A 56,030-nucleotide genomic window follows, 5' to 3' on the forward strand; every position below is an offset into this window, starting at 1 on the left:
GGAGCCGGCCGAGTCCTTGGTGGTGCCGCCACCGCAGGCCACCAGCCCGAGGCCGAGCAGGCCGGCCACCAGCGCGGTCGGTACGGACCTTCGCGGAACAGTGAACATAAGCGCTTCCTCAACACCTCGCGGGCGAATCGGGCACGAGCTCAAAAACGATTTAACAACCTGAGCTGGACAGTAGAACCAAGCTCGACAGGGTGTCAATGGTGGGCGAAGATGCCGTTCCCTTAGCGTTACACCGTTCCCGTCCGCCGTGTCCCGGTCCCGCGGCGGGCCGTCCGGACCGGGCCGGGGCCGTCCCGGACCCGGCCCGTTGCCACGTCTCCGACCACACCGTCCCTGCGGCGGGTCACCCCCGGGACTGGACGTGCCCCTCGGCCGCGGCGTGCTCCTCCCGTCCCCGGCGCAGGCCGGGCGCCAGCACCAGCGTGACCGCGACCGACGCCACCGCCATCGCCGCCATCGCGACCGCGGGCGAGGTGAACTCGGCGACGGTGCCCGCGAGCGCTGCCGCGACCCCCTGCATGGCGAGCGTGCCCGAGGACTGCAGCCCGAACGCCTGCCCGCTCATCTCCTCCGGCGTGATCTCCATCAGGCGCTGCTGGAGCATCAGCCCGGCCGAGAAACCGGCCGAGGCCAGCGTGACCGCGGCCACCGCGACGGGCAGCGGCGGGGCGAGCAGGAAGACCAGGTACGGCACGGCCAGCAGCAGCCGCAGCGGGGTGGCCAGCCGCTCCCGCAGGCTCGGGGGGACGAACCTGCCCATCACGGTGTCCCCGGCGAGCATCCCTGCGGCGGCGAACGCGAAGAGCAGCCCGGCGTGCCGGGCGTCGTGGGAGACGTAGAGCGACTCGCAACCGACGATCAGCCCGTTCGGCACCCACAGGGCGAGGTAGACCCGGCGGCGCGCCCCCGAGGCCAGCAGCAGCCGGTTGGTCCGCCAGGTCTGCGTGATCGACGGCCGTCCGGCGACGCGGGGCGGCCGGTCACCGAGCCCCAGCCGTGCGACGGCCGCGGCGACCAGGTAGAGGCCCGCGCCGACGAGCAGGGTCGGGCGCGGGGACAGGGCGGCGACGAGCACCCCTCCGACGGCGAACCCGCAGATCTGCTGCACGCCCACGGACATGTTGATCACCGAGCGGCCGAGCAGGTACCCCTCCCGGGGAAGGATCTCGTTCAGCAGCCCGATGCGGACCCCGCCGCCCAGCGAGGCGGCCATTCCCTGGCCGATGACCAGGACGAAGAGCGCCCACAGCGGCAGTCCCGGCACGGCGAGGACGACGGTGGTCGCGCAGAAGACCAGCGCCAGCCCGGTCAGCGCGGCGCGGGGCCGCAGCCGGTCCGCCGCCGACAGCAGGACCATCGCCCCGAGCATCTGCGCGAAGGAGGAGCCGAACATGCTGAGCGCCGACAGCAGGGGCGACCGGGTGGCCGCGTAGACGAGCGTGCCCAGGGCCAGCCCGCTCACCGTCGAGGCGGCGACCTGCGCCGCGCCGGCCGCGAAGAGGAGGGTGAACTCGGGCGTCCTGAAGAGTTCCCGGTAGGTGCGCATGCCGGGAGTCTCGGCGGGCCGGTCACCGGGGCGTTAGAGTTTCGCGGGGAGGCGAAACGATGGGCTGGTGGGAGGTCAACGCCGACACCCTCGCGGGGAGCCGGTTCGTGGTCTCCCCCCTGGCCGAGGCCACCACGTGCCTGATCGCCCTGGAGCGGGCGAGGGCCGCGCATCCGGGTGAGCGCGGGTGGCTCGACGTCCACCTGGCCGGCTACCGGGCGCGCCTGGCCGGCGACCCGGTGACCGCGCTGCTCGTCCGGTCCGCGCTGGGGCGGAGCTGGATCGCCGACTTCCTCACCCCGGTCCCGGCGGGGGAGGGCTCCCCCGGCTTCGAGGAGGAGCTGGAGCGGGTACGGCGGACGCCGCCCGGGACCGCCCGGGCGGACCTGGAGACGACGCTGCGCAGACCGGTCCCGGAGGCGCTGCGCAGGTCCGACCTGCCCGAGCGCGCCGCCCGCCTGCTGGAGTGGGTGTGGGAGGAGACGGTGCTGCCGTACTGGCCCCGGCGGCGCCGCGTCCTGGAGGCCGACGTGCTGGCGCGGACCGACCGGCTGACCCAGGGCGGGTGGGCCGACGTGCTGGGCGGCATGCGCCCGGGGACGCGCTGGCTGGGCGGGAACCGGCTGCAGATCAACACGCAGGACAATCCGCCGCAGGAGCTGACCGGCGTCCGGCTGATGTTCGTCCCGGTCACCCGCGGCCACGGCTGGACCGCCTGGAGCGTTGGCACGCCGGTGCCGCGCTACGCCCTGGTCTACCCGTGCTCGGGCACGCTGGCCGAGCCGGACCGGACGGCCCCCGAGGCACTGGGCAGGCTGCTCGGCCCGGCGCGGGCCGGGGTGCTCGTCCTGCTCGGCACGCCCAAGAGCACGTCGCAGCTCGTGGCGCTGACCGGCCAGGGGCTGGGGTCGGTCGGCCGCCACCTGAGGATCCTGCTGGAGGCCGGGCTGGTCCGGCGGCGGCGCGCCGGCCGGTCGGTGCTCTACCAGCGCACGGCCGCCGGCGAGACCCTGGTGGAGGCGTCCGCGCCGGCCGGGTGAGTCCTCCCGTGACCGGCCCCCTAGGGTTGCCCTCGTGAGAGCGTTCGTCGTGACCGGTCCGCGCCGTTTCGAGGTGCTGGAGGTCGATCCACCGGTCCCGGGCCCCGGGCAGGTCGTCGTGGACGTGGAACGGGCCGGGGTGTGCGGCACCGACATGGAGATCTTCGGCGGCGAGATGAGCTACCTGCACGAGGGTCACGCCCGCTATCCGGTGCGGCTCGGCCACGAGTGGTGCGGGACGGTCTCCTCGGCCGGCGAGGGCGTCGACCCCGGCTGGATCGGCGTCCGCGTCACCGGTGACACCATGCTCGGCTGCGGCCGGTGCCGGCGCTGCCGGGCCGGGACGCACCACGTGTGCGAGGACCGCTTCGAGATCGGCATCCGCGGCGGGTGGCCCGGCGCGCTGGCCGAACGGCTCCCGGTGCCGGTCACCGCCCTGCACCGGCTGCCGGACACGGTCGGCGCGGCGGCCGGGGCCATGGTCGAGCCGGGCGGCAACGCGCTGCGGGCCGTCCGGGCCGCGGCCCTCGCGCCGGGTGAGCGGCTGCTGGTGCTGGGTCCCGGGACGATCGGCCTGCTCTGTGCCGCGTTCGCCCTGGCCCAGGGGGCCGAGGTGCACGTGCTGGGCCTGCCCGGCACGTCGCTGGAGTTCGCCCGCACGCTCGGCGTGCACGGCGCCTGGACCGCGGACCGGCTCCCGGACCTGCCGTTCGACGCCGTCGTCGACGCCTCCACCGCCCCCGGCCTGCCCGCCCTGGCCGCCGACCTGGTGGAGCCGGGAAGGCGGGTGGTCTACATCGGCCTGTCGCCGACCCCCAGCGCCGTGGACACCCGGACGCTGGTGCTCAAGGACGTCACGGCCGTCGGGATCCTCAGCGCCTCGCCGGGACTGGCCGGGGCGATCGAGCACTACGCCTCGGGCGCGGTGGACCCGCGACCGCTGGTGGCGGCCGTCGTGGGGCTGGAGGAGGTGGGCGAGGTCCTGGCCGGTTCCCGTCCCGCCGGGTCGGGCCCCGGGCCCAAGTTCCACGTCGACCCGCGCGCCTGACCGTCCTCGCCCACCGTGCCGACGCGCACCGATGCCCGGCCGTCAGCCCGTCAGCCCGTCAGCCCTTCAGGCCGGTGTGCGCCAGGCCCTCGATGAACTGCCGCTGGGCGAGGACGAACACCACCAGCACCGGCAGCGCCGTCATCGAGGCCGCGGCCAGCTGGACGTTCCACATCGGGCCGCCGTAGGCGTCGACGAACTGGGTCAGCGCCTGCGGCAGGGTGAACCTCTCCGGCGAGGAGAGGTACACGATCGGCTCCAGGTAGAGGTTCCAGCTGTGCAGGAAGGTGAAGATCGCCACGGCGCCGAGCGCGGGACGGGCGAGCGGCAGCGCGACCCGGTAGAAGGTGCCGAACCTGCCCAGCCCGTCCACCCGGGCGGCCTCCTCCAGCTCACCGGGGAGGCTGATGAAGAACTGCCGCATGATGAAGGTGGCCAGCACGCTGGGCGCGCCGAGGATCGGCACCAGGATCAGCGGCCAGTGGGTGTCGGTCAGGCCCAGGCCGTGGAACATCTGGAAGAGCGGGACGATGGTGACCTCGCTGGGGATGAGCAGCCCGAGCAGCACCACCACGAAGAGCACGTTCTGGCCGGGGAAGCGGATGCGCGCGAAGGCGTACCCGGCCATGGCCGCCACCGCCATGGTCCCGGCCGTGACGACCAGGGCGATGTAGAGGCTGTTGACGTACTGGGTGGCGAAGGGCTGGAGCCGGAAGACCTGCCCGTAGGCCGACAGGTCCCAGCCGGCCGGCAGCAGCCTCGGCGGGAACGCGAAGATCTCGGCGATCGGCTTGAACGACGAGGTGACCATCCACCAGGTCGGGAAGACGAACGGCACGCACAACACGCACAGCAGCCCGTACAGCAGCGTCTTCAGACGGACCGACGGCTCACGTTTCATTGAAGACCCACTTCCTGCGCATCCGCCACTGCGCGACGGTGAGCAGCGCCACGATCGCGAAGAGCAGGACCGACAGCGTCGCGCCGTACCCGAAGTGATGGAACTGGAAGGCCTGCTGGTACAGGTAGTAGACGAGGACGGTCGTGGACATGCCGGGGCCGCCCTGGGTGAGCACCGCGATCTGCGCGAACACCTGCAGCGACCCCACCACGGTGATGATCGAGGTGAGCAGGATGGTCGGGCTGATCAGCGGGACGGTGATCCGGCGGAAGCGGGTCCACGCCCCGGCGCCGTCCAGCTCGGCGGCCTCGTAGAGCTGTCCGGGCACGCCCTGGAGCGCGGCCAGGAACAGCACCATGTTCAGGCCGACGTTCTTGAGCACCTGGACGACGATCACCGACGTCATCGCGGTGCCCTCGCCGCGCAGCCAGTTGGGCCCGTCGATCCCGGCGACGCCGAGCAGGCCGTTGAGGCCGCCGTCGTCCTGCAGCAGGAACTGCCAGACGATGGTCCAGGCGACCAGCGAGACCACCACGGGCGAGAAGAACACCGTGCGGAAGAACGTGGTCCCGGCCAGGCGCTGGTTGAGCAGGATCGCCAGGACCAGGGCCAGGGCCAGGTTGAGCACCACCAGGCCTGCGGAGAACAGGGCGGTGCCGCCCAGCACCTCGCGCAGGTTCGCGTCGGCCAGCAGCCTGTCGTAGTTCTCCCGGCCCACGAACTCGAACGTCCCGGCCAGCACGTTCCACTCGTGCATGCTGTACCAGAACACCAGCCCGAGCGGCAGCAGCACGAACAGCGCGCTGCCCAGCAGCTGCGGGGCGATGAGCAGGTAGCCGACCAGGTTGTCGCGGCGGCGCACGGTCCAGAAGGACCGCCGGCCGCCCACGGACGGGTGCCCGGCACCCGCCGGCCGGGGCTGGACCCGGCCGGCGGTCACCGCGACCTTGGAGGCGGACGGGGTCACGTCATGTCCCCAGCATCGGCTTGATCTTGGCGCAGACCCCGGTCAGCACGGCCTTGACGTCGGCCTCGGGCCGCCAGAGCGGGTCGAGCGCGGCCCGGACGGTCTGGGAGAGCTCGGCCTGCCCGGTGTGGTTGGGCTTGACCACGCCCTTCTCGATACCGGCGATCACGACCTGCTGCAGCTGGGCGGGCTTGAGCAGCGGGTTGCTCTTGGCCAGGGTGTCCGCGGTGAGCTGGGAGGCCCGGGGCGGGGGGAAGTAGGCGGCGAGCTTGGCGGAGTTGGCGGGGTTGGTGAAGAACGCCAGGAAGTCGGCGGCGGCCGCGGCGTTCGGGGACTTCTTGAACACCCCCAGGCCGGCCTGGCCGATCACCGAGTACTCGCCCTTGGGCCCGGAGGGCAGCGGGACGAGGTCCCAGCCGAACGTCGCGTCCTGCAGCAGCGAGGCGCGGGAGATCTGGGTGACGGTCATGGCCGCGTCGCCCGCGAAGAAGTCGGCCGCGGTGCCGGGTCCGGGGAACGCCTTGTCGGTGAAGACGGCCCGGTGCAGGAACGTCATGGCCTCGACCATCTCGGGGCTGTCGAACCCGCAGGTCTTCCCGTCCTCGCTCCAGGCGCGGGCCCCCCCAGCCGCCCCACACCGTGGCGAGGTTGTCCCAGCCCTTGTAGTCGAAGTCACGGACGACCATGCCGGCCTTGCCGGTCCTCTCGGCGACGGCGGCGTTCTGCGCGACGACCTTCTCCCAGGTCCAGGTACCGTCCTTGATCATCTGGGCGGGGGTCTTCTGGCCGGCCTTCTTGAGCAGGTCGGTGTTGACGAACACGCCGAACGGCGAGGTGGAGAACGGGTAGGCGTACAGCCTCCCCTCGGCCTGCCAGAGCTTGACGGCCGAGGGGGTGAGGTCGTCGAACTCGTAGCCCGGGGCCTTCGACAGGGTCTCCTCCAGCGGCGCGAGCGCGCCCGAGGTGACGAAGTCCGGGGCCGAGCTCTCCAGGATCCAGGCCAGGTCGGGGGCGTTGCCACCGGCGATCTGGGTGGTCAGGGTGGTGGTGTAGGTCTCGAACGGGATGGGGTCGAAGGTGATTTCGCCGACGCCGGGGTGGGTCTTCCTGTACTCGGCGGCGATCTCGCCGAACAGCTTCAGGTGGGCCTCGTTGGAGGTCCAGATCGTCATGCGCAGCGGTTGCGGCCCCTGCGCCGCGGGGGCGCTCCCGGCGCCCTGACCGCACGCCGCGAGGGTGAGCAGCGCCGCCAGCGCGACGGCCGCGGGTTTTGCGGATGGTCTCATCGTTCGTTCTCCTTGCTGGGAATCCCCCGGCGGTCGTGGTGGGAGGCCCGTCGTCCGGCGGGCGGTGCGGCCTGCGGTGCGACCCGTGGCGCGGTCGGCGGCCCGGCCTGGGGCGTGGCCCGTGGCACTGTCGATGGCGCGGCCGGTGGCGCGGCCGGTGGCGCGGCCGGTGGCGCGGCCGGTGGCGCGGTCGGCGGCATGGTCAGTAACCCGTCACCTGCGGCCAGCGCAGTTCGACGCCGTCGCGGGTCAGCCGCCGCTGGAAGGCGGCGAGCAGCGCCTCGTCCCGGCGTACGGCGTGCGGGACGGTGTCGTTGTCCAGGCAGAAGGCGGCCAGCGCGCCGGCGGCCTCGCCGACGTTCCACTCCACCGGGTGCAGCCGGTAGGCGCCGTTGGTGATGTGGGTGGTGCCGATGTTCTTGGACGCGGGCAGCAGGTTGGTCACCCGCCGCGGGATCAGCGCGCCGAGCGGGATCTCGAACGGCGAGCTGGCCACGTCGATGTAGTTGTCGCCCCCGGTGGAGGGGTGCAGGTCGATGCGGTACATGCCCACGCCGACCGAGTCGGCGTAGCTCACCGCGCCCTTGTCGCCGCGCACGGCCATCGACAGGTCCTGCTCGGCCACGGTGTACAGGGCACGGATGCGGCGCGACTCGCGGATGTAGGGGGCCTGGGCGAGCCCGCCCTCGCCGCCGCCGGTGACGTCGCCGCGCAGGCGCAGGCCGGGGAAGCCGGTCCCGCCGTCCGCGCGGGGCGCCTCGGTCTGCATCCAGTACAGCACCGAGCGGGACAGCTCGCGGGCCGCGGCCACGTGGCCGGCCGCGTCCGGCACGTCGATGACCGGGCCCTCCAGGTAGTCGATCATCGGCCAGTTGACCAGGGTGATGTCGCTGGCGTAGGCGCCGTCGGCGAAGTTGCGCCGCGCGGCGATCCTGCGGAACGTCCACAGGTTCGCGTCCCCCGGGTTGAGGCGCTGGTCGGCCTCCACCAGCAGCGGGTCGTCGTCCGGGTTGGGGGTGAAGGAACGTTCCACGATCTCCAGCGTCCTGGGGTGCGGGCAGCGCCAGGACAGCAGCCGGTCGCCCCAGAAGCTCGGCTGGTAGCTCCTCCAGAAGTCGTAGGCGGCGGGCCGGTCGATGGTGTGGTCGCCGTCCACGTGGTCGATCGCGAAGCAGACCGACACGGCCTGCATGTTCATCGGCTGGGCCTCGGCGGGCGCGCTCGGCTCCCCGGTGTCGCCCTGCGACTCGAACCCGGTCACGTACTCGGTGCCGGTCAGCGGCAGCAGCTCGCCGGTCTCGGTGGCGTCCAGCACGTACGGCGCGACCACCGTGATCTCGCCGCCGCCGTCGCGGTGCGCCAGGCGCACGGCCCGCACCCGGTCGCCGTCGACGTCCGCGCCGACCGGCCTGTAGGGCTGGAGCACCCGCAGCCGCCCCGAGCCCCGGTACGGCGCGAGCATGGCCTCGATCACCGCGACCGCGACCCGGGGTTCGTGGCACAGGCGGCTGACGTGCCCGGCGCCGGGGTTCAGCTCGCGCCAGCCGCGCGACCGCTCGGTCAGCGGGTAGTGGTCGCGGTAGTAGCGCCGGATGCCCTCGCGCAGCGCCCGGTAGGAGGCGGTGACGCCGAACCGCTCCACCCAGGAGTGCTCGTCGGGCGGCACGGCCTGGCTGGTGAGCTGCCCGCCGAGCCAGTCGTACTCCTCGCTCAGGATCACGGTGCGCCCGGCCCGCAGCAGCGCCAGGGCGGCGGCGACGCCGCCCAGCCCGCCGCCGACGACCACGGCGTCCGCGGATGTCTCAACCACGTCGGTGGCCTCTTCCATCATCGTCTCCAACGTTCGATCGGTTCCGGATCGGGGCGAGCGTGGATCCTTCGACCAGCTCGCAGGCCAGCAGTTCCTGTGGTGTCCCGCCGCCGTTGCCCAGCAGCTCCGCCAGCAGCTCGACGGCCCTGCGGCCCATCTCGCGCCGGGGGATCCGGAACCCGGTGAAGTCGACGTCGACGTGGACCGGCCTGGTCGGCGCGCCCAGCGCGAGGACCGACAGGTCGCCGGGGATCGTCAGGCCCCGCTCTCCGGCCGCCTGCGTGATCGCCACGGCGTCGGCGGGTTCCTCAACGAAGATCGCGCTCGCCCGGGCGGCCGAGATGTCGTCCAGCAGCTCGCCGGGACTCCTGCCGGTCACCGGCACGTGCAGCCCCTCGGCCCCCACGGCGGCGACCGCCTCGCGGAAGCCGCGCATGCGGTCGGCCGGCGACTCGGCGCCCGCCCCGGTGCCGACGTAGGCCAGCCGCCGGTGGCCCAGCTCCACCGTCCGGTCGACCAGGGCGCGCACCGCGGGCGGGTAGTCGGCCCCCACGTACGGCACCGGGGCCCCGGCGTCGTCGCGGCGGCCGATGGAGACGAAGGGGATGCCCTCGGCCAGCAGCCGGGCCAGGTCGTCGCGGTCGACGGCGCGTCCGAGGAGCACGCAGCCGTCGGCCAGCCGCACCCGGCTGTCCTCGTTGAAGATCCGGCGCCGCTCCCCCGCGGCCCTGGCGCTGGTGAACAGCAGCAGGTCGCAGCCCATCTCCTCGGCGCACTCCTCGATGCCGAGCAGGAAGGGGTGGTAGAAGTCGGCGCTCGCGGTCGGGAAGACCGCCTCGTAGGTGAAGACGCCCAGGATGCGGTTGCGCCGCTCGGCCAGGCGCCGGGCCACCGGGTCGGCGACGTACCCGGTCTCCCTGATCACCCCCAGCACCCGCTCGCGGGTCTCGGGGGCGATGCGGACCTCGGCGTCGGTCCTGTTGTTCAGGACCAGCGACACCGTGGTCTGGCTCACCCCCGCCATGCGGGCGATGTCCTGCTGGGTGAGGCGGCGGCCGGGCGTGCTCACGATCCGTAGCGTCCCATCTGGTGATAATGCGCATTAGCTGAATGGGACGTCATCCTGCAAGCCGCCACCGGCCCCTGTCAAGAGAGGGAAACGGTTATTTCATCCGGGAAGACATCCCTGTGATAATTCGTATTAGCACCTTGACGGGCGGGCCGCCCTGGCCGAACCTCGGTGAGCAGAGAGATGACCTCACCATCACTCGTCGTGAGAGTTGCAGGCGAAGGGACCCCCCATGTCCGAACCCCTCCTGGACCGCCGCGGACTCCTGCGCGCGGTGGCCGGCGCCGGTGTCGCGGGAATCGCCGGAACGGCCGGCGGTCTCCTGCTGCCCGGCACCGCCTCCGCGCGCACCGGCACGGCCGCGCGGGCCGTCCTGGCCCCCGCCGGTTTCCCCGACTACCGCTACATCGGCACGGCCTTCGACAAGGCGGCCCTGCGCTACAACCCGACCAACGAGCTGATCTTCCCCTGCGTCCGGGGCATGTACGACAAGATCGCCCGCCCGCTGGGGCGTTACCACCTCTACTACGCCCCGCACGACGCTCCGGGCGGCATCTGCCTGGCCTACGGCGACGCGCTCGGCGGCCGGTTCACCGAGTACCCGAACAACCCGGTCATCTCCAACGTCTGGGCGCCGCACTACTCGGTCAGCCACGTCTCGTCGCCGCACATGATCTGGAACGCCGCCGAACGACGGTTCCTCATGTACTTCCACGGCGAGAACAACACCACCCGGCTCGCCCTGTCCCCCGATGGCGTGACCTTCACCTACCACGGCGTCGTGCTGACCACCGCGATGATCCCCGGCTCGACGGAGACCTCCTACGCGCGGGTCTTCGAGCACGCGGTGCCGGGCCTGGGCAACCGGTACGTCATGGTCTTCATGGGCGTCACCGGCGGCAAGCGCAAGATCTTCTGGGGCTGGTCGTCCGACGGCAGGAGCTGGGCGTTCGATCCGAGCCCGCTGGTCTCACCGGGCGGCGACGGCCAGAGCGACCTGTCCGGGCCGAGCCTGCTCAAGCGCAACGGCACGACGTACGTCGTCTACCACGGCAACAGCGGGAACATGTTCCTCACCGAGGTCGGCAACGCCTTCGACCGCGAGGTCCACCTCGGCGTCTTCCACCGGCCCCTGGCCGGTGCCCCCGACAACGGCCGCAGCGCCGCACCCTCCTTCGGCACCGACGGCGGCGTCGAGTACATGTTCTACGAGGCCGGGCAGCGCAGCGGATCGACGATCGCCGTCGCCCGCGCCGTCTGAGGAGGTGGATCGTCCGGGGCGAGGCGTCCGCCTCCTCCGGATTCCGCACCGCAGGGGCGCTTCTCCGCCCGGAAGGCGAGGGCCGCGGCCAGGCAGGCGACGGGGGCGACGGGCAGCACGAGCACGACGAGCAGGAACAGCGGCAGCGCGATCGTCCTGGTCAGCGCGGCCGCGGCGAACAGCAGGCCCGCTCCGGCGGCGGCGCGCGGACAACCGTGGCGACCACATCAGCACGGCCGTCCCGGCCACGATCAGGAGGACGAACTGCGTGTCGGACAGGACGGCATGCTCCAGCCGCAGGAAGGAGGCGTCGAACAGCAGCGGCACCGCCGCCGACGCCACCCGGCCGGGCACCGCCCTGCGGCGCAGCACCGCGTAGATCAGCAAGCCGGTGCCCAGGCCGATGACATGCTGGACGGCCGCGACCAGCTCCACGCTGTGGAAGGGCAGCAGCGCCCGCAGCAGCAGCGGGTAGCCGATCGGGTGGAAGGTCGCCGGCGGGGCCGGATGCACGGCGGTGTCGAGATAGGTGAAGGAGTCGTACCAGTAGAGCGTGGCGGGGCGGTGGCCGAGCATCGTCACCCCCCGCAGCGCGGCGGCCGGGAGCAGCAGTACGGCGATGAGGCGGTGGTCGGCGAGGGGGCCGCGCGGGCGGCGCGACGCGGGTGTCGGTGAGCACGCGAGATCCGATCGTGGGGCATGACAGGGGTCCGCGCACGCCGGGGACGACGCATGGCGGTGGTGCGGCGCGCTCGGCCGCGCGCCCCGGGAGAAGTCCTCGGTACCGGGCCCGGGTCAGCAGCCGGGCTCCGGCGCCGGGCCGCTCAGGGGACCGGGCTCGGCGCCGGCCGGCAGGAGCGCCTGACCGTCGGCGCTCATGACGCCGTCGTGCACGTACCAGTCGCCGGGAGGAGTGAAGCCGGAGGGCTCGCCGTGGGCGGTGTACGACACCGTCACGCCGCGCTCGCGCAGCATGGCCGTCACCTCGTCGACGGGCTTGCCGACGTGGTCCACGCAGTGCAGGGGCTCGCCGGGCGTGGCGATCCCGGGCGGCATCTGGTACCTCTCACCGGGCTCGGCCCGCCTGCCGAGCGTGATCTGGGCCTTCTTGTCGAAGCCGGCCGGCCTCGGTGTGTTCCGCCCACACGGCGAGCTGCCGGCCGAACCGCTCCACCAGCTCGCTGCGGCGCGACTCGGCGCGGCGGCCGTTGGCCAGCACCCGGCGGGCCACGCCGAACAGCCACAGGCGCGCGTCCCCTCCCTCGGGGATGCCGTCCAGGCGGCGCCAGGCGGTGGCGAACGTCTCGGCGAGAGCGTCGGCGGCGTCCTCGTGGGAGTCGGTACGCCGTCGGACGTAGGCAAGGATGTCGGCATAGTTGGCGACGTAGGTCACCTCGAAGCGCCGCTTGCGGTCATGGTGGAGCACGCTTTCTTCTCTCATCCGACAGATCCGACACCCTTTACCTGTCCGGACCTGCCAGATGGTTTCACCCTTTTTCCAGCGGGATCCGGATGTCCCGTGCGCCGATCATCGCGATCCTCGGAATGCCGATCCGCGAGAGTCCTCGGTCCCGGGCCGCCCGCCGGGACGCCTCGGCACCCCGCCGGGTACGTCCGGCGGGCCGGCCGGAAGGCGCCCGAGGTGACGGCCTTGGCCGGCCGAAGGGAGGAGAGGAGTGGGCCGAGCGAGCACGGCGGGAAAATCCTCCGCGACCTTCCCCCCTGGCGGAACGACCACGACGAATCCTGCTCGGCCGTCGTGGGGATAGGCTGCGGGGCGTTCCTGCTCACCTGGGAGATTGGACCTCGATGACCCGGGCCGCCCGAGAGATCCGGTTCGGAACCGGAGACGGCCGCAGGCCGGTGATAGCGGCCGAAGGCGTACGCGTCACGGCCGGCGCCTTCACGGTGCTCGACCGTTTCGACCTCACCGTGGATCAGGGTGAGGTCGTCGCGCTGACGGGCGTGAACGGTGCCGGGAAGTCGACCCTGCTGCGCTGCCTCGCCGGCCTCCAGCCGGTGACGGAGGGAGAGATCCTCGTCCTGGGAGCCCCGCCGAGGGACGACGAGACCTTCTGGCGGGACGTCGGCCTGACCACGGACGAGCAGGCGTGGTACCCGTGGCTCACGGTCCGCGAGCATCTGGAGCTGGTCAGGAGGATCCACGCACCGGTCGGGGACTCGTGTCCGGAGCCGGAGGCGCTGCTGGAGACCTTCGGCCTGTCCGACCGGGCCGACGTCACCCCGATGACGCTCTCGACCGGCCAGCGGCAACGGCTGTCGCTGGCCGCGATGCTGGCCAGGCCGAGTCGTCTCCTCCTGCTCGACGAGCCGGAGCAGGGGCTGGACCAGACCTTCCGCGACAGCCTCGGCACCCTGCTCGCGACGTACGCCGGGGACGGGGGCACCCTCGTGATGGCGACGCACGACGCCAGGCTCGCCGAGTCCGCGGGGGCCCGCATGGTCACGCTCCACGGCGCGGGACGCACGTGACGACGGTCGCCGGACTGACCCGGCGTCGCCGGTCGACGGCCCGGGAGCCGGGGTGGCAGCGGGCCTACTACCGGCTGATCACCCTGGGGCTCGTCGCGGCGATCGGCGTCCCCCAGCTCGTCCGGTTCTCCTCCTGGCTCTTCGGCGGTGCGGGTCCGGCCGACGCCGCGCCGGGTCTGGCCCTCCTCCTTGCCCTGCTGTCCGGTCTCCTCATGCTCCTGGCATGGACGGGGCCGGTGGTGTCGTCGCCGGCCGACGTGCGCTGGCTGGTCCTGTCCCCGCTGAACCGACGCCGGGTGCTCACCCGTGGCGCCTCCGTGCTCCTGGCGTCCTCGATCGTCGCCGGGCTGATCCTGGGCTCCCTGGGGGCCGCCGTGTCCGGCGGAGGCCGGGACCTGATCGCCCACCTGTCCCTGGGCGTCTCCGTCACGGTCACCGCGGGTGCGGCGGGCGTGCTGCTCCAGGCGGCCGGGACGAGGCGCGACTGGCTTCGGCTCACCGCGGTCCTCCTGCTCGTGGCCGCGGGGGCGCTCATCCTGCTGCGTCCGTCCCTTCCCGGTCCGCCCCTCGTCCCGGCCGCGTTCTCGGCCCCGGTGGTCGCGACCCTCCTGACGTGGAGGGCGTGGCGGGCGTTGGCGCACTTCCCGTCACGCGTTCTGCTGGACGCCTCGGCCCGGATGGGCACGCTGGTCGCCTCCTCCTACAACCTCGAACCCGCCGCGTTGACGTCGATCGCCGAGGAACGGTTCTGGCGGTCCAGGCGGCTGCGTTCACGTCCCTGGCCCGTCACCGGCCGGGCCGCCACGGTGCTGTCGGACGCGCGCATGCTGAGCCGCCGTCCGGGCCGGCTCGCCGTACTGGCCGTCCTGACCGTGCTGCCCGTCCTGGTCCGCTCCGCCGGGGGAACGACGGGCCTGGCGGTGGTCGTGCTCGTCTGCGGGGGCCTGGCCGCCGCGACGACCGCGGCCGCCGGGGCGCGCTGGGACGCCCAGCACCCCGAGCTGGCCCGCCTGTTCGCCAGGGGGTCCGCCACCGGGGTCGTGATGCCCGCCGCCCTCGCGCTCCTGTGGACCGGCCTGGCCCTGGCCCTGCTGGTCACGGCGGGATTCCTGCCCGCCTGGAGTTGCCTGTTCGCTCCGGCGGCGGCTCCCGGTCTCGCCGTGGGGGCCCTGCGCATGGCACGGCGTGGTCCGATCGACCATTCGATACCCGTCGTCGATCTCGGTATGGGCGGGATTCCCCTCGGCCCCGTGCTGTGGGCGACGGCCGGGGTGGACATCGCGATTCTCGGCAGCGTACCGCTGCTGCTCGCCGTGACACCGGCCTCGCTGGCGCTTCAGGCGTTGCTCGGCGCCGTCCTGCTCGGCGTCTGCGTGCGTCGCCGGCGTGTGAGCCGTTGAACCCCACGGCCGCCCGGCCTGGTCTAGTCTCACCGGGATGACGACCAAGAACTCCCACTGTTCCTTCTGCGGCGCGGCCTTCGCGTCCGACCAGGCGTGGCCGCGGACCTGCTCCGGCTGCGGCAACACCGCCTACCTCAACCCGCTGCCGGTCGCGGTGATGGTGCTGCCGGTCGGCGACGGCCTGCTGGTGATCCGGCGCGCCATCGAACCGCGCCGGGGTGCCCTGGCCCTGCCCGGCGGCTTCGTCGACATGGGCGAGTCCTGGCAGCGGGCGGCCGTGCGAGAGCTGCGCGAGGAGACCGGGATCGACGTCGACGTGGACGAGGTGCGGCTCCTCGACGTGCTCAGTGCCCCCGACGGCACCGTGCTGATCTTCGCCCAGGGCCCGAGGACCGACGCGGCCTCCCTCCCTGCGGTCGCGGCCACGTCGGAGACCTCGGAGTGGCTGGTGATCGACGGGCCCCGGGAGCTGGCGTTCCCGCTGCACACGCGGGTCGTGGAGACGTACTTCGACCGGGCGCGGGCCGGTGGGAGCATGGGCGTATGAACGTGGTCGTGCTCTCCGACACCCACGCGCCCCGGCGGTGGAAGACGTGCCCGCCCGCCGTGGCCGGGCACCTGCGGGGGGCGGATCTGATCCTGCACGCGGGGGACGTCTGCGTGGGCGGGGTGATCGACGAGCTGGCCGCCTACGCCCCGGTCCACGTGGTCAAGGGCAACAACGACGGGCCGGACGTGGTGGCCCCCGAGACCCTGGAGCTGGACCTCGGCGGGCTGCGGGTGGCGATGATCCACGACAGCGGGACGGCCCAGGGCCGGCTCGCCCGGATGCGGCGCCGCTTCCCCACGGCCGGCCTGGTGGTGTTCGGGCACTCCCACATCCCGATGGACCAGGCCGCGGACGGCCTGCGGATCTTCAACCCGGGCTCGCCCACCGACCGCCGCCGCCAGCCGCACGGCACCCTGGGCACGCTGCGCGTCGAGGACGGCCGCCTCGTCGAGGCGAGGATCGTCCCGGTCACCTGACCGTCCGCGCGTCCGCGCGGCGTCACGGCCCGGCGGGCCCGGGGACCTACAGCTCGACGTGGCCGGTGACGCAGGTGACCGTGCCGCCCGCGACCCAGATCGTCCCGTCGGGGTCGCGGGAGACGTGGGCGCGCCCGGCGCGCCCGAGCACGGTCCCCTGGCTCGCCACGTACGGCGCCTCGGCCCGGCCGGTGCGCAGCAGCCACTGCGCGAGCGAGGCGTTCAGGCTGCCGGTCACCGGGTCCTCGGCCGTGGCCCCGTCCTTGGGGAAGAACGCCCGGACCTCGAACGCCTCGGGGGATCCCGGCGGGTAGGGGCCCACCACACCCACGTCGAGGTCGACGATCCCCGGCCGCAGCGCGAGCACCTCCTGCGCGCTCGACAGCAGGACGGCCACCCAGCCGGGCCCGTTGTCGGCCCATTCGGCGTCCAGGATGTCGGCGCGGGCGATGCCGAGCGAGCGCGCGACGCGCTCGACCACCTCCTCCTCGACCGGTCCGGAGCGCAGCAGCCGGGGTGCGGCGAAGGCGGGGCCGTCCGCGGTCGGGCGGACCGGGACCAGGCCGAGCCCGCACTCCTGGACGACCACGTCGGACCTCGCCGGCACACCGCCCGACGACAGCCAGGCGTGGCAGGTGCCCAGCGTCGGGTGCCCGGCGAAGGGCAGCTCCAGGCCCGGGGTGAAGATCCGCACCCGGTAGTCCGCGCCGGGTGCCTGCGGGGGCAGCACGAAGGTGGTCTCCGACAGGTTCGTCCAGCGCGCGAACCCGAGCATCTCCTCGGCGCTCAGCCCTTCCGCGTCGAGCACGACGGCGACCGGGTTGCCCCGGTAGGGGACGGTGGTGAAGACATCGACCTGCCGGAAGCGACGCTGCATGAGATCAAGTATGCCGGGACGGCCCGGTCGCGCGCGGCCCCGGGGTGCGGGCGCCGTACACGCGCAGGACACTGTGGCAGAGCGCCGCCGACGCCTGCGCGCCGGTCATGCGGCCGGCGGCGACCTCACCGCCGGCCGCGTGACCGAGCGCGACGGTCGCGGAGACCAGCCAGGCCGGGTCGAGGCCGCCGTCGAACTCCCCGGCGGCCTGGCCGCGTTCGATCAGCCTCCCGAGGCGCTCGGCGACCGTGGCGTGCTGCCGGTCGGATTCCGCGGTGTCGGCGGGGTCGGCGGCGGTCACCGAGGAGTGCAGGAGCAGCCGGTACCGGTCGAACATCCGCCAGGTGACGTCCAGCCAGCTCAGCAGCGTCTCCGTGGCGGTCCGGCCGTCCACGTCGGCGAGATCGAGGGCGGCGACGGTCTCGGCGGTGAGATGGTCGACGACCGCGGCCACCAGCAGCGGCCGGGACGGGTAGTGGGCGTACACGGTCTGGCGGGTGACGCCGGCCGCGGCGGCGATCTCCTCCACCTTCGCGTCCGGCTGCCGGCCGAGCACCTCGACGGCGGCGGCGAGCACGGCGGCGGCGCTGCGCTCGCCGTCCGAACGCCGTCGCCGACGTCGGCCGCCGGGCATCTCTGACACGTTGTCCAATCTAGCATCCGGCGTTATCGTGGACACGATGTCAAAGATAAGCCGATCCAGGGAGACCACATGACGCCCCGCGCCGATCTGACCGGATACCTGACCCGCTACCCGCGGGAGGCGGCATTGAGCGACGAGGACCCGGCGGCCGTGCTGGACCGCTACCACACGCCGGACTACGAGGTGGTCACCGACGGGGTACGGCTGGACCGGCAGCGATTGCTCGACCACATCCGCCCGGCCCGCAAGCAGGTCGCCGACGTCCGCGTCGAGGTGGATCAGGCGCTGGTGGACGGCGACCAGGTGGCCGTCCGGTACCGGCTCGTCGCGCAGATGCGCAAGGGCAGGACCGTCACCAGCGAGATCTACATGTTCGGGGAGCTCTCCGCCGACGGCCGGCTGCGCCGCGCCGTCCAGGCCACCCGGACGATCCCCTCCGACCCCTTCGAGCAGACCCACGCGGGCACGCCGGGTCCGGGCCGGAGGTGACACACCCCGCGGTGTCCGCCGGGAACCTCCGGGACCCGTACGCCGGACGCGATCGCACGGGTCACCCGTCCGCCCGGACGGCTCCGTTCACGGCTCGATCCCCCTGCGAAGCAGCCTCCACATCTGCTCGGCGGCCTGGGCCCGCTCGGCCGCCGGGATCCTGGCCAGCAGCCCGGCCAGCATGCCCACGGCCAGGACCAGGTCGTCGGCCGTCATGTCCGCGCGGATGTGACCGGCACGCCGGGCCTCGGGGAGCCTGCTCTCCAGCACCCTGGCCACGCGGTCCCGTACCTCGATGATCCGGGGGTCGGGCTCGGGCGGCACGCTGACCATGTTGATGAACGCGGTCGAGGCGATGGTCTGCTCGGTGAGCAGGTCCAGCACGTCGGTCAGGGTGGTGCCGGGCCCGGCGGCCAGCGCCTCCAGGTCGGCGACGCTGTCCTCGAACACGGCCAGCGCCAGGCTGACGCGGTCGGGAAAGTGCCGGTAGAGGCTTCCCTGCCCGACCCCGGCCACGCGGGCGACCGCGCTGAGCGGTGCGTCGTACCCGGCGTCGGCGAAGACCACGCGGGCCGCCGCCATCAGCGCCGCCCGGTTCTCCGCCGCGGCGCTCGGTCCTCTGTTGGGTCGACGCACGGCAGGCATAGCGGCTATGTTGACATCCTCTCCGCCCTAAAGGAGGGAGATTCCCGCCTGCCGCGTGTGCGGCTTCGGGTGGGTTACTGCTTCTTCGCGCGGCGCCGGAACACGTTCCGGTCTTACCTGCGCTCTGCAGTCGTTTGATCTCTCCGCCTGCCCGGCGGCGAGGATGTTGATCGCTGCGTTGACGTCTCGGTCATGGACGGCCCCGCACGGGCAGGTCCACGACCGGACGTTCAACGGCATGGATCCGGCGATGGTGCCGCACGCTGAGCAGAGCTTCGACGATGGGAACCAGCGGTCGACCCTGGCGAAGGTCCGCCCGTACCGCTTCGCCTTGTACTCCAGCATGCCGACGAACTGTGACCAGCCCGCATCGTGCACGCTCTTGGCCAGCTTCGTGCGCGCCAGACCTGACACCGCCACGTTCTCCACGTACACCGCTTGGTTGTCGCGGATCAACATGGTGGAGAGCTTGTGTGCCCAGTCTCGGCGCGTGTCGGCCACCTTTGCGTGCGCCTTGGCGACCTTGAGCTTGGCCTTCTGGCGGTTCGCGGAACCTTTCTGCGTGCGACTCAACGCCTTCTGCGCCCGGCGGAGCTTCTTTGCCGCCCGCCGTAGAAGGCGGGGATTGGCGATCTTCTGGCCGTCCGACGTGATCGCGAAATGGGTGAGCCCCAGGTCGATGCCGATCTGGGAGTCTGTCTGTGGCAACGGCTGCTCGCTCGTCTCGACGACGAACGACGCGAAGTACCGGCCCGCGGAGTCCTTGACCACCGTCACCGACGACGGATCGGACGGCAGTGATCGCGACCAGCGCACCGGCGCGTCCCCGATCTTCGGCAGACGCAGCTTCCCGCCCGCCGTGACGGCGAACCGGGCGTTCTTGGTGAACCGGACCGCTTGCCGGGAATCCTTTCGAGACCGGAACCGAGGTGCGGCGACCTTGCGGCCCTTTCGCTTCCCCGAAAGCGAGGCGAAGAAATTGCGGTAGGCGACGTTCAGGTCCGCGAGCGCCTGCTGAAGGATCACCGCCGACACCTCGCCCAGCCACGCCCGCTGCGGGGTCTGCTTGGCCTGAGTGATGATCTGCTTGGACAGGTCCCCGTCGGGGATGTACGGCAGGCCCTGTTCGTGGGCCTCCTGCCGTAGGCGCAGCCCGTCGTTGTACACCGTTCGCGCGCACCCGAACGCCCGCGCCGGCGCTCGGCACTGACCGGGGGTCGGGTGGAGACGGAAGTTGTACCTGAGCTGCACACCACGATCTTACCCTGGGTATATGACCGACTACGGATAGACGGAGGCCGGTAGGCACTGTGTTTTTGTGCTGCATGCCCACGTGGTTTTCGTGACCAAGGTTCGGCACCGGGTGTTCACCTGGAACGCATGGAGGAGATCATGCGGGAGGTGTGCGCTGACTTCGAGACCGAGCTTATCGAGTTCAACGGCGAGACGACCACGTCCACCTGCTGGTGAACGTCCCGCCCAAGATCACCCTGTCCAAGCTGGTCAACTCCATCAAAGGCGTGTCCTCTCGCAGGATGCCCCAAGAGTTCCCCGAACCGGCCCGCCACTGCTACCGGGCGAACAAGCTGTGGCCGGGCTCCTGCTTCGCCGGGTCGGTGGGGCGTACCACTCAGCGTCCTGAGCCAGTACATCGAGTAACAAACCGGCCGAGTCAAGGCACGCTCGGGCCTGGCGGCCCTCCCGCGCGGGCCTACATCCCGGCCTGAAGACCGGAGCACCGGCCCGCATTCCGGTAGCAACCGGATAACATTGTCCGGTTACGCGGGGCCGCGGGCCCGGCGGGGTCACGGCACCGTCCCGTCCGGCACGGCCGCGCGTCCCCGTACCCCTTCCCGTCCGGCGCCCCCACCCCCGCCCCCTCACCGATCGGAAGAGTGACCCCGTGACCCATCTCAGCTTCGACGACCGCGTCGCCCTCGTCACGGGCGCGGGCTCCGGAATCGGCAGGGCGATGGCCGTCGCCTTCGCCGGGGCGGGCGCCCGCGTCGTGGTCTGCGACATCGACGCCGAGAGCGCCGGACGCACGGCCGCCGGCATCGGGGACGCGGCCGTCGCGGTGACCGCCGACGTCTCCGACGAGGCGTCGGTCACCGCGCTGGTCGAGACCGCGATCGGCGCGTACGGCCGTCTCGACGTGCTGTGCAACAACGCCGGCGTCCTCGACAGCATGGCTCTGCCCGCGGACATCCCGGTCGCGATGTGGGAGCGGGTCCTGCGGGTCAACCTGACCGGCACCTTCCTGGTCACGCACGCCGTCCTGCCGCACATGCTGAGCCGGGGACGCGGCGCGATCGTCAACACCGCCTCCGAGGCGGGCGTGCGCGGCGGCGCGGCCGGGGCGGCCTACACCGCGTCCAAGCACGGCGTCGTCGGCCTGACCCGCAGCGTCGCCTGGGCGTACGCCAGGGAGGGCATCCGCTGCAACGCCATCCTGCCCGGCCCCACCATGACCGGCATCGCCACGAACGCGACGTTCGACCCGGCCGGCATCGCCCGGCTCGGCCCGGTGCTCGCCCTCGGCGAGCGGATGGCCGAGCCCGAGCGGATGGCCGACGCCGCCCTCTTCCTCGCCTCCGACGCCGCCTCGTTCGTCAACGGCGCGATCGTCCCGGTGGACGGGGGCTGGTCGGCCGCCTGACCCGGCGCCCGGGACCGGCTCGGACGAGAGGCCGATCGACGCGGAGGAGAGCATAAAACTGAAACGAGAGCAGTGCTCTTGACATCACTGTTCAGGTTCGAGAGCATTGCTCTCGAACCTATAGGAGTGATCATGAGCAAGCTGTTCTACCGCGGCCCCTCGTCGGCGGTCCTGCACGCCGAGTACGCGGCCCGGGGCCGGATCGACACCGAGGCGCCCGTGACCTCGGCGTCCAGCGTCGTCGTCGACGCGACGCCCGCCCAGGTCTGGGAGGTGATCTCCGACCTGCGGAACTGGCCCCGGTGGGCACCGGGGTACGAGGTGCTGCAGCTCGGCGAGACGGCGCCCGGGGCCACCTTCCGCTGGAGGCTCGGCGGGGTGAGGATCACCTCCAGGTTCGCCGTCGTCGCCCCCGGACGCGAGCTCACCTGGAGCGGCGTGGTCTTCGGCTACAAGGCCGTCGACCAGCAGCTGCTGGAGGCACTGCCCGGCGGACGCACCCGGGTGACCATGCGGGAGAGCCTGGCCGGCCCGCTGGTCTCCCTGATCTTCGGCGTCGACAAGCTCCGCACGGGTCACGAGCGCTACCTGGCCGCCCTGGAGAAGGAACTGACCAGGCGGCCGGCGGTGGACCTGCATGACCGCTGAACCGGGGCGCGTCGCGTCCCGGCCGTGGCGGACCGGGACAATCGTCAGATGTTCGACTTCGGAGTCTCCGGTTACCGGCCGGAGTGGCTCACCGGCCTATCGATGATCATGCAGGCCCAGGGGCGGAGGCTGGCCGCCCTGGAAGGGCGGCGGCTGACGCGCGTGCTGGTGGTCTGGGACCTGGAGGACGACACCTGGTTCACCGACGGGCCGGTCCTGCTGGACTTCGACGGCGAGCAGGTGGAGATCGTTCACAACAAGTTCGACGATCTCTCGATCACCTGGAACGCCGTCGATCCGGCCCGGCCGCTGGACTGGGCCGGGACGGGCATCCCGCTGCGGTGGCGGCAGGACGCGTTCCCCGAGGCGACCGCGCTGCTGGGACAGGCGCTGCGTTCCGTGGAGCTCCTCGAGTACGTCGACGACGACCTGGCCAGGGGCATGGTCGCCCTCGGCTTCGTCTTCCCGCACGGCCGGATGACCGTGTACAACGCGATGGACGAGAACGGCATCGCGTTCGGCGATCCCGGCCCCTCGTACGCCCGCCACGTCGCGGGGGCGGCGGACGGGTCACGGGACCGGGACCGCGGCCCGCGGCGAGGACCGCCCCCGGGAGGGTGAGGGCCAGCCTCGTCGCGCGGGCCTCGTTTCGCGCCGGACTCCTTGCTCGGGCCTCGTTGCTCGGGTCTTGTTGTGTGGGCCTCGTCGCGCGGGCCTCGTCGCGCGCCGGCCCGTCAGGGGGGCGGGGCGGCGTCGTGCGCCTCCCGTGCCCTGGTGAGGAGGGCCATCAGCCTGTCCTCCTCGCGGATCCTCGCCCGGTACTTCTCGGGAAGCCCCTTGATGACCTCGATCTCGCGGACCAGGGCGGCGAAGATCTCCTCGCGGCGGGCAGGGTCGTTCTCGACCTCCAGGTACTCCGTGGCGTGACGCCGCGCCGCCGAGACGGCGTTCTGCGCCCTGCCCTTGGGACTGAACAGCGAGACGAGCACGGTGACGACGAGGACGCCGATGATCACCCCCAGCGACAGGCCGGTGCCGATCTCCACCACCGGGACCGGCCGGCCGTCGTTGATGAACGGGACGTTGTTCTCGTGCAGCGCGTGCAGCATGAGCTTCACGCCGATGAAGCCCAGGATCGCGGCGAGACCGTAGCTGAGGTAGATGAGGCGGTCCAGCAGCCCGTCGATGAGGAAGTACAGCTGGCGCAGGCCGAGCAGCGAGAACGCCGTGGCCGTGAACACCACGTACACGTTCTCGGTCAGCCCGAAGATGGCGGGGATGGAGTCCAGCGCGAACAGGATGTCCGTGCCGCCGATGGCGACCATGACGAGCAGCATGGGCGTCATGACGCGCCTGCCGTCCTGGACGGTGAACAGCCTGTCGCCGTCGTAGGTGTCGGAGGTGTGGAACACCTTCCTGGCCAGGCGGATCACGATGTTGTCGGCGGAGTGGCTGTCCTCGCCCTCCGGCTTGAGCAGGTTGCCGGCGGTGATGAGCAGGATGAGGCCGAACAGGTAGAACACCCAGGCGAACGAGTTGATCAGCGCGGCGCCCAGGAAGATGAAACCGGCCCGGGCGATCAGGGAGAAGACGATGCCGAAGAGCAGGACCTTCTGCTGGTCGGCGCGCGGCACCTTGAAGCTGGACATGATGATGAGGAACACGAACAGGTTGTCGACCGACAGCGCCTTCTCCGTCACGTACCCGGCGAAGTACTCGACGCCCATCGCGGTCCCGCCGAAGACCCACACGCCGACGCCGAACAGGAGCGCGACGCCGACGTAGGCGGCCGACCAGCGGGCGGCCTCGGACAGGGTGGGCACGTGCGCCTTGCGCACGTGGAAGACGAAGTCGAACAGCAGCAGACCGGCGATGCCGGCGATCGTGAACCACCAGACGACAGCGGGTACGTCCATCGGCGCGCTCCGGTTCCAGGGACGGTCGGGGCGGCGCACGCCGCGACGGCCGGCCGGCCCCGCTCCACGCTCCCCGTGCCCGGCGGGCCGGCCGATCAGGTCGGACCGCTCCCGGCCGGTCTGCGGGGTGTCATCCCCCCGCGCTCACGTCCCGACGCGAGGACGAACGTCGCCATATGGCAAAGGTCGGCTCCGGTCCGTCTTCTCACCGGCGGTGAACACGACAGGACGAGCAGGATCGGGGCGGCCGGACGGTCCTCGCCACCGGACGGCGGGACCGGGGCCCAGCGGGGACGGGCCTCGCAGGCCGCGAGGCCCGGCGTGCCCGGTTCGCCTGGCCGATCCGGGTCTCCGTCGCGCGAGAAAACCTCCTGTCAAGAAATCGGCGTCCGTGGGGGAAGGTCCTGACGTGGTGTCCGCCAGGAGGTCACGGTGGTCGCCGGGCATGCGTGCGTGGAGGGACAGCACGATGTGAGCGTTAACATTTCGTCAGCCGTTCGTGGCTCCTTCATCTGCCGGACGCTTGCGGTGGTGGTGGAGCGCAGCAAACACCAGGCGAGAAGCGGCTGTCAAGAGTACGAAACATACCCTGACGAGGGAAACGGGAGTGCGCTCGTCTCAGCTGCCGTTCACGGGCCGTCGCATCGGCGCGGACGACACGATGTGATGAAAATTTCACATAAAACGCCGTACCGCGGTGGCCCGGAGCCCCAGTTTTCAGCGAACCGGGAGGCGTCGGCGCAGGTGCGCGACATGTGTGCCATATAGCGGTACGAGAGCTTGCCAGATTAGCTTGACACATTTTGTAATACTTTCCACACTGAGTCCCCGAGACGGCCCCATGTCCACGTCGGTGGTGAGCGGCAGAGGGCCGTCGGTCACGACGCCCCGGTGGTGTGCGTTCCCTGATGACGGAACGCGGCGTCGATCCCGCGGGGCGTCCCCCCGTGACCACCCGTTTCCGCGTTTCTGTGATGCAGTTATGGAGGCTCAGGCATGGGCACCAACGCCATACCCCCACCCCGGACCCGCAGGCCCTTCGGCGGTCTTCGCCGGGCTCTGATCACCGGTGCCCTCGGCACCCTCGTGCTCGGCACGCTCACGGCGGTGACCGGCCCGGTGGCGGCCGGCGCCGCTTCCGCGGGCACCGCCGGTACCGCCTCGGTCAGTGCCGCGGCGAGCACGCTCGGCGCCGCCGCGGCCCAGAGCGGCCGCTACTTCGGCACCGCGATCGCCGCGGGCAGGCTCGGCGACTCGGCGTACACGACCATCGCCAACCGTGAGTTCAACATGATCACGGCCGAGAACGAGATGAAGATCGACGCCACCGAGCCCAACCAGAACCAGTTCAACTTCAGCGGTGGCGACCGCGTCTACAACTGGGCCGTGCAGAACGGCAAGCGGGTCCGCGGCCACACCCTGGCCTGGCACAACCAGCAGCCCAACTGGATGCGCTCGATGGAAGGCGCCCCCCTGCGCCAGGCGATGATCAACCACATCAACGGCGTGATGAACCACTACAAGGGCAAGATCTACGCCTGGGACGTGGTCAACGAGGCCTTCGACGACGGCAACTCCGGCGCCCGGCGCAACTCCAACCTCCAGCGCACCGGCAACGACTGGATCGAGGTCGCCTTCCGCACCGCGCGGGCCGCCGACCCGGCCGCCAAGCTCTGCTACAACGACTACAACATCGACAACTGGAGCTGGGCCAAGACGCAGGGCGTCTACAACATGGTCCGCGACTTCAAGGCCCGCGGCGTGCCGATCGACTGCGTGGGCCTGCAGTCGCACTTCAACAGCAACAGCCCCTACAACAGCAACTACCGCACCACCATCTCCAGCTTCGCGGCCCTGGGCGTCGACGTGCAGATCACCGAGCTGGACATCGTGGGCGGCTCGGCGACCACCTACACCAACGTGGTCAACGACTGCCTCGCCGTGCCGCGCTGCACCGGCATCACCGTCTGGGGCGTGCGCGACAGCGACTCCTGGCTGGGCGCCAACGCCACCGCGCTGCTGTTCGACGGCAACGGCAACAAGAAGCCGGCCTACACCTCGGTCCTGAACGCCCTCAACATAGTGGAGCCGACCCCCACACCGACGCCGACGCCGACCGTCACCCCCACGGGTGGCAGTGGCACCGGGCAGATCAGGGGCGTGGCCTCCAACCGGTGCGTGGACGTGCCCGGTTCCAGCACCACCGACGGCACCCAGCTGAACCTGTGGGACTGCCACACCAACCCCAACCAGCAGTGGACCTACACCGCGGCCGGTGAGTTCAAGGTCTACGGCAACAAGTGCCTGGACGCCGGCGGTACCGCCAGCAACGCCAAGGCGCAGATCTACGGCTGTCACGGCGGTGACAACCAGAAGTGGCGCGTCAACTCCGACGGCACCATCGTCGGCGTGCAGTCCGGGCTGTGCCTGGACGCCGTGGGCGCCGGGACCGCCAACGGCACCCTGCTCCACCTCTACTCCTGCCACGGCGGCACCAACCAGAAGTGGACCTGGAGCGGCACCTCGGTGACCCCCACCCCGACCCCGACCGTGACGCCGACCGGCGGTATGTGCAACCTTCCCTCGACGTACCGCTGGAGCTCGACGGGCGTGCTGGCCAACCCGAGGTCGGGCTGGGTCTCGCTCAAGGACTTCACCGTCGCCCCCTACGAGGGCAAGCAGCTCGTCTACGCCACCACCCACGACAACGGCTCCTCCTGGGGGTCGATGAACTTCGGCCTGTTCACCAACTGGTCGGAGATGGCCTCGGCCAGCCAGAACGCGATGTCGTCCGGCACGGTGGCGCCCTCGCTGTTCTACTTCGCCCCCAAGAACATCTGGGTGCTGGCCTACCAGTGGGGCGGCCCGGCGTTCTCCTACCGCACCTCCACCAACCCGACCAACCCCAACGGCTGGTCGGCCCCGCAGACCCTGTTCTCCGGAACCATCACCGGCTCCAACACCGGCCCCATCGACCAGGCCCTCATCGGTGACGACACGAACATGTACCTGTTCTTCGCCGGCGACAACGGCAAGATCTACCGCGCCAGCATGCCGATCGGGAACTTCCCCGGCAACTTCGGCTCCACCTCGACCGTCATCATGAGCGACACGACCAACAACCTCTTCGAGGCCGTCCAGGTCTACAAGCTGCAGAACCAGAACCGCTACCTCATGATCGTCGAGGCCATCGGTTCCCAGGGCCGCTACTTCCGCTCCTTCACCGCCACCAGCCTCAACGGCACCTGGACCCCCCAGGCCGCCACCGAGTCCAACCCGTTCGCGGGCAAGGCCAACAGCGGCGCCACCTGGACCAACGACATCAGCCACGGTGAGCTGCTGCGCACCAACGCCGACCAGACCATGACCGTCGACCCCTGCAACCTGCAGCTGCTCTACCAGGGCCGCAACCCCAACATCAACCCCCCGGACTACGGCCTCCTGCCCTACCGTCCGGGCCTGCTGACACTCCAGCGCTGACGATGTGACGTGACGCGTCCCGGTTCCCGGGCCCGCTGACCTTCCCTCCGTCCCGCCGAAGGGCCTCCGGTGCGACCGCGCACCGGAGGCCTGGCATTGAGCGACGACGGCCCGCTCCCCGGGCCGGATCCGCCTGTCGACGCCGGGGCGTCTCGGAGCACACGCCCGCAGACGCCCCGGACACCGAAAAGGACACGACGTGAAACGAAGGCTCAGGGCCGTCCTGGCGGCCGCCGCCTTACCCCTGGTGATCGCGGGCCTGCTCGTGGCGATCCGGCCCGCCGCGGCCGCGTCGCTGACCCAGGTGACCGGCTTCGGGACCAACCCGACGAACCTGAACATGTACGTCTACGTGCCGGACAGGGTCGCGGCACGGCCGGCGATGCTGGTGATGGTCCACTACTGCACGGGCACGGCCGCCGGGGTCTTCAACAGCGTCGGACGTGACTACGTGACCGCGGCGGACCGGTACGGGTACGTCATCGTGCTCCCCGAGGCCACCCGTGAGGGACGGTGCTTCGACGTCTCCTCCCCCGCCGCCCTCAGGCGCAACGGCGGCGGCGACTCCACCGGGATCATGTCCATGGCCGCGTGGGCCCGGCAGCGCTACAACGTCGACCCCGCCCGCATCGTGGTCAGCGGCTTCTCCTCCGGGGCGATGATGACCAACGTGCTCGCCGCCCAGTACCCGGACGTGTTCGGCGCCGCCGCGGCGTTCTCCGGCGTGCCCGCCGGGTGCTTCGCCACCACCAACGGGTCGCTGTGGAACAGCCAGTGCTCCGGCGGGAACCTGATCAAGTCCGCGCAGCAGTGGGGCGACCAGGCACGGGCGATGTATCCCGGGTACACCGGCCGCTACCCGCGGATGCAGCTGTGGCACGGCACCACCGACACCACGCTCGCCTACCCCAACTTCGGCGAGCAGATCAAGCAGTGGACCAACCTGAACGGGGTGGGCCAGACACCGGTGCTCACCGACACCCCCCGATCGGGTGTGACCCGGACCCGCTACGGCGCCACCACGACCCAGCCTCCCGTCGAGGCGTTCAGCTTCGCGGGCCACGGTCACTCCCTTCCGCTGGACGGCATGTTCCCGCACGCCCTGGCCTTCCTCGGCCTCGACGGCGGCGTGAACCCGTCCCCCACCCCGACTCCGACGCCGACCGTGACCCCGACGCCGACGCCGACTCCGACCCCGACGCCGGGATCGGGCCCGATCCGTGGTGTGGGCTCGAACCGGTGCGCGGACGTCAGCGGCGTCTCACAGGCCAACGGCGCGGCCGTCCAGCTGTGGGACTGCAACGGCCAGAACAACCAGCAGTGGACCACCACCGCAGCGAACGAACTTCGCGTCTACGGCAACAAGTGCCTCGACGTCAGCAACCAGAGCACCACCGACGGCGCCACCGTCCAGATCTGGGACTGCAACGGCCAGAACAACCAGAAGTGGCGCCTCAACACCGACGGCACCATCACCGCCCTCGGCGCCAACAAGTGCCTCGACGTCCCCAACAGCGCCACCGCCAACGGCACCCGCCTCGCCATCTGGTCCTGCAACGGCGGCAACAACCAGCGCTGGACCAGAGGCTGACCCCTCACGGGGCGAAGGGCCGGCCTCCACCGGGCGAACCCGCGCGGGGTGGCCGGGACCCTGTCGCCGTCACCCTCCATCCGCACCAAAATTGATGCTACACATCTGAAGAACTATCGGATCCGCGAGTCGACAGAAGACAAGAGAAGTTCGTCCAGCTGCGGTTACGTCTGAAAGACGTCCCACTTTGACAAAGGCTCCCCTGTGAGGAGTCAGAAATAAGTGGGCTTAAGGTCTTGACGCACCTCGGCGTACGCAACGTAATTGGTAGCTGAGTCTCCGGGATGCCTCCTGGGCGAACCGGCGGCTGGACGGACCTCTCCGGGCGACTCGCGGCCGAGCCGTACCGTCCGAGGCTCTCACCCCCCGATGAAGGAGAACCAAGTGATGTCCCCATCCAGACGTGCCGCCGCCCGGACCACGGAGAGGGTCGCGTGATGTCGAAGCGCAGATCCCTTTTCGGAGCGATCGCGGTCGCGGCGCTCCTCGTCGTGTCCACGGGTCACGCGGCGCTGAGCAACAGCCTCGGCGCGACCGCGTCGTCCGCGTCGTCCGCGTCGTCCGCGTCGTCCGCGTCGTCCGCGGCCGCGGGTGCCCTGGCGCCGACCGCAGGGTGCGGCAAGAACCCGGCACTGACGAGCGGTACGCACACGATCCAGAGCGGCGGCAAGACCCGCTCCTTCATCCTGCGGCTCCCCGACAACTACAACAACAACACGCCCTACCGGGTGTTCTTCGGGTTCCACTGGCGGGGCGGCACCGCCACCGAGATCGACTCGGGCGGCACCAGCGGGTACCCCTGGTCCTTCTACGGCATGCGGCAGATGTCGAACAACAACGGCATCTTCATCGCGCCGCAGGGCCTCGGCGGCGGCTGGGCCAACTCCGGCAATGAGGACGTGAACCTCGTCGACGACCTGAACAGGCTGCTCGACGCCTCCCTGTGCGTCGACACCACGCAGCGCTTCGCCATGGGCTTCAGCTACGGCGGCGGGATGAGCTACTCGCTCGCCTGCAGCAGGGCGACGGTCTTCCGCGCGGTCGCGGTCTACGCCGGCGCGCAGCTCAGCGGGTGCAGCGGCGGCACCCAGCCGATCGCGTACATGGGACTGCACGGCATCGGCGACAACGTCCTCAACATCTCCCAGGGACGGTCGCTGCGCGACAGGTTCGTCAGGAACAACGGCTGCACCGCCCAGAACCCGCCCGAGCCGGGGTCGGGCAGCAGGACGCACGTCACCACCACCTACTCGGGGTGCCGGGCCGGGTACCCGGTCGTGTGGGCCGCCTTCGACAACGGCCACATGCCCGGTCCCGTGGACGGGACCTACGCCGAGAGCGGCATCACGACCTGGACCAAGGGCGAGGTGTGGAGGTTCTTCTCGCAGTTCGGGACCACCCCCGAGCCCACGCCGACGCCGACGCCGACCGTGACCCCGACCCCGGGGCCGGGATCGGGTCCGATCCGTGGCGTGGGCTCGAACCGGTGCGCGGACGTCAGCGGCGTCTCACAGGCCAACGGCGCGGCCGTCCAGCTGTGGGACTGCAACGGCCAGAACAACCAGCAGTGGACCACCACCGCAGCGAACGAACTTCGCGTCTACGGCAACAAGTGCCTCGACGTCAGCAACCAGAGCACCACCGACGGCGCCACCGTCCAGATCTGGGACTGCAACGGCCAGAACAACCAGAAATGGCGCCTCAACACCGACGGCACCATCACCGCCCTCGGCGCCAACAAGTGCCTCGACGTCCCCAACAGCGCCACCGCCAACGGCACCCGCCTCGCCATCTGGTCCTGCAACGGCGGCAACAACCAGCGCTGGACCAGAGGCTGACCCCTCACCGGCACCTATGAGAAGACACCTGCGGGGATCCCCTGCCGGGGACGGCTGCCGTCCCGGCGAGGGATCCCCTCCGGCGGCGGGGCCGTGTCCACCTGCCCCGCCCCGGCAGGCCGGCGCGCCGTCGTGGCCGGACGGGACGCTCCCCGGGTGTGCCACCCGGGGAGCGTCCCGTGCGTTCTCAGGCCTGTCCCATCCGCTGGCTCTGGCGGCCCAGGCCGTCGATCTCGACGTCGACCACGTCACCCGCGCGCAGGTACGCCTCCGGGCCCATGCCGAGGGCCACCCCCGCGGGGGTGCCGGTGTTCACCACGTCGCCCGGCTCCAGGACCATGAACTGGCTGAGGTACCAGATCACATGATGAACACCGAAGATCTGGTTCTTGGTGCTGCCGTTCTGGCGGAGCCGCCCGTTGACCCACAGGCGCAGGCCGAGCGCCTGCGGATCGCCCACCTCGTCCGGGGTGACCAGCCACGGGCCCAGCGGGTTGAACGTCTCACACGACTTGCCCTTGTCCCACTGGCCGCCGCGTTCGTTCTGGAACTCCCGCTCGGAGACGTCGTTGGCGATCGCGTATCCGGCGATCACGCCCGCCGCCTCCTGCGGGGAGGACAGGTAGCGGGCCGTGCCGCCGAGGACGACCGCCAGCTCGACCTCGTAGTCGGTCTTCACGCTGCCGCGCGGCACCAGGACCTCGTCCTCGGGGCCGACGACCGTGTTGGACGCCTTCATGAAGACCACCGGCTCGGCCGGGAGGGCGGCACCGGTCTCCTCCGCGTGGTCGGAGTAGTTCAGCCCGATGCAGACGACCTTCCCCGGCCTGGCCACCGGGGCGCCGATCCGCTCGTACGGCCCGGCCTCGGGCAGGCCGCCCTCGGCGAGGGCGGAACGCACCCGCTCGACGCCTCCCGCGGCGAGGAACGCGCCGTCGATGTCCGCCGTCAGCGCCGACAGGTCCAGCGCCCTGCCGTCGGGTCCCATGACGCAGGGCCGCTCCTGACCTCGCGGTCCCACCCGGAACAGTTTCACGAAACGCCTTCTTTCCCTTGGTTCGCAGGCATGCCCGCCGGGCCGCGCCCGGTGGGTTCATCGGATCGGACGGGAGCCGCCGTGCGCCGCGTCCTGTTCGAGCCGTTCGAGCCGTTCGAGCGGGGTGCGCGTTCAGCGCTCCAGGCGCACGGGCTCGTCCGGCCCGCCGCGGCGGACGATCCAGGCGTCGGTGATGTGCCTGAACATCGCCTCGGCGGCACCGCCGGGGTCGTGGGCGGCGATGCGCTCGTAGATGCGGCGATGGCCGAGGTTGGACGCCACGCACAGGGCCCGCTGGGGCCGGCCCATGTAGCGGGCGGTGTTGACGACCTGGCTCTCCAGGGCCCGCACCACGCCACGGGCGATGCGGTTCCCGGACGCCTGCATGATCGTGTCGTGGAAGGCGAGGTCGTGCTTGGCGTACGTGACATGGTCGTCCACGAGCTCGTCCATCCGGTCCACCAGCGCGCGCAGCCGGTCGATCGTGTCCTGGTCCGCGAGACGGGCGGCGAGGTTCGCCATGTCGGACTCCAGCACGCGCCGGGTGACCACGAGGTCGTCGAGGATCCCCAGGCTGTCGTCCTCGGCGATGGTCGCCGCGAGGACGAGCTCGTCGAGCATGTCCCACATCGTCGGGGGGGTGACCATGGTGCCGCTGCCCTGGCGGATCTGCACCAGCCCCTTCTCCTGAAGGATCTTCACCGCTTCGCGGACGACGGTCCGGCTCACCGCGAAGGCGTCGCAGAGCGCGGGCTCGGCGGGCAGCGGCGTGCCCGGGGGGTGCACCCCCCGCACGATGCGCTCCACCAGCTCCGCCGTCACCGCCCTGGCGAGGTTGGCCGGCCGTCGCACCCACGCCGGAGGGGTGGCGACGCTCGGGGGCGACTCCTGCGATGTCGTCATATCTCCTCCGGTGCCCCGGCCCGCGCCACGTTTCGACGTCAGTATATGGCACACCTATTGACGTTATACGTCATACGAATTACGTTTCGCCTCACGCAGCGGCCGGGCGAGCCGGCCGTCCTCTGGAAAGTGAACAGCGATGAAGCAGCGAACACTGTGGTCGGTCGCCCTGGTCGCCGGGCTGGCCCTGGCCGGTTGCGGGAGCGCCACCAGGCCCGCGGCGGCGCCGAGCGACTCCGCCAAGGTCACGAAACTCGTGGTCTGGGACTGGAAGTCCGGTGACGCGGCCGCGGCCGCGTACGTCCAGAAGGCCAAGGACGACTTCGCCAAGAAGCACCCCGGCGTCACGGTCGAGTTCGTGGCCCAGCCGTTCGACCAGTACTACACCCTGCTGGGCGCGGCCATCCAGGCCGGCACGGGACCGGACGTCATGCTGTTCAACGGAGGCGGCCAGATCCGCGACCGCGTGAACGCGCTCCTGCCGCTCGACCAGTACCTGGCCGAGGACAAGCAGCGCCTGGCGGGCTGGGACGCGTTCAGCAAGGACGGCAAGACCTACGCCGCGCCGGTGACGTTGCAGGGCCACCCGATCTACTACAACAAGACGCTGTACGAGAAGGCGGGACTCGACGGCCCCGCCACGACCTGGGACGAGTTCCTCGGCGACTGTGCCACCATCAAGCAGAAGACCGGGGCCAAGTGCTTCGCGCTCGGCAACAAGGAGGGCGCCGGCATCCAGTTCTTCATGTCGGGCCTCGGCTCGGGCATCCTGACGGCCAAGGAGTACGACGACTGGATCGCCGGCAGGCGCGACTGGTCCTCCCCCGGCGTGAAGAAGATCTTCAAGCTGTGGAAGGACGCCGGCGACGCCAAGCTGAACAACGACGGGGCCAACTCGACCGCGATGTTCAACGACGCCTTCACGATCTTCAACTCCGGCAAGGCCGCCCACATCATCGGCCTGATGTCGGACATCGGGCACTGGAAGGACTTCAGCGAGTTCCTGGGGGCCGACAAGGTCGGCGTCATGCCCTCCCCGGTCGTCACCGACGGGACCACCCCGAACCTCCCCTACGACGGCGGCATCGGCTACGCGGTCGCGAAGTGGGCGAAGGACCCGAAGCTGGCCGCCGACATGGTGCGCTCGCTCACCACGACCGACGCCCTGACCTCCTTCTACTCCGAGGCCGGCGCGATCACGTCCGACACCACGATCGACGTGTCGCAGGGCCCCGTGGCCGTCGGCACGATCGTGTCCCAGATCAAGGAGGGCAAGCCCGCCCTGCACGTGGCGTTGTCCTCCAAGACCCTGGATCTGATGGGAAGGCTCTCCCAGCAGCTCCTGAGCGGATCGGCGACCGTCGACGAGGTGGTGGAGCAGCTGGCCACCTCGGATCGGGCGAGCTGATCGCGTGCCGATCCGAGATTCGTCACCGCTGGTCCGCCCGGGCGGCCCCGGGCGGACCGGCGGAGGAGAGACCGGGCGGCGGGAGCGCCGCGCCGGCACCGGGCCCGCCGGCACCGGGCCCGCTCCCCGGCGGGCCTCCCGCACACTGCGCTCCGAACGCCTGGCGCCCTACGTCCTGGTGGCCCCGGCCCTGCTGATCATCGTCGCGCTGCGGCTGTGGCCGCTGCTGCTGGGCGTCAACTTCTCCTTCACGGGAGACGGCGAGCGCAACGGGACGATGGTCGGCCTCGACAACTACCTGGAGATGTTCCAGGACGCGACGTTCCAGAGCGCGCTGCGCAACGTCGGGCTGCTGGTGCTGCTGCTTCCCGTGGCGGTGGCCATCCCGGGCCTGCTCGCGACGTTCGTCTACCTGCGGGTGCCCGGGCACCGGGTCTTCCGCGGCGTCTACTTCTTCCCGGCCGTGCTCTCACCGGTGATCATCGGTGCGATCTTCAACCTCATGCTCGCCTTCGACGGCCCGTTGAACACCGCCCTCGCGGCGATCGGCGCCGGCCCGGTCGACTGGCTCGGAGACCCCGGCGTCGCCATGTTCGCGGTCGTCGGCGTGCACGTCTGGGCGACCTTCGGGATGTCCCTGGTGGTGTTCCTCGCCGGATTCGCCACCCTGGACCCCGCGCTCCTGGACGCGGCCCGGGTGGACGGCGCTTCGCTCCCCCAGATCATCCGGCACGTGATCATCCCGGGCCTGACCCGCACCATCCAGTTCGTCTTCGTGACCACGATGATCGGGATGCTGACGTCCATGTTCGGCCTGCTGTACGTCATGACCAGCGGCGGGCCCGAGGGGTCCACCTACCTGCCGGAGTACTACGTCTGGATCCAGCAGGGGCAGATGAACCGCCCCGCGCTCGCCTCGGCCGCGTCGACGGTCCTGTTCCTCGTCATGCTCGTGGTGGGACTCATGCAGATCAGCGTGCTCCGCCGTTCCGGAAGGGAGGACTGATGTCCGGCAGCCGCCTGACCAGGTGGGTGGTCGCCGTCCCGATGGCGCTCCTCGCGCTGGCGACGATCTACCCCCTGGTGTTCACCACCAACGTCGCCATGAAGACCCGGCGCGAGTACGTCCTCGACCGGTTCTCCCCGACGACCTCCCTGCAGTGGGACAACATCGTCACCGCGTGGACCAGCGTCGGCATGGCGCGGTACTTCGCCAACTCGCTCGTCGTGGTGACGATCTCGGTGGCCGTCCTGCTGCTGCTGGGGTCGATGGCGGGCTTCGCGCTGAGCCAGCTGCGCTTCCGCGGCTCCAAGGCGCTCTTCCTGGGCTGTCTCGCGGCGCTGTTCATCCCGTTCCAGGTGATCATGGTGCCGCTCGCCCGGGTCATGGCGGACACCGGCCTCATCGACACCTACCCGGGGCTGATCCTGGCCTACGTCGCGCAGTTCCTCCCGTTCACGATCTTCCTGATGACGAGTTACTACAAGACCGTTCCGGGGGAGATCGTCGACGCGGCGAGGATCGACGGGAACACGACGTACGGCGTCTATCGGCGGATCATGCTGCCGATGGGCACTCCGGCCCTGTTGTCGGTCGGCATCCTCGACGCGCTGTTCTGCTGGAACGACGTCCTCATCTCCCTGCTGATGATGCCGTCGGCCGACCACCGCACCCTCATGGTCGGGGTCACCTCGCTGCGCGGGCAGTACTCCGACGACATCCCCACCTTCGCCTCGGGGGTCCTGATCGCCGCCGTACCGGTCCTGATCGTCTATCTCTTTCTCCAACGCCAGATCGCCGACGGTGTCACCGCCGGTTCCACGAAGGGCTGACATGCGAATCTCGGGGTATCGCACGTTGACGACCGTCCAGGAATGGGACCGTCCGGTCGGTGACGCCAACGGCGTCTACGCCGACGGGACCGTTCCGATCTCGATCATCCTGGTGGACACCGACGAGGGGATCACCGGCGCCGGCTTCGGGCCGCACGTGGAGCTCGACTGCCTCTTCGCCGCCATCGAGGGCGAGGACCCGCGCGGCGTCACGGCGCTGTACGACCGCATGCTGCGGCAGACCTTCAAGGCGGGTCACGCGGGCGCGGTGTTCGGGACCATCGGCGCGCTCGACACCGCCCTGTGGGACATCAAGGCGAAGGCGGCCGGCGAACCGCTCTGGCGCCTGCTGGGCGGGCGCGACAGGCGGGTCCCCGCCTACGCCTCGGGCCTGGACATCGGCCTCACCGACGACGAGCTCGTCTCGGCGTACGAGGTCTACGCCCGGCACGGCCTGCGGGCGGCCAAGATCAAGGGTGGCCTCGACATCGAGCGGGACCGGCACCGCCTGACGCTGGTCCAGGAGGTCCTGGCCGAGGCCGGGCACGGGACGCGGCCGGGCCTGATGCTCGACGTGAACGAGGCCTGGTCGCGCAAGCAGGCGATCCGGCACGTCCACGAGCTCGAGCGCACCCTGGACCTCATCTGGATCGAGGAGCCCGTCCGGCGCTGGGACGCCGAGGGGCTGGCCGTCGTCGGCCGCGGGATCCGCGCCTCGGTCGCCACCGGGGAGAACCTCACCGGGCTGGAGCAGTACCGTCCGCTGCTGGCCGCGGGGGCCGTCGACATCGTCCAGACGGCCGCGGTCTGGGGGGTCACCCACTTCCTGCGGGTGTCCGCCCTGGCGCACGCCCACGACCTGCCGGTCAGCCCCATCGGCAACATCCCGGTCGGTCTGCTGCACGCCGCGACGTCGGTGCCCAACCACATGGTCAGCGAGCTGCAGGACCTGCGGCCGCCGGTGGGGGTGTCCGCCGACCTGAGCGTCGAGGACGGCGCGTTCCTCCTCGGGGACTCGCCCGGCCTGGGCCTCACGATCGACGAGGACGCCATCGGGGGGATCACCCGCCGGCCGGGCACCCTGACGGCCGACGGTCCCGGCGTCCGGCCGGAGCACGCCGGACGGAGGTTGCTGGCGGTGACCGACAACGGTGCGGCCGACACCGGTCACGTCGCGCAGCAGCGCCTCCTCACCCCCCTGGTCGTGGACGGCCGGCGCCGGACACCGAGGTGAGTCCCTCCGGTCCGCCGGGCCGTGACCGGCCCCGTACGGCCTCGCGGTCGCCAGGGCCGTGCGCGGCGATCCCGGGGACGGGGCGTGCCCGGCCGGCCAGGGCAGGTCAGGGGCGGAGCGGCTCGATGTTCAGGGCCCCGGAGCGGAAGACCGCCACCTCCACCTCGGCACCGGGAAAACCCGCCTCGCGTACGGCCGGCACCAGGCCCGGCAGGGCGGCGGCCCGGGGCCGCAGGGCGGCGTCCAGCTCCACCCGTACCCGGTCGCCGAGGTCGCGCACCCGCAGGTCGGTGACGGCCAGGCCGGCCCGGGACAGCAGGTGGCGCACCGCCCGCTCGGCCGTCTCGATCCGGTGCAGCCGGGCCGGTGTCACCTCCACGCCGTAGGCGACCCGGCTGGCGAGGCAGGGCGCGGCGGGCTTGTCCCAGGTGACCAGGTCCCACGCCCTGGCGGCCCGCCGTACCTCGGCCTTGGTCATACCGGCGTCGCGCAGCGGGGCGAGCACCCCGCGCTCGTCGGCGGCCCTGATCCCCGGCCGGAACGGGTCGACGGCGTCGTCGGCGTTGGTACCGGTGGCGACGTGCGCGAAGCCGTGCTCCGCCGCCACCCGGCCGATCACGTCGAGCACCTCCGACTTGCAGAAGTAGCAGCGGTCGCGGCCGTTGGCGCGGTAGCCGGGGTTCGCCGTCTCGGCGGTGACCGGCAGCAGGTGCGCGACACCGAGCGAGGCCGCGAACCGCCGGGCCGTGTCGAGTTCCTCGGCCGCCAGGCTGTCGGAGACCGCCGTCACGGCCAGCACCCGCCCCGTCCCGAGCGACCGGACCGCCGCCGCCAGCACCAGCGCGGAGTCGGCCCCGCCGGAGAAGGCGACGGCGAGCGAGCCGAGGTCCGCCAGCCGGCCGAGCAGTACGTCGATCTTCGCGTCGGGGGTCATCCCGGTCCCTCCTGCGCCGGGCGCCGTTCGCGGTCCAGCCGCAGCGCCCGGGCGGCCGTCTCGCGCAGGGACAGGCCCAGGGCGGCCGAGGCTGCGGCCACGTCGTCGTGTTCGGGTTTGGCCGAGTGCGGCCCGTGCTTGACGCGCACGCGGTGGCCCGCCAGGTCCACCTCGGTGGTGTGCCGGGGCAGGGCCGTGCGCTCGACCGCGATCTCGCGCACGCCGAGCGCGCCGGTCTCGGCGAGGACCAGCTCACGCAGGGCCGGTACGGCGAAGGGACGGCACAGCACGTGCAGCACGTGCGCGGGCCGGCCCTTCTTCATGACGGCCGGGGTGGCCCAGGCGTCCAGGGCACCGGCGTCGACGGCCCGTGCGATCGTGTGGCCGAGGACCTCGCCGGTGACGTCGTCCAGGTTGGTCTCCAGGACGACCAAGGGCTCGGTACCGGCGTCGCGGGCGGGCTCGGCGACGGTGACGACGACGACGTTCGGGCGGTCGGCGAGCTCCCGGGTGCCCGCGCCGTAGCCGGTCGCCACCGGGGTCATCACCGGCGGCGGCGTGTACCGCGCCCCCATGGCGCGCAGCAGCGCCGCCCCCGTGGGGGTCACGGTCTCCCCGGGCAGGTCGCTGCCGGTCACCAGGGCCCCCCGCAGCAGGGCGGCGGTCGCGGGGGCCGGTACGGGCAGCACGCCGTGGCGGGTGGTCACCGTACCGGTGCCGAGGGGGATCGGGGCGCAGTGCACGGCCGTGACGCCGAGCAGGTGCAGTGCGGCGGCCACGCCGACGATGTCCACGAGCGCGTCGTGGCCGCCCAGCTCGTGCAGGTGCACCCGTCCGGGGTCGGTGCCGTGGATCCGGCCCTCCGCCTCGGCGATCGCCCGCAGCGCGGCGGTGGCGAGGGCGGCGACCGGTTCCGGCCGGGCGGATCCGGCCATGGAGATCAGCTCGGCCGCCCGGCGCTCGGTGGCCGTGTCGGTGACCGTGACCCGTACGCGGGTCGCCGCCAGCCCGTGGGTGACGACCCGCCCGGCCGTCAGCTCCCAGCCGGTCAGGCCCGTCGACGCCACCGCCGCGCGGACACCGTCCAGCGGCGCCCCGGCGTCGAGGAGCGCCGCCAGCAGCATGTCCCCCGCCAGCCCGGTGAACGGGTCGATCCGGCAGATCACGGCCCTCCCCCCTGCTCCCCCGCCGTGCCCGCCGTGCTCTCCGTGCCCGCCGTGCTCTCCGGGAACGGGGCGGCCGGGGTGGACGGGGGCGGGGAGGACGGGGGCGAAAGGGCGTGGCGGGCGGCGGTACGGGCGAGACGGTGGGCGGCCATGGCGGCGCCGAAGCCGGAGTCGATGTTGACCACGGTGAGGCCCGCGGCGCACGAGGACAGCATCGCCAGCAGGGCGGTGACGCCCTCCAGGGCCGCGCCGTACCCGACGGAGGTGGGCACTGCAATCACCGGCGCAGCCACGAGGCCGCCGACGGCGCTGGCCAGCGCCCCCTCCATGCCCGCCACGACGACCACCGCGTCGGCGGCGCGCAGCCGCCCGGTCTCGGCGAGCAGCCGGTGGATGCCCGCCACGCCCACGTCCCGGATCACGGTGACGTCCAGCCCGAGCGCCCGGGCCACGGCCGCCGCCTCGGCCGCCACCGGGCCGTCGGACGTGCCCGCCGTGACCACCGCGACCGCGAAGGGACCGGTCCGCGCCGGCCGCCACACCAGCAGCCGCGCCACCGGGTCGTGGGACCCGCCCGGCACGGCCCCCAGGACGGTCCCGGCGACCGCGTCCTCGACCCGCGTGGCGAGCACCGGGCCGGTGTTCCGGGCGAGCAGTGCGGAGACGATGGCGGCGATCTCCCCGGCGGTCTTGCCGGGCCCGTAGACGACCTCGGGCGTGCCCTGGCGGGCCTCCCGGTCCACGTCGACCCGGGCGAACCCCAGGTCCACCGCGCCCACCGTGTCCGTCGCGCCCACCGGGTCCACCGGGTCCACCGCGTCCACCGGCCTCACCGCGCGTTCGCTCATGCCCGGCCGCCGGACAGGTAGGGAATGGTCTGCGGGCCCTCCGGCAGCACGCACACGCGGGCGCCCGGCCCGGCGGCGGCCAGCGCCTCGGTCACCGTGGCCGCGATGTCGCCGGTCCGTTCCAGGTGGGCGGCCGCCAGGTCGGCGTCACCGAGATAGGAGGTGTGCATCACCACCCGCGCGCCCGCCTGGATGCGCGCCTGGATCTGCACCTGCCACTGGTCGGGGACGGTCACCGGCCGGGCGGCGATCGCGTCCAGCAGCGCCCGCGGGGAGGGCTCCGAGGCCAGTACCTCGCGGTAGGAGCCGTGGTCGGGGAAGCCGTCGCGGCACTCGGCGGCGCAGACGATGACGCCGCCCGGCCGGACCACCTGGAAGGCCGCCGACATGCCCTTGACCGACTGGTAGAGGTTCTGGTCGAGGGGGTAGCCGGAGTTGGTGGTGACCACCACGTCGAAGGGCGCCTCGACCCGTCGCATGGCGACCCGGCGGGCGGCGGCGGTGGCGGCGGCGTGCATGGGCAGGATGTCGCCTCCGAACGCCGCCGCGATGTCCTTGTCCCGGTTGAGGATCACGTCGAGGGCGAAGGTCACCCCGGTGCCCTCGGCGATGGCCCGCACGTCGTCGTGCACGGGGTTGCCCTCGATCACCCCCCAGGTGGCCCGGGGGTCGCCGATGCGCGCGGCGTCGTGCAGGGTGAGCACGGTCTCCAGCGCGGCCAGGCCGGGGGCGACCAGCTTGGGGCCGCCGGAGAAGCCCGCGAAGAAGTGCGGCTCCACGAAGCCGGTGGTGATCCGCACGTCGGCCTCGACCCAGGCGGTGTTCAGCCACACCGGCACGTCCTTGCCGAAGCGGCCGAGGTAGGTGAGCGATCCCGGGTCGCGGGCGTCGTGGTTGACGATCCGCACGGAGTCCACGACCCTGTCGCCGAACATCGCGCGCAGTTCGGCGTCGGTGTTGCCGCGATGGGTGCCGGTCGCGACGAGGACGGTCACGTCGTCCGGGCCGACGACGCCGTCGAGCTCGTCGAGGATCGCCGGGATCATCAGGTGCCGCGGCTGGGGGCGGGTGATGTCGCAGGCCGAGATGGCGACGGTCTGGCCGGGCCGTACCCTCTCGCGCAGCGGCGGCCCGGACACCGGGTCGCGCAGGGCGGCCCGCAGCGCGCCCATCTGGTCGGGCACGGCCGCGTGGTGGACGGGGGTCACCACCGTGGTGGCCTCGTCGGGCAGGTCGACCGTCAGGCCGCTCTCCCCGTAGGCCAGGCGGATCCTCATCGTGCCTCCTGGTCGGCGGGCTCCGGCCAGAGCCCGTCGGCGATCCCGCCACCGGCCGGGTCGCCGTCGGCCGGGGAGCCCTCCACGTTCTCGAGCACCGAGCGGAGCCACGTCTCGGTCGTGCCGATGTGCACCAGCGCCGCCGCCTGGGCGAGCGTCGCGTCACCGGCGGCCAGGGCGTTGTAGATCGCCTCGTGCTCGGCGATGGTCTTGTGCGAGCTGCCGGCCTCGACCGTGCCGCGCCACACCCGCATCCGCAGGGTACGTCCGGAGATCCCGTCCAGCAGGGTGCAGAGCGTCTCGTTGCCCGTCGCCCGCACCACGGCGCGGTGGAAGGCGGCGTCATGGTGGTTCAGCTTCTCCACGTCGTCGCTGGCCGCGCGCATCGCGGCCAGGTGCTCGCCGACCTCGGCGAGCTGCCCGGCGGAGATCAGGGACGCGGCCAGCGCGGTCGCCGCGGGTTCCAGCATCCGCCGGACCTGGACGATCTCCAGCAGGGTGTCGTCGCGCAGCAGCTCGACGGCCAGCCCCAGCCCCTCCAGCAGCAGCCGCGGTTCCAGGCTGGTCACGTAGGTGCCGTCGCCCCGCCGCACGTCGAGCACCCGGGCCACGACCAGCGCCTTGACCGCCTCGCGCAACGGGTTGCGGGAGACCCCGAGCAGGGCGGCGAGCTGATGCTCGGGGGGAAGGCGCGCCCCGGGGGGAAGATCGCCCGACCGGACGAGCGCCCGGATGCGGGAGATCGCCTCGTCGGTCAGGGACATGGGCACGACCTCCGGTCGCCGGGACGCTCGATCGGTACTCGGGTCACCGCGGGAACATAACAGACATCCCATGTTCGCGCGAGAGGTCGGCCCGCCGCAAGGCATACATGGGACGCGTCCGCGCGGTACGGCCTGAAATATTCAGATATTTCATCATATTTACGGTATTTCGCTGGAGGGTCTGGACACGCCGCGCGCGGAGGATTACAAAGACATCCCATGTCCACGTGGTGAAAATTTCTTCACCACCAGGAAACATTCGCTGGAGGTATGCCTTCGTGCGCACCCATCGCCGAAACGGGGCACCGTGACGGAGCTGATCACCGCGGTCGAGGCCCACGACATCCGGTTCCCCACCTCCCGGCACCTCGACGGTTCCGACGCCATGAACCCCGAGCCCGACTACTCCGCCGCCTACGTGATCGTGCGGACCGGCGGCGGGCAGGAGGGGCACGCGCTCGCCTTCACCGTCGGGCGCGGCAACGAGATCGCCGTCACCGCCGTGGAGTCGCTGGCGCCGCTGGTCACCGGACGGCCGGTGGCCGAGGTGCTCGGCGACCTCGGCGGAATGTCGCGCCTGCTCACCGGCGACAGCCAGCTGCGCTGGCTCGGCCCGGAGAAGGGCGTCATCCACATGGCGGCCGGGGCCGTGCTCAACGCCCTGTGGGACCTTCGCGCGCGCAGGGCGGGCAAGCCGCTGTGGCGGCTGCTGTCGGAGCTGTCACCGGAGGAGATCGTCGACGTCGTCGACTTCCGCTACCTGGAGGACGCGCTCACCCGGCAGGAGGCGCTGGCCATCCTGCGCGACGCCGAGCCGGGCCGCGCCGGGCGCCGCGCGCGCCTGCTCGCCGAGGGCTACCCGGCCTACACCACCACCCCCGGCTGGCTCGGCTACACCGACGACAAGCTGGTCCGGCTGGCCAAGGAGGCGGTCGCCGACGGGTTCGGCCTCATCAAGCTGAAGGTCGGCGCCGACCCGGCCGAGGACGTGCGGCGCGTGCGGCTGGCCCGCGAGGCGGTCGGCCCCGACGTGCGCATCGCCGTGGACGCCAACCAGGCGTGGAACGTCGGCCAGGCGATCGAACGCATGGCCTCGCTCGCCGAGTTCGACCCGTACTGGATCGAGGAGCCCACCTCCCCCGACGACGTGCTCGGCCACGCCGCCATCCGCGAGCGGGTCGCGCCCGTCAAGGTCGCCACCGGCGAGCACGCCCACAACCGGGTGATGTTCAAGCAGTTCCTGCAGGCGGGCGCGATCGACGTCCTGCAGCTCGACGCGGCCAGGGTCGCCGGGGTCGGCGAGAACATCGCCATCCTGCTGCTGGCCGCCAGGTTCGGGGTGCCGGTGTGCCCGCACGCGGGCGGCGTCGGCCTGTGCGAGATGGTCCAGCACCTGGCGATGTTCGACTACGTGGCCGTCAGCGGCACCGTCGAGGACCGCGTCATCGAGTACATCGACCACCTGCACGAGCACTTCACCGACCCGGTGGTGATCGCGGACGGCCGGTACGTCGCCCCCCTCGGACCGGGAGGAGGCGGCGAGATGCACCCGGCGTCGCGCGCCGAGTACGCCTACCCGCACGGCCCCCGGTGGACCGCCGACGCGGCCACCGTCACGACCGGCGTCACGACCGCCGAGACCGGGGAGGTGGCGTGATGGGCACCTTCGACGGGCTCACCGCCGTCGTCACCGGCGGCGCCTCCGGCATCGGCCTGGCCACCGCCACCCTGCTGGCCGCGCGCGGGGCCCGCGTGGCCTGCCTCGACCTGTTCCCCGGCGTCCCCGGCGACCTCGGTGCTTCCGGCGCCCCCGGGGTGCCCGAGCCCCTGCTCGGGGTGCGGGCCGACGTGACCGACGACGCGTCGGTGCGGGCCGCCGTGGCCGAGGCCGCGGACCGGCTCGGCGGCATCGACATCCTGGTGAACAACGCGGGGATCGGCGCCCAGGGCGGGATCGAGGACAACGACGACGACGAGTGGCGCCGGGTCTTCGACGTCAACGTGTTCGGCATGGTCCGGGTGGCCAGGGCGGCGCTGCCGTACCTGCGGGCGTCACGGGCCGCGGCGATCGTGAACACCTGCTCCATCGCGGCGACCGCCGGGCTGCCGCAGCGGGTCCTGTACTCCTCCACCAAGGGCGCGGTGCTGTCCATGACGCGGGCCATGGCGGCCGACCTGGTCGCCGAGGGCGTCCGCGTCAACTGCGTCAACCCCGGCACCGCCGACACCCCGTGGGTGAGCCGGTTGCTGGAGGCGGCCCCCGACCCCGAGGAGGAGCGCCGGGCGCTCTCCGCCCGCCAGCCGATGGGCCGCCTGGTCTCGGCGGACGAGGTGGCCGAGGCCGTCGCGTACCTGGCGAGCCCTCTGTCCGGCTCGACCACCGGCACCGACCTGGCCGTGGACGGCGGCATGCACGGCCTTCGGCTGCGACCGAGCACAGGAAAGGAACGACCATGAGACGAGGACTCGCCCTGGGAGCGGCCGTCGCCCTGGCGGCCGGGCTGACCGGCGCCTGCGGGGGGCGACGCCGGTGGTGCCGGAGGCACGGCGGCCGCCCCGGCGGGCGGCAGACCGGTCGTCGGGGTGGACTACCCCCGCTCCGACACCGACTTCTGGAACTCCTTCATCAGGTATGTCCCCCAGTTCGGCACCGAGAACGGCCTGGAGCTGAAGACCACCAACTCCCAGAACGACATCTCCACGCTCACCGCCAACGTGCAGAGCCTCATCGGCCAGGGCGTCAAGGGCCTCGTGCTGGCGCCGCAGGACACCGCCGCCGTGGCCCCCACCCTCCAGCAGCTCACCGCCAAGAAGATCCCCGTCGTCATGGTCGACACCCGCCCCGAGCAGGGCGACGCCTACATGGTGGTACGCGCCGACAACCGGGCCTACGGCCAGAAGGCGTGCAAGTTCCTCGGCGAGAAGCTGTCCGGCAAGGGCAAGGTCATCATGCTCCAGGGCGACCTTGCCTCCATCAACGGCCGCGACCGCACCGAGGCGTTCAACGAGTGCATGAAGGCCGACTACCCCGGCATCACGGTGTTCGGCGAGGCCACCAACTGGGACGGCGCCGTCGCCTCGCAGAAAACTGCAGACGCAGCTCACCGCCAACCCCGACATCAAGGGCGTCTACATGCAGTCCAGCTTCGCCCTGGCGGGCACCCTCCAGGTGCTCAAGCAGCGCGGCCTGCTGGTCCCGCCGTCCGATTCCAAGCACGTCTTCGTCATCTCCAACGACGGCATCCCCCAGGAACTGAAGGAGATCGCCGCCGGCACCATCGACGCCACCGTCTCCCAGCCGGCCGACCAGTACGCCAGGTACGCGCTGCAGTACACCAAAGCCGCCATCGAGGGGAAGACGTTCAAGCCCGGCCCCACCGACCACGACAGCACCATCGTCCAGGTGCGTCCCGGCCTGCTGGAGGACCAGCTCTCCGCTCCCCTGGTCACCGCCGACGGCGGCACCTACGGCGGCGTCCCGAGCGTCAAGTCGGACGACTCCTCGCTGTGGGGCAACAACCTTGGCGGCTGACCCGGCGCCCGCCCCGTCGTCGAGGCGGTGGGCGTCACCAAACGGTACGGCGAGACCGTCGCGCTGGACCGCGCCGGGATCCAGGTCATGCCCGGCCGGACCCACGCCCTGGTCGGCCGCAACGGGGCCGGGAAGTCCACCCTGGTCTCGATCCTCACCGGCCTGACGTCCCCCGACGAGGGCGAGGTGCGCTTCGGCGGCGAGCCCGCCCCGCGCCCGGCCGACCGCGACGCCTGGCGGCGGCGGGTGGCCTGCGTCTACCAGAAGTCCACGATCATCCCGAGCTGACCGTGGCGGAGAACCTCTACCTGCACCGCCACGACCTGAACCGGTTCGGGCTGGTCCGCTGGGGCGCGCTGCGGCGCAAGGCGGCCGCGCTGCTGGCCGGCTGGTCGGTGGACGTCGGACGTACGCCTGCCGGCCGGCGAGCTGGACGTCGAGCAGCGGCAGTTCGTGGAGATCGCCCGTGCGCTGTCCTTCGGTGCCCGGTTCATCATCCTCGACGAACCGACCGCCCAGCTCGACGCCGCCGCCATCGCCCGGCTGTTCACCCGCATCCGGGCCCTGCAGGAACAGGGGGTGACCTTCCTGTTCATCAGCCACCACCTGCAGGAGATCTACGAGATCTGCGACACGGTCACGGTCTTCCGCGACGCCCGGCACATCCTGACCACCGCGGTGGCCGACCTGAGCCACGCCGAGCTGGTGGCGGCGATGGCGGGAGAGGCCACCGGCCTGACCGCCGCGCTGCCCCGGGCGTCCGTGCCCGCCGACGCTGGAGAGGTGCTCGTGCGTGCGCGGCCTGTCGTACGGGGACGCCTACCGGGAGGTCGACCTCCGCGTCCGGGCCGGTGAGATCGTCGGCCTGGCGGGGGCGGCGGCCAGCGGCCGGACCGAGCTGGCCGAGACCGTCGCCGGGCTGCGCGCGGCCGACTCGGGCGCGATCGAGGTCGCCGGCCGCCGTCCCCGTCCCGGAAGCGTGCCCGACGCGCTCGCCGCGGGTGTCGGCTTCGTCCCCCGCGACCGGCACCACCAGGGCTTCGTCCCGATGATGTCGATCGCCGACAACGCCACCATGACCGTGCCCGAACGGCTCGGCGAGGCCGGCCTGATCAGCGGCCGGCGGCGTGACCGGCTGGCCAGGACCCTGATCACCAACCTGGCGATCAAGACCCCCGGCCCCGGCCTGCCCGTGACGGGCCTGTCCGGCGGCAACCAGCAGAAGGTCGTCATGGCCAGGGCGCTGGCCTCCGACCCCCGGCTGCTCGTGCTGATCACCCCCACCGCCGGGGTGGACGTGAAGTCGAAGGAGTTCCTGCTCGGCAAGGTCGAGGAGACGGCCTCCGGGGGAAGCGGCGTGCTGATCGCCTCCGACGAGCTCGACGACCTGCGGCTGTGCGACCGCCTGCTGGTGATGTTCCAGGGCCGCCTCGTCACGGAGATGGCCGCGGGATGGCACGACCACGACGTGGTGGCGGCCATGGAAGGAGTCCGGCTCGACACCCCCGACGCCTCCGACGCCCCCTACACCCCGGATGCCCCCGACACCCTTGACGCCCGGATGCCCCCGATGTCTGAGAAGACCCTCACGCCCGCCCCGGAGAGCGCCGCCCCCCGGCGGGAACGGCCGCGGGTGCGGCTGGCCGGGCTGCGCGACTTCGCGCTGATCCCCGCGATCGTCGTGATCGCCGTCGTCGGCCGGATCGTCCACCCGATCTTCCTGCAGCCCGACAACCTGATCAACATCCTGCAGACCATGTCGGAGATATCGTGCTGGTCTGGCACAGACGATCGTCCTGGTCGCGGCAGGATGGACCTGTCACTGGAGTCGACTTCGGTCTCGCGCCGGGCGTGGCCGCCTGGCTGACCGTGGCCGTCGGCTCGGGCGCCGGGCTGGGCAGTGCTGCCGGGCGTCTGGGCGATCCCGGTCACCCTGGCCGTCGGCGCCCGAGCCGACGGCCACGGTCAGCCAGGCGGCCACGCCCGGCGCGAGACCGAAGGTCGACTCCAGTGACAGGTCCATCCTGCCGGCGACCAGGACGATCGTCTGTGCCAGGACCAGCAGCGATATCTCCGACATGGTCTGCAGGATGTTGATCAGGTTGTCGGGCTGCAGGAAGATCGGGTGGACGATCCGGCCGACGACGGCGATCACGACGATCGCGGGGATCAGCGCGAAGTCGCGCAGCCCGGCCAGCCGCACCCGCGGCCGTTCCCGCCGGGGGGCGGCGCTCTCCGGGGCGGGCGTGAGGGTCTTCTCAGACATCGGGGGCATCCGGGGCGTCAAGGGTGTCGGGGGCATCCGGGGTGTAGGGGGCGTCGGAGGCGTCGGGGGTGTCGAGCCGGACTCCTTCCATGGCCGCCACCACGTCGTGGTCGTGCCATCCCGCGGCCATCTCCGTGACGAGGCGGCCCTGGAACATCACCAGCAGGCGGTCGCACAGCCGCAGGTCGTCGAGCTCGTCGGAGGCGATCAGCACGCCGCTTCCCCCGGAGGCCGTCTCCTCGACCTTGCCGAGCAGGAACTCCTTCGACTTCACGTCCACCCCGGCGGTGGGGGTGATCAGCACGAGCAGCCGGGGGTCGGAGGCCAGCGCCCTGGCCATGACGACCTTCTGCTGGTTGCCGCCGGACAGGCCCGTCACGGGCAGGCCGGGGCCGGGGGTCTTGATCGCCAGGTTGGTGATCAGGGTCCTGGCCAGCCGGTCACGCCGCCGGCCGCTGATCAGGCCGGCCTCGCCGAGCCGTTCGGGCACGGTCATGGTGGCGTTGTCGGCGATCGACATCATCGGGACGAAGCCCTGGTGGTGCCGGTCGCGGGGGACGAAGCCGACACCCGCGGCGAGCGCGTCGGGCACGCTTCCGGGACGGGGACGGCGGCCGGCGACCTCGATCGCGCCCGAGTCGGCCGCGCGCAGCCCGGCGACGGTCTCGGCCAGCTCGGTCCGGCCGCTGGCCGCCGCCCCCGCCAGGCCGACGATCTCACCGGCCCGGACGCGGAGGTCGACCTCCCGGTAGGCGTCCCCGTACGACAGGCCGCGCACGCCGAGCACCTCTCCAGCGTCGGCGGGCACGGACGCCCGGGGCAGCGCGGCGGTCAGGCCGGTGGCCTCTCCCGCCATCGCCGCCACCAGCTCGGCGTGGCTCAGGTCGGCCACCGCGGTGGTCAGGATGTGCCGGGCGTCGCGGAAGACCGTGACCGTGTCGCAGATCTCGTAGATCTCCTGCAGGTGGTGGCTGATGAACAGGAAGGTCACCCCCTGTTCCTGCAGGGCCCGGATGCGGGTGAACAGCCGGGCGATGGCGGCGGCGTCGAGCTGGGCGGTCGGTTCGTCGAGGATGATGAACCGGGCACCGAAGGACAGCGCACGGGCGATCTCCACGAACTGCCGCTGCTCGACGTCCAGCTCGCCGGCCGGCAGGCGTACGTCGACGTCCACCGACCAGCCGGCCAGCAGCGCGGCCGCCTTGCGCCGCAGCGCGCCCCAGCGGACCAGCCCGAACCGGTTCAGGTCGTGGCGGTGCAGGTAGAGGTTCTCCGCCACGGTCAGCTCGGGGATGATCGTGGACTTCTGGTAGACGCAGGCCACCCGCCGCCGCCAGGCGTCGCGGTCGGCCGGGCGCGGGGCGGGCTCGCCGCCGAAGCGCACCTCGCCCTCGTCGGGGGACGTCAGGCCGGTGAGGATCGAGACCAGGGTGGACTTCCCGGCCCCGTTGCGGCCGACCAGGGCGTGGGTCCGGCCGGGCATGACCTGGATCCCGGCGCGGTCCAGCGCGACGGTCTCGCCGTACCGTTTGGTGACGCCCACCGCCTCGACGACGGGGGCGGGCGCCGGGTCAGCCGCCAAGGTTGTTGCCCCACAGCGAGGAGTCGTCCGACTTGACGCTCGGGACGCCGCCGTAGGTGCCGCCGTCGGCGGTGACCAGGGGAGCGGAGAGCTGGTCCTCCAGCAGGCCGGGACGCACCTGGACGATGGTGCTGTCGTGGTCGGTGGGGCCGGGCTTGAACGTCTTCCCCTCGATGGCGGCTTTGGTGTACTGCAGCGCGTACCTGGCGTACTGGTCGGCCGGCTGGGAGACGGTGGCGTCGATGGTGCCGGCGGCGATCTCCTTCAGTTCCTGGGGGATGCCGTCGTTGGAGATGACGAAGACGTGCTTGGAATCGGACGGCGGGACCAGCAGGCCGCGCTGCTTGAGCACCTGGAGGGTGCCCGCCAGGGCGAAGCTGGACTGCATGTAGACGCCCTTGATGTCGGGGTTGGCGGTGAGCTGCGTCTGCAGTTTCTGCGAGGCGACGGCGCCGTCCCAGTTGGTGGCCTCGCCGAACACCGTGATGCCGGGGTAGTCGGCCTTCATGCACTCGTTGAACGCCTCGGTGCGGTCGCGGCCGTTGATGGAGGCAAGGTCGCCCTGGAGCATGATGACCTTGCCCTTGCCGGACAGCTTCTCGCCGAGGAACTTGCACGCCTTCTGGCCGTAGGCCCGGTTGTCGGCGCGTACCACCATGTAGGCGTCGCCCTGCTCGGGGCGGGTGTCGACCATGACGACGGGGATCTTCTTGGCGGTGAGCTGCTGGAGGGTGGGGGCCACGGCGGCGGTGTCCTGCGGCGCCAGCACGAGGCCCTTGACGCCCTGGCCGATGAGGCTCTGCACGTTGGCGGTGAGCGTGGAGATGTCGTTCTGGGAGTTGGTGGTCTTCAGCTCCAGGCCGTTCTCGGTGCCGAACTGGGGGACATACCTGATGAAGGAGTTCCAGAAGTCGGTGTCGGAGCGGGGGTAGTCCACCCCGACGACCGGTCTGCCGCCCGCCGGGGCGGCCGCCGTGCCTCCGGCACCACCGGCGTCGCCCCCGCAGGCGCCGGTCAGCCCGGCCGCCAGGGCGACGGCCGCTCCCAGGGCGAGTCCTCGTCTCATGGTCGTTCCTTTCCTGTGCTCGGTCGCAGCCGAAGGCCGTGCATGCCGCCGTCCACGGCCAGGTCGGTGCCGGTGGTCGAGCCGGACAGAGGGCTCGCCAGGTACGCGACGGCCTCGGCCACCTCGTCCGCCGAGACCAGGCGGCCCATCGGCTGGCGGGCGGAGAGCGCCCGGCGCTCCTCCTCGGGGTCGGGGGCCGCCTCCAGCAACCGGCTCACCCACGGGGTGTCGGCGGTGCCGGGGTTGACGCAGTTGACGCGGACGCCCTCGGCGACCAGGTCGGCCGCCATGGCCCGCGTCATGGACAGCACCGCGCCCTTGGTGGAGGAGTACAGGACCCGCTGCGGCAGCCCGGCGGTCGCCGCGATGGAGCAGGTGTTCACGATCGCCGCGGCCCGTGACGCCCGCAGGTACGGCAGCGCCGCCCTGGCCACCCGGACCATGCCGAACACGTTGACGTCGAAGACCCGGCGCCACTCGTCGTCGTCGTTGTCCTCGATCCCGCCCTGGGCGCCGATCCCCGCGTTGTTCACCAGGATGTCGATGCCGCCGAGCCGGTCCGCGGCCTCGGCCACGGCGGCCCGCACCGACGCGTCGTCGGTCACGTCGGCCCGCACCCCGAGCAGGGGCTCGGGCACCCCGGGGGCGCCGGAAGCACCGAGGTCGCCGGGGACGCCGGGGAACAGGTCGAGGCAGGCCACGCGGGCCCCGCGCGCGGCCAGCAGGGTGGCGGTGGCCAGGCCGATGCCGGAGGCGCCGCCGGTGACGACGGCGGTGAGCCCGTCGAAGGTGCCCATCACGCCACCTCCCCGGTCTCGGCGGTCGTGACGCCGGTCGTGACGGTGGCCGCGTCGGCGGTCCACCGGGGGCCGTGCGGGTAGGCGTACTCGGCGCGCGACGCCGGGTGCATCTCGCCGCCTCCTCCCGGTCCGAGGGGGGCGACGTACCGGCCGTCCGCGATCACCACCGGGTCGGTGAAGTGCTCGTGCAGGTGGTCGATGTACTCGATGACGCGGTCCTCGACGGTGCCGCTGACGGCCACGTAGTCGAACATCGCCAGGTGCTGGACCATCTCGCACAGGCCGACGCCGCCCGCGTGCGGGCACACCGGCACCCCGAACCTGGCGGCCAGCAGCAGGATGGCGATGTTCTCGCCGACCCCGGCGACCCTGGCCGCGTCGAGCTGCAGGACGTCGATCGCGCCCGCCTGCAGGAACTGCTTGAACATCACCCGGTTGTGGGCGTGCTCGCCGGTGGCGACCTTGACGGGCGCGACCCGCTCGCGGATGGCGGCGTGGCCGAGCACGTCGTCGGGGGAGGTGGGCTCCTCGATCCAGTACGGGTCGAACTCGGCGAGCGAGGCCATGCGTTCGATCGCCTGGCCGACGTTCCACGCCTGGTTGGCGTCCACGGCGATGCGCACGTCGGGGCCGACCGCCTCGCGGGCCAGCCGCACGCGCCGCACGTCCTCGGCCGGGTCGGCGCCGACCTTCAGCTTGATGAGGCCGAACCCGTCGGCGACCGCCTCCTTGGCCAGCCGGACCAGCTTGTCGTCGGTGTAGCCGAGCCAGCCGGGGGTGGTGGTGTAGGCCGGGTAGCCCTCGGCGAGCAGGCGCGCGCGGCGCCCGGCGCGGCCCGGCTCGGCGTCGCGCAGGATGGCCAGCGCCTCCTGCCGGGTGAGCGCGTCCTCCAGGTAGCGGAAGTCGACGACGTCGACGATCTCCTCCGGTGACAGCTCCGACAGCAGCCGCCACAGCGGCTTGCCCGCCCTGCGCGCGCGAAGGTCCCACAGGGCGTTGAGCACGGCCCCGGCCGCCATGTGGATGACGCCCTTCTCCGGGCCGAGCCAGCGCAGCTGGCTGTCGCCGGTGAGCAGGCGCGACATTCCGCCGAGGTCGCCGAGCACCTCGGCCACCGGCCGTCCGGTGACCAGCGGCGCCAGCGACTCCACGGCGGTGACGGCGATCTCGTTGCCGCGCCCGACGGTGAAGGCGAGCGCGTGCCCCTCCTGCCCGCCGCCGGTCCGCACGATCACGTAGGCGGCGGAGTAGTCGGGCTCGGGGTTCATGGCGTCGGAACCGTCGAGGTGCCGGGAGGTGGGGAACCGGATGTCGTGGGCCTCGACCGCGGTGATCAGCTCCGTCACGGTGCCCCGTTTCGGCGATGGGTGCGCACGAAGGCATACCTCCAGCGAATGTTTCCTGGTGGTGAAGAAATTTTCACCACGTGGACATGGGATGTCTTTGTAATCCTCCGCGCGCGGCGTGTCCAGACCCTCCAGCGAAATACCGTAAATATGATGAAATATCTGAATATTTCAGGCCGTACCGCGCGGACGCGTCCCATGTATGCCTTGCGGCGGGCCGACCTCTCGCGCGAACATGGGATGTCTGTTATGTTCCCGCGGTGACCCGAGTACCGATCGAGCGTCCCGGCGACCGGAGGTCGTGCCCATGTCCCTGACCGACGAGGCGATCTCCCGCATCCGGGCGCTCGTCCGGTCGGGCGATCTTCCCCCCGGGGCGCGCCTTCCCCCCGAGCATCAGCTCGCCGCCCTGCTCGGGGTCTCCCGCAACCCGTTGCGCGAGGCGGTCAAGGCGCTGGTCGTGGCCCGGGTGCTCGACGTGCGGCGGGGCGACGGCACCTACGTGACCAGCCTGGAACCGCGGCTGCTGCTGGAGGGGCTGGGGCTGGCCGTCGAGCTGCTGCGCGACGACACCCTGCTGGAGATCGTCCAGGTCCGGCGGATGCTGGAACCCGCGGCGACCGCGCTGGCCGCGTCCCTGATCTCCGCCGGGCAGCTCGCCGAGGTCGGCGAGCACCTGGCCGCGATGCGCGCGGCCAGCGACGACGTGGAGAAGCTGAACCACCATGACGCCGCCTTCCACCGCGCCGTGGTGCGGGCGACGGGCAACGAGACGCTCTGCACCCTGCTGGACGGGATCTCCGGACGTACCCTGCGGATGCGGGTGTGGCGCGGCACGGTCGAGGCCGGCAGCTCGCACAAGACCATCGCCGAGCACGAGGCGATCTACAACGCCCTGGCCGCCGGTGACGCGACGCTCGCCCAGGCGGCGGCGCTGGTGCACATCGGCACGACCGAGACGTGGCTCCGCTCGGTGCTCGAGAACGTGGAGGGCTCCCCGGCCGACGGCGACCCGGCCGGTGGCGGGATCGCCGACGGGCTCTGGCCGGAGCCCGCCGACCAGGAGGCACGATGAGGATCCGCCTGGCCTACGGGGAGAGCGGCCTGACGGTCGACCTGCCCGACGAGGCCACCACGGTGGTGACCCCCGTCCACCACGCGGCCGTGCCCGACCAGATGGGCGCGCTGCGGGCCGCCCTGCGCGACCCGGTGTCCGGGCCGCCGCTGCGCGAGAGGGTACGGCCCGGCCAGACCGTCGCCATCTCGGCCTGCGACATCACCCGCCCCCAGCCGCGGCACCTGATGATCCCGGCGATCCTCGACGAGCTCGACGGCGTCGTCGGCCCGGACGACGTGACCGTCCTCGTCGCGACCGGCACCCATCGCGGCAACACCGACGCCGAACTGCGCGCGATGTTCGGCGACAGGGTCGTGGACTCCGTGCGGATCGTCAACCACGACGCCCGCGACCCGGGATCGCTCACCTACCTCGGCCGCTTCGGCAAGGACGTGCCGGTGTGGCTGAACACCGCCTGGGTCGAGGCCGACGTGCGGATCACCACCGGCTTCGTGGAGCCGCACTTCTTCGCGGGCTTCTCCGGCGGCCCCAAGCTGGTCGCCCCCGGCCTGGCCGCGCTGGAGACCGTGCTCACCCTGCACGACGCCGCGCGCATCGGCGACCCCCGGGCCACCTGGGGGGTGATCGAGGGCAACCCCGTGCACGACGACGTGCGGGCCATCGCCGAGGGCACCGGGGTGACCTTCGCCCTCGACGTGATCCTCAACCGGGACAAGGACATCGCGGCGGCGTTCGGAGGCGACATCCTGCCCATGCACGCCGCCGCCACCGCCGCCGCCCGCCGGGTCGCCATGCGACGGGTCGAGGCGCCCTTCGACGTGGTGGTCACCACCAACTCCGGCTACCCCCTCGACCAGAACCTCTACCAGTCGGTCAAGGGCATGTCGGCGGCCTTCCAGGTGGTCCGGCCGGGCGGCGTCATCGTCTGCGCCGCCGAGTGCCGCGACGGCTTCCCCGACCACGGCTCCTACCGCGAGGTACTGGCCTCGGAGCCCTCCCCGCGGGCGCTGCTGGACGCGATCGCCGCCCGGCCGGTGACCGTCCCCGACCAGTGGCAGGTGCAGATCCAGGCGCGCATCCAGGCGGGCGCGCGGGTGGTGATGCACACCTCCTATCTCGGTGACGCCGACCTGGCGGCCGCCCACCTGGAACGGACCGGCGACATCGCGGCCACGGTGACCGAGGCGCTGGCCGCCGCCGGGCCGGGCGCCCGCGTGTGCGTGCTGCCGGAGGGCCCGCAGACCATTCCCTACCTGTCCGGCGGCCGGGCATGAGCGAACGCGCGGTGAGGCCGGTGGACGCGGTGGACCCGGTGGACCCGGTGGGCGCGACGGACACGGTGGGCGCGGTGGACCTGGGGTTCGCCCGGGTCGACGTGGACCGGGAGGCCCGCCAGGGCACGCCCGAGGTCGTCTACGGGCCCGGCAAGACCGCCGGGGAGATCGCCGCCATCGTCTCCGCACTGCTCGCCCGGAACACCGGCCCGGTGCTCGCCACGCGGGTCGAGGACGCGGTCGCCGGGACCGTCCTGGGGGCCGTGCCGGGCGGGTCCCACGACCCGGTGGCGCGGCTGCTGGTGTGGCGGCCGGCGCGGACCGGTCCCTTCGCGGTCGCGGTGGTCACGGCGGGCACGTCCGACGGCCCGGTGGCGGCCGAGGCGGCGGCCGTGGCCCGGGCGCTCGGGCTGGACGTCACCGTGATCCGGGACGTGGGCGTGGCGGGCATCCACCGGCTGCTCGCCGAGACCGGGCGGCTGCGCGCCGCCGACGCGGTGGTCGTCGTGGCGGGCATGGAGGGGGCGCTGGCCAGCGCCGTCGGCGGCCTCGTGGCTGCGCCGGTGATTGCAGTGCCCACCTCCGTCGGGTACGGCGCGGCCCCTGGAGGGCGTCACCGCCCTGCTGGCGATGCTGTCCTCGTGCGCCGCGGGCCTCACCGTGGTCAACATCGACTCCGGCTTCGGCGCCGCCATGGCCGCCCACCGTCTCGCCCGTACCGCCGCCCGCCACGCCCTTTCGCCCCCGTCCTCCCCGCCCCCGTCCACCCCGGCCGCCCCGTTCCCGGAGAGCACGGCGGGCACGGAGAGCACGGCGGGCACGGCGGGGGAGCAGGGGGGAGGGCCGTGATCTGCCGGATCGACCCGTTCACCGGGCTGGCGGGGGACATGCTGCTGGCGGCGCTCCTCGACGCCGGGGCGCCGCTGGACGGTGTCCGCGCGGCGGTGGCGTCGACGGGCCTGACCGGCCTGGGAGCTGACGGCCGGGCGGGTCGTCACCCACGGGCTGGCGGCGACCCGCGTACGGGTCACGGTCACC

53 protein-coding genes and 3 pseudogenes (2 of these 56 only partly in view) are annotated in these 56,030 nt (G+C 72.0%); 29 read left to right on the forward strand and 27 right to left on the reverse strand.

The window, feature by feature from the left end; translation table 11 throughout:
* Window positions 1–108 carry the beginning of a rhamnose ABC transporter substrate-binding protein gene (rhaS, locus tag ABD832_RS40535; RefSeq protein ID WP_344907755.1) on the reverse strand. The gene continues 981 nt to the left of window position 1, outside the view, so the window shows 108 of its 1,089 coding nt (coding positions 1–108); it begins with the start codon at window positions 106–108; its stop codon lies off the left edge, out of view.
* A gap of 244 nt (window positions 109–352) precedes the next feature.
* Window positions 353–1,555 (reverse strand): MFS transporter, encoded by a 1,203-nt coding sequence (locus ABD832_RS40540; protein ID WP_344907761.1) that lies wholly within the window; start codon window positions 1,553–1,555, stop codon window positions 353–355.
* A 59-nt stretch (window positions 1,556–1,614) separates the two neighbouring features.
* Here ABD832_RS40540 and ABD832_RS40545 point away from each other — a divergent pair, with 59 nt between their 5' ends.
* Window positions 1,615–2,595, forward strand: coding sequence for an ArsR/SmtB family transcription factor (locus tag ABD832_RS40545; RefSeq protein WP_344907764.1), 981 nt, complete (start codon window positions 1,615–1,617; stop codon window positions 2,593–2,595).
* Window positions 2,596–2,629: 34 nt separating this feature from the next.
* The gene (locus tag ABD832_RS40550; RefSeq protein WP_344907767.1) at window positions 2,630–3,643 is read left to right on the forward strand and encodes a zinc-dependent alcohol dehydrogenase; all 1,014 of its coding nucleotides are present in this window, start codon (window positions 2,630–2,632) and stop codon (window positions 3,641–3,643) included.
* A 58-nt stretch (window positions 3,644–3,701) separates the two neighbouring features.
* Here ABD832_RS40550 and ABD832_RS40555 read toward each other — a convergent pair whose 3' ends face one another.
* The 6 genes and pseudogenes from ABD832_RS40555 to ABD832_RS40580 form a co-directional block, all read right to left on the reverse strand.
* Window positions 3,702–4,544, reverse strand: a complete 843-nt coding sequence (locus tag ABD832_RS40555) for a carbohydrate ABC transporter permease (RefSeq protein WP_344907770.1) — start codon at window positions 4,542–4,544, stop codon at window positions 3,702–3,704.
* Window positions 4,534–5,511, reverse strand: coding sequence for a carbohydrate ABC transporter permease (locus tag ABD832_RS40560; RefSeq protein WP_344907775.1), 978 nt, complete (start codon window positions 5,509–5,511; stop codon window positions 4,534–4,536). The genes ABD832_RS40555 and ABD832_RS40560 overlap by 11 nt, the downstream gene beginning before the upstream one ends.
* Before the next feature lies 1 nt (window position 5,512).
* Window positions 5,513–6,187, reverse strand: coding sequence for an extracellular solute-binding protein (locus ABD832_RS40565; RefSeq protein WP_344907778.1), 675 nt, complete (start codon window positions 6,185–6,187; stop codon window positions 5,513–5,515).
* Window position 6,188: 1 nt separating this feature from the next.
* Window positions 6,189–6,797 (reverse strand): annotated as a pseudogene (locus ABD832_RS42485) (ABC transporter substrate-binding protein); the annotation flags it as partial.
* Between the two features lie 202 nt (window positions 6,798–6,999).
* Window positions 7,000–8,607: an FAD-dependent oxidoreductase gene (locus tag ABD832_RS40575; RefSeq protein WP_344907784.1), complete on the reverse strand. Its 1,608-nt coding sequence runs from the start codon at window positions 8,605–8,607 to the stop codon at window positions 7,000–7,002.
* On the reverse strand, window positions 8,600–9,676 hold the full coding sequence (locus ABD832_RS40580; protein WP_344907787.1) for a LacI family DNA-binding transcriptional regulator: 1,077 nt from the start codon (window positions 9,674–9,676) through the stop codon (window positions 8,600–8,602). The genes ABD832_RS40575 and ABD832_RS40580 overlap by 8 nt, the downstream gene beginning before the upstream one ends.
* Window positions 9,677–9,908: 232 nt before the next feature.
* Here ABD832_RS40580 and ABD832_RS40585 point away from each other — a divergent pair, with 232 nt between their 5' ends.
* A complete protein-coding gene (locus tag ABD832_RS40585) occupies window positions 9,909–10,937 on the forward strand; it encodes a glycoside hydrolase family protein (protein WP_344907790.1) in 1,029 nt (342 codons plus the stop codon).
* A gap of 795 nt (window positions 10,938–11,732) precedes the next feature.
* On the opposite strand, the gene ABD832_RS40590 is transcribed toward ABD832_RS40585, so the two are convergent.
* Window positions 11,733–11,993 carry a hypothetical protein gene (locus ABD832_RS40590; protein ID WP_344907793.1) on the reverse strand — a complete coding sequence of 87 codons (261 nt, stop codon included), beginning with the start codon at window positions 11,991–11,993 and terminating at the stop codon, window positions 11,733–11,735.
* A 10-nt stretch (window positions 11,994–12,003) separates the two neighbouring features.
* A complete protein-coding gene (locus ABD832_RS40595) occupies window positions 12,004–12,378 on the reverse strand; it encodes an RNA polymerase sigma factor (protein ID WP_344907796.1) in 375 nt (124 codons plus the stop codon).
* Between the two features lie 368 nt (window positions 12,379–12,746).
* On the opposite strand from ABD832_RS40595, the gene ABD832_RS40600 reads away from it, so the two are divergent.
* Genes ABD832_RS40600 through ABD832_RS40615 form a run of 4 tightly spaced genes read left to right on the forward strand, consistent with a single transcriptional unit; the run spans window position 12,747 to window position 15,859 of the window.
* Window positions 12,747–13,430 (forward strand): ABC transporter ATP-binding protein, encoded by a 684-nt coding sequence (locus ABD832_RS40600; RefSeq protein WP_344907798.1) that lies wholly within the window; start codon window positions 12,747–12,749, stop codon window positions 13,428–13,430.
* A complete protein-coding gene (locus ABD832_RS40605) occupies window positions 13,427–14,830 on the forward strand; it encodes a DUF6297 family protein (protein WP_344907801.1) in 1,404 nt (467 codons plus the stop codon). The genes ABD832_RS40600 and ABD832_RS40605 overlap by 4 nt, the downstream gene beginning before the upstream one ends.
* Before the next feature lie 37 nt (window positions 14,831–14,867).
* The gene (locus tag ABD832_RS40610; protein WP_344907804.1) at window positions 14,868–15,380 is read left to right on the forward strand and encodes an NUDIX domain-containing protein; all 513 of its coding nucleotides are present in this window, start codon (window positions 14,868–14,870) and stop codon (window positions 15,378–15,380) included.
* Window positions 15,377–15,859, forward strand: a complete 483-nt coding sequence (locus ABD832_RS40615; protein WP_344907807.1) for a metallophosphoesterase family protein — start codon at window positions 15,377–15,379, stop codon at window positions 15,857–15,859. Before ABD832_RS40610 ends, ABD832_RS40615 begins: the two co-directional genes overlap by 4 nt.
* Window positions 15,860–15,905: 46 nt before the next feature.
* On the opposite strand, the gene ABD832_RS40620 is transcribed toward ABD832_RS40615, so the two are convergent.
* A complete protein-coding gene (locus ABD832_RS40620) occupies window positions 15,906–16,736 on the reverse strand; it encodes a PhzF family phenazine biosynthesis protein (RefSeq protein WP_344907810.1) in 831 nt (276 codons plus the stop codon).
* Window positions 16,737–16,740: 4 nt separating this feature from the next.
* A complete protein-coding gene (locus ABD832_RS40625; RefSeq protein WP_344907930.1) occupies window positions 16,741–17,370 on the reverse strand; it encodes a TetR/AcrR family transcriptional regulator in 630 nt (209 codons plus the stop codon).
* A gap of 78 nt (window positions 17,371–17,448) precedes the next feature.
* On the opposite strand from ABD832_RS40625, the gene ABD832_RS40630 reads away from it, so the two are divergent.
* On the forward strand, window positions 17,449–17,868 hold the full coding sequence (locus ABD832_RS40630) for a nuclear transport factor 2 family protein (protein ID WP_344907813.1): 420 nt from the start codon (window positions 17,449–17,451) through the stop codon (window positions 17,866–17,868).
* Between the two features lie 87 nt (window positions 17,869–17,955).
* Here the strand turns inward: ABD832_RS40630 and ABD832_RS40635 are convergent, their stop codons facing one another.
* Window positions 17,956–18,513 (reverse strand): TetR/AcrR family transcriptional regulator, encoded by a 558-nt coding sequence (locus ABD832_RS40635; RefSeq protein ID WP_344907816.1) that lies wholly within the window; start codon window positions 18,511–18,513, stop codon window positions 17,956–17,958.
* A 27-nt stretch (window positions 18,514–18,540) separates the two neighbouring features.
* Window positions 18,541–19,764 carry an RNA-guided endonuclease InsQ/TnpB family protein gene (locus ABD832_RS40640; protein WP_344907819.1) on the reverse strand — a complete coding sequence of 408 codons (1,224 nt, stop codon included), beginning with the start codon at window positions 19,762–19,764 and terminating at the stop codon, window positions 18,541–18,543.
* A gap of 67 nt (window positions 19,765–19,831) precedes the next feature.
* On the opposite strand from ABD832_RS40640, the pseudogene tnpA reads away from it, so the two are divergent.
* From tnpA to ABD832_RS40660, 4 genes and pseudogenes are all read left to right on the forward strand, one after another.
* Window positions 19,832–20,172: pseudogene (gene tnpA / locus ABD832_RS40645) on the forward strand (IS200/IS605 family transposase).
* A 244-nt stretch (window positions 20,173–20,416) separates the two neighbouring features.
* Window positions 20,417–21,172, forward strand: coding sequence for an SDR family NAD(P)-dependent oxidoreductase (locus ABD832_RS40650; protein WP_344907822.1), 756 nt, complete (start codon window positions 20,417–20,419; stop codon window positions 21,170–21,172).
* Between the two features lie 132 nt (window positions 21,173–21,304).
* Window positions 21,305–21,820, forward strand: coding sequence for an SRPBCC family protein (locus ABD832_RS40655; RefSeq protein WP_344907825.1), 516 nt, complete (start codon window positions 21,305–21,307; stop codon window positions 21,818–21,820).
* Between the two features lie 48 nt (window positions 21,821–21,868).
* Window positions 21,869–22,441, forward strand: a complete 573-nt coding sequence (locus ABD832_RS40660; RefSeq protein WP_344907828.1) for a hypothetical protein — start codon at window positions 21,869–21,871, stop codon at window positions 22,439–22,441.
* Window positions 22,442–22,554: 113 nt separating this feature from the next.
* Here the strand turns inward: ABD832_RS40660 and ABD832_RS40665 are convergent, their stop codons facing one another.
* Window positions 22,555–23,736, reverse strand: coding sequence for a TerC family protein (locus ABD832_RS40665; RefSeq protein WP_344907831.1), 1,182 nt, complete (start codon window positions 23,734–23,736; stop codon window positions 22,555–22,557).
* Window positions 23,737–24,732: 996 nt separating this feature from the next.
* Here ABD832_RS40665 and ABD832_RS40670 point away from each other — a divergent pair.
* From ABD832_RS40670 to ABD832_RS40680, 3 genes are all read left to right on the forward strand, one after another.
* Complete coding sequence (locus tag ABD832_RS40670; RefSeq protein WP_344907834.1) at window positions 24,733–27,216, forward strand: non-reducing end alpha-L-arabinofuranosidase family hydrolase; 2,484 nt, start codon at window positions 24,733–24,735, stop codon at window positions 27,214–27,216.
* 199 nt (window positions 27,217–27,415) lie between these two features.
* Entirely contained in the window at window positions 27,416–28,807 is a 1,392-nt protein-coding gene (locus tag ABD832_RS40675; RefSeq protein WP_344907837.1) for an extracellular catalytic domain type 1 short-chain-length polyhydroxyalkanoate depolymerase, read from the forward strand.
* 437 nt (window positions 28,808–29,244) lie between these two features.
* Entirely contained in the window at window positions 29,245–30,645 is a 1,401-nt protein-coding gene (locus ABD832_RS40680) for a lectin (protein WP_344907840.1), read from the forward strand.
* Between the two features lie 187 nt (window positions 30,646–30,832).
* Here ABD832_RS40680 and ABD832_RS40685 read toward each other — a convergent pair whose 3' ends face one another.
* Together ABD832_RS40685 and ABD832_RS40690 are read right to left on the reverse strand one after the other, a co-directional pair.
* Window positions 30,833–31,681: a fumarylacetoacetate hydrolase family protein gene (locus tag ABD832_RS40685; protein WP_344907843.1), complete on the reverse strand. Its 849-nt coding sequence runs from the start codon at window positions 31,679–31,681 to the stop codon at window positions 30,833–30,835.
* 132 nt (window positions 31,682–31,813) lie between these two features.
* Entirely contained in the window at window positions 31,814–32,584 is a 771-nt protein-coding gene (locus ABD832_RS40690; protein ID WP_344907846.1) for a FadR/GntR family transcriptional regulator, read from the reverse strand.
* 139 nt (window positions 32,585–32,723) lie between these two features.
* Here ABD832_RS40690 and ABD832_RS40695 point away from each other — a divergent pair, with 139 nt between their 5' ends.
* The 4 genes from ABD832_RS40695 to ABD832_RS40710 are packed head-to-tail and all read left to right on the forward strand — an operon-like array spanning window position 32,724 to window position 37,059.
* The gene (locus ABD832_RS40695; RefSeq protein WP_344907849.1) at window positions 32,724–33,992 is read left to right on the forward strand and encodes an ABC transporter substrate-binding protein; all 1,269 of its coding nucleotides are present in this window, start codon (window positions 32,724–32,726) and stop codon (window positions 33,990–33,992) included.
* A 4-nt stretch (window positions 33,993–33,996) separates the two neighbouring features.
* Window positions 33,997–34,998 (forward strand): carbohydrate ABC transporter permease, encoded by a 1,002-nt coding sequence (locus ABD832_RS40700; protein ID WP_344907852.1) that lies wholly within the window; start codon window positions 33,997–33,999, stop codon window positions 34,996–34,998.
* A complete protein-coding gene (locus tag ABD832_RS40705; RefSeq protein WP_344907855.1) occupies window positions 34,998–35,825 on the forward strand; it encodes a carbohydrate ABC transporter permease in 828 nt (275 codons plus the stop codon). The genes ABD832_RS40700 and ABD832_RS40705 overlap by 1 nt, the downstream gene beginning before the upstream one ends.
* Before the next feature lie 25 nt (window positions 35,826–35,850).
* Window positions 35,851–37,059 carry a mandelate racemase/muconate lactonizing enzyme family protein gene (locus tag ABD832_RS40710; protein WP_344907858.1) on the forward strand — a complete coding sequence of 403 codons (1,209 nt, stop codon included), beginning with the start codon at window positions 35,851–35,853 and terminating at the stop codon, window positions 37,057–37,059.
* Between the two features lie 106 nt (window positions 37,060–37,165).
* Here the strand turns inward: ABD832_RS40710 and larE are convergent, their stop codons facing one another.
* Genes larE through ABD832_RS40735 form a run of 5 tightly spaced genes read right to left on the reverse strand, consistent with a single transcriptional unit; the run spans window position 37,166 to window position 42,048 of the window.
* A complete protein-coding gene (gene larE, locus ABD832_RS40715) occupies window positions 37,166–37,993 on the reverse strand; it encodes an ATP-dependent sacrificial sulfur transferase LarE (protein WP_344907861.1) in 828 nt (275 codons plus the stop codon).
* Entirely contained in the window at window positions 37,990–39,159 is a 1,170-nt protein-coding gene (gene larC / locus ABD832_RS40720) for a nickel pincer cofactor biosynthesis protein LarC (protein ID WP_344907864.1), read from the reverse strand. Before larC ends, larE begins: the two co-directional genes overlap by 4 nt.
* A complete protein-coding gene (gene larB, locus ABD832_RS40725) occupies window positions 39,156–40,007 on the reverse strand; it encodes a nickel pincer cofactor biosynthesis protein LarB (RefSeq protein ID WP_344907868.1) in 852 nt (283 codons plus the stop codon). The genes larC and larB (ABD832_RS40725) overlap by 4 nt, the downstream gene beginning before the upstream one ends.
* Window positions 40,004–41,284, reverse strand: a complete 1,281-nt coding sequence (gene larA / locus ABD832_RS40730) for a nickel-dependent lactate racemase (RefSeq protein ID WP_344907871.1) — start codon at window positions 41,282–41,284, stop codon at window positions 40,004–40,006. Before larA (ABD832_RS40730) ends, larB (ABD832_RS40725) begins: the two co-directional genes overlap by 4 nt.
* Window positions 41,281–42,048 (reverse strand): FadR/GntR family transcriptional regulator, encoded by a 768-nt coding sequence (locus ABD832_RS40735; RefSeq protein ID WP_344907874.1) that lies wholly within the window; start codon window positions 42,046–42,048, stop codon window positions 41,281–41,283. Before ABD832_RS40735 ends, larA (ABD832_RS40730) begins: the two co-directional genes overlap by 4 nt.
* A 307-nt stretch (window positions 42,049–42,355) precedes the next feature.
* On the opposite strand from ABD832_RS40735, the gene ABD832_RS40740 reads away from it, so the two are divergent.
* The 7 genes and pseudogenes from ABD832_RS40740 (at window position 42,356) to ABD832_RS40770 (ending at window position 47,447) form a co-directional block, all read left to right on the forward strand.
* Window positions 42,356–43,705 carry an enolase C-terminal domain-like protein gene (locus tag ABD832_RS40740; protein WP_344907877.1) on the forward strand — a complete coding sequence of 450 codons (1,350 nt, stop codon included), beginning with the start codon at window positions 42,356–42,358 and terminating at the stop codon, window positions 43,703–43,705.
* On the forward strand, window positions 43,705–44,505 hold the full coding sequence (locus tag ABD832_RS40745; RefSeq protein WP_344907880.1) for an SDR family NAD(P)-dependent oxidoreductase: 801 nt from the start codon (window positions 43,705–43,707) through the stop codon (window positions 44,503–44,505). Before ABD832_RS40740 ends, ABD832_RS40745 begins: the two co-directional genes overlap by 1 nt.
* Window positions 44,506–44,631: 126 nt before the next feature.
* Window positions 44,632–45,066 (forward strand): annotated as a pseudogene (locus tag ABD832_RS40750) (sugar ABC transporter substrate-binding protein); the annotation flags it as partial.
* Window positions 45,067–45,181: 115 nt separating this feature from the next.
* Entirely contained in the window at window positions 45,182–45,580 is a 399-nt protein-coding gene (locus ABD832_RS40755) for a type 1 periplasmic-binding domain-containing protein (protein ID WP_344907883.1), read from the forward strand.
* A gap of 27 nt (window positions 45,581–45,607) precedes the next feature.
* On the forward strand, window positions 45,608–45,868 hold the full coding sequence (locus ABD832_RS40760; protein WP_344907886.1) for an ATP-binding cassette domain-containing protein: 261 nt from the start codon (window positions 45,608–45,610) through the stop codon (window positions 45,866–45,868).
* Between the two features lie 165 nt (window positions 45,869–46,033).
* A complete protein-coding gene (locus ABD832_RS40765; RefSeq protein ID WP_344907889.1) occupies window positions 46,034–46,435 on the forward strand; it encodes a sugar ABC transporter ATP-binding protein in 402 nt (133 codons plus the stop codon).
* Entirely contained in the window at window positions 46,374–47,447 is a 1,074-nt protein-coding gene (locus ABD832_RS40770; RefSeq protein WP_344907892.1) for an ATP-binding cassette domain-containing protein, read from the forward strand. The genes ABD832_RS40765 and ABD832_RS40770 overlap by 62 nt, the downstream gene beginning before the upstream one ends.
* On the opposite strand, the gene ABD832_RS40775 is transcribed toward ABD832_RS40770, so the two are convergent.
* The 5 genes from ABD832_RS40775 to ABD832_RS40795 are packed head-to-tail and all read right to left on the reverse strand — an operon-like array spanning window position 47,400 to window position 52,640.
* Window positions 47,400–47,846 (reverse strand): hypothetical protein, encoded by a 447-nt coding sequence (locus ABD832_RS40775; RefSeq protein WP_344907895.1) that lies wholly within the window; start codon window positions 47,844–47,846, stop codon window positions 47,400–47,402. The two genes, ABD832_RS40770 and ABD832_RS40775, sit on opposite strands and share 48 nt — an antisense overlap.
* A complete protein-coding gene (locus tag ABD832_RS40780; RefSeq protein WP_344887595.1) occupies window positions 47,839–49,428 on the reverse strand; it encodes a sugar ABC transporter ATP-binding protein in 1,590 nt (529 codons plus the stop codon). Before ABD832_RS40780 ends, ABD832_RS40775 begins: the two co-directional genes overlap by 8 nt.
* A complete protein-coding gene (locus ABD832_RS40785; RefSeq protein ID WP_344907898.1) occupies window positions 49,418–50,494 on the reverse strand; it encodes a sugar ABC transporter substrate-binding protein in 1,077 nt (358 codons plus the stop codon). Before ABD832_RS40785 ends, ABD832_RS40780 begins: the two co-directional genes overlap by 11 nt.
* Window positions 50,491–51,291, reverse strand: a complete 801-nt coding sequence (locus ABD832_RS40790; RefSeq protein ID WP_344907880.1) for an SDR family NAD(P)-dependent oxidoreductase — start codon at window positions 51,289–51,291, stop codon at window positions 50,491–50,493. Before ABD832_RS40790 ends, ABD832_RS40785 begins: the two co-directional genes overlap by 4 nt.
* Entirely contained in the window at window positions 51,291–52,640 is a 1,350-nt protein-coding gene (locus tag ABD832_RS40795) for an enolase C-terminal domain-like protein (RefSeq protein ID WP_344907877.1), read from the reverse strand. Before ABD832_RS40795 ends, ABD832_RS40790 begins: the two co-directional genes overlap by 1 nt.
* A 307-nt stretch (window positions 52,641–52,947) precedes the next feature.
* Here ABD832_RS40795 and ABD832_RS40800 point away from each other — a divergent pair, with 307 nt between their 5' ends.
* The 3 genes in view from ABD832_RS40800 to larB (ABD832_RS40810) are tightly spaced (each overlapping or abutting the next) and all read left to right on the forward strand, a layout consistent with a single transcriptional unit that may run on beyond the window.
* The gene (locus ABD832_RS40800) at window positions 52,948–53,715 is read left to right on the forward strand and encodes a FadR/GntR family transcriptional regulator (protein ID WP_344907874.1); all 768 of its coding nucleotides are present in this window, start codon (window positions 52,948–52,950) and stop codon (window positions 53,713–53,715) included.
* The gene (larA, locus tag ABD832_RS40805; protein WP_344907871.1) at window positions 53,712–54,992 is read left to right on the forward strand and encodes a nickel-dependent lactate racemase; all 1,281 of its coding nucleotides are present in this window, start codon (window positions 53,712–53,714) and stop codon (window positions 54,990–54,992) included. Before ABD832_RS40800 ends, larA (ABD832_RS40805) begins: the two co-directional genes overlap by 4 nt.
* Window positions 54,989–56,030, forward strand: the 5' portion of a protein-coding gene (gene larB, locus ABD832_RS40810) for a nickel pincer cofactor biosynthesis protein LarB (RefSeq protein ID WP_344907904.1). 35 nt of this gene lie beyond the right edge of the window; 1,042 of the gene's 1,077 nt are visible here — the first part of the coding sequence; its start codon is at window positions 54,989–54,991; its stop codon lies beyond the right edge, outside the window. Before larA (ABD832_RS40805) ends, larB (ABD832_RS40810) begins: the two co-directional genes overlap by 4 nt.

Origin of the sequence: Streptosporangium longisporum (assembly GCF_039534895.1) — a bacterium.
Lineage (GTDB): Bacteria > Actinomycetota > Actinomycetes > Streptosporangiales > Streptosporangiaceae > Streptosporangium > Streptosporangium longisporum.

Excerpts from the sequence above, each read along its gene's own strand:
- ABD832_RS40610 (WP_344907804.1), top strand. The coding sequence starts at position 14,868 with ATGACGACCAAGAACTCCCACTGTTCCTTCTGCGGCGCGGCCTTCGCG.
- ABD832_RS40625 (WP_344907930.1), bottom strand. The coding sequence starts at position 17,370 with ATGCCCGGCGGCCGACGTCGGCGACGGCGTTCGGACGGCGAGCGCAGC.
- ABD832_RS40695 (WP_344907849.1), top strand. The coding sequence starts at position 32,724 with ATGAAGCAGCGAACACTGTGGTCGGTCGCCCTGGTCGCCGGGCTGGCC.
- ABD832_RS40545 (WP_344907764.1), top strand. The coding sequence starts at position 1,615 with ATGGGCTGGTGGGAGGTCAACGCCGACACCCTCGCGGGGAGCCGGTTC.
- ABD832_RS40615 (WP_344907807.1), top strand. The coding sequence starts at position 15,377 with ATGAACGTGGTCGTGCTCTCCGACACCCACGCGCCCCGGCGGTGGAAG.
- ABD832_RS40800 (WP_344907874.1), top strand. The coding sequence starts at position 52,948 with ATGTCCCTGACCGACGAGGCGATCTCCCGCATCCGGGCGCTCGTCCGG.
- ABD832_RS40585 (WP_344907790.1), top strand. The coding sequence starts at position 9,909 with ATGTCCGAACCCCTCCTGGACCGCCGCGGACTCCTGCGCGCGGTGGCC.
- ABD832_RS40690 (WP_344907846.1), bottom strand. The coding sequence starts at position 32,584 with ATGACGACATCGCAGGAGTCGCCCCCGAGCGTCGCCACCCCTCCGGCG.
- ABD832_RS40785 (WP_344907898.1), bottom strand. The coding sequence starts at position 50,494 with ATGAGACGAGGACTCGCCCTGGGAGCGGCCGTCGCCCTGGCGGCCGGG.
- ABD832_RS40680 (WP_344907840.1), top strand. The coding sequence starts at position 29,245 with ATGTCGAAGCGCAGATCCCTTTTCGGAGCGATCGCGGTCGCGGCGCTC.
- ABD832_RS40555 (WP_344907770.1), bottom strand. The coding sequence starts at position 4,544 with ATGAAACGTGAGCCGTCGGTCCGTCTGAAGACGCTGCTGTACGGGCTG.
- ABD832_RS40630 (WP_344907813.1), top strand. The coding sequence starts at position 17,449 with ATGACGCCCCGCGCCGATCTGACCGGATACCTGACCCGCTACCCGCGG.
- larB (WP_344907868.1), bottom strand. The coding sequence starts at position 40,007 with ATGAGCGAACGCGCGGTGAGGCCGGTGGACGCGGTGGACCCGGTGGAC.
- ABD832_RS40655 (WP_344907825.1), top strand. The coding sequence starts at position 21,305 with ATGAGCAAGCTGTTCTACCGCGGCCCCTCGTCGGCGGTCCTGCACGCC.
- ABD832_RS40775 (WP_344907895.1), bottom strand. The coding sequence starts at position 47,846 with ATGTCTGAGAAGACCCTCACGCCCGCCCCGGAGAGCGCCGCCCCCCGG.
- ABD832_RS40705 (WP_344907855.1), top strand. The coding sequence starts at position 34,998 with ATGTCCGGCAGCCGCCTGACCAGGTGGGTGGTCGCCGTCCCGATGGCG.
- ABD832_RS40745 (WP_344907880.1), top strand. The coding sequence starts at position 43,705 with ATGGGCACCTTCGACGGGCTCACCGCCGTCGTCACCGGCGGCGCCTCC.
- ABD832_RS40670 (WP_344907834.1), top strand. The coding sequence starts at position 24,733 with ATGGGCACCAACGCCATACCCCCACCCCGGACCCGCAGGCCCTTCGGC.
- ABD832_RS40600 (WP_344907798.1), top strand. The coding sequence starts at position 12,747 with ATGACCCGGGCCGCCCGAGAGATCCGGTTCGGAACCGGAGACGGCCGC.
- ABD832_RS40590 (WP_344907793.1), bottom strand. The coding sequence starts at position 11,993 with ATGCCGCCCGGGATCGCCACGCCCGGCGAGCCCCTGCACTGCGTGGAC.
- ABD832_RS40660 (WP_344907828.1), top strand. The coding sequence starts at position 21,869 with ATGTTCGACTTCGGAGTCTCCGGTTACCGGCCGGAGTGGCTCACCGGC.
- ABD832_RS40540 (WP_344907761.1), bottom strand. The coding sequence starts at position 1,555 with ATGCGCACCTACCGGGAACTCTTCAGGACGCCCGAGTTCACCCTCCTC.
- larA (WP_344907871.1), bottom strand. The coding sequence starts at position 41,284 with ATGAGGATCCGCCTGGCCTACGGGGAGAGCGGCCTGACGGTCGACCTG.
- ABD832_RS40620 (WP_344907810.1), bottom strand. The coding sequence starts at position 16,736 with ATGCAGCGTCGCTTCCGGCAGGTCGATGTCTTCACCACCGTCCCCTAC.
- larA (WP_344907871.1), top strand. The coding sequence starts at position 53,712 with ATGAGGATCCGCCTGGCCTACGGGGAGAGCGGCCTGACGGTCGACCTG.
- larE (WP_344907861.1), bottom strand. The coding sequence starts at position 37,993 with ATGACCCCCGACGCGAAGATCGACGTACTGCTCGGCCGGCTGGCGGAC.
- ABD832_RS40635 (WP_344907816.1), bottom strand. The coding sequence starts at position 18,513 with ATGCCTGCCGTGCGTCGACCCAACAGAGGACCGAGCGCCGCGGCGGAG.
- ABD832_RS40665 (WP_344907831.1), bottom strand. The coding sequence starts at position 23,736 with ATGGACGTACCCGCTGTCGTCTGGTGGTTCACGATCGCCGGCATCGCC.
- ABD832_RS40790 (WP_344907880.1), bottom strand. The coding sequence starts at position 51,291 with ATGGGCACCTTCGACGGGCTCACCGCCGTCGTCACCGGCGGCGCCTCC.
- ABD832_RS40595 (WP_344907796.1), bottom strand. The coding sequence starts at position 12,378 with ATGAGAGAAGAAAGCGTGCTCCACCATGACCGCAAGCGGCGCTTCGAG.
- ABD832_RS40755 (WP_344907883.1), top strand. The coding sequence starts at position 45,182 with ATGCAGTCCAGCTTCGCCCTGGCGGGCACCCTCCAGGTGCTCAAGCAG.
- ABD832_RS40735 (WP_344907874.1), bottom strand. The coding sequence starts at position 42,048 with ATGTCCCTGACCGACGAGGCGATCTCCCGCATCCGGGCGCTCGTCCGG.